48 protein-coding genes, 1 tRNA gene and 4 pseudogenes (2 of these 53 only partly in view) are annotated in these 55,751 nt (G+C 70.5%); 24 read left to right on the top strand and 29 right to left on the bottom strand.

Annotated elements, in window-relative coordinates; translation table 11 throughout:
• From ACIQMV_RS29385 to ACIQMV_RS29360, 6 genes are all read right to left on the bottom strand, one after another.
• On the bottom strand, nucleotides 1-1,866 hold the 5' portion of the coding sequence (locus ACIQMV_RS29385) for an ABC transporter ATP-binding protein (RefSeq protein ID WP_402596333.1). 192 nt of this gene lie to the left of the window's left edge; only the first 1,866 of its 2,058 coding nucleotides appear in the window; it begins with the start codon at nucleotides 1,864-1,866; the stop codon falls past the left edge of the window.
• A 239-nt stretch (nucleotides 1,867-2,105) separates the two neighbouring features.
• Nucleotides 2,106-2,522 (bottom strand): YeeE/YedE thiosulfate transporter family protein, encoded by a 417-nt coding sequence (locus ACIQMV_RS29380; protein WP_141359682.1) that lies wholly within the window; start codon nucleotides 2,520-2,522, stop codon nucleotides 2,106-2,108.
• Nucleotides 2,522-3,232, bottom strand: coding sequence for a YeeE/YedE family protein (locus ACIQMV_RS29375; RefSeq protein WP_402596332.1), 711 nt, complete (start codon nucleotides 3,230-3,232; stop codon nucleotides 2,522-2,524). The genes ACIQMV_RS29380 and ACIQMV_RS29375 overlap by 1 nt, the downstream gene beginning before the upstream one ends.
• Before the next feature lie 1,213 nt (nucleotides 3,233-4,445).
• On the bottom strand, nucleotides 4,446-5,363 hold the full coding sequence (locus tag ACIQMV_RS29370; RefSeq protein ID WP_402596331.1) for a hypothetical protein: 918 nt from the start codon (nucleotides 5,361-5,363) through the stop codon (nucleotides 4,446-4,448).
• Nucleotides 5,364-5,635: 272 nt separating this feature from the next.
• On the bottom strand, nucleotides 5,636-5,767 hold the full coding sequence (locus ACIQMV_RS29365) for a DUF397 domain-containing protein (protein ID WP_402596343.1): 132 nt from the start codon (nucleotides 5,765-5,767) through the stop codon (nucleotides 5,636-5,638).
• Nucleotides 5,730-6,644 (bottom strand): Scr1 family TA system antitoxin-like transcriptional regulator, encoded by a 915-nt coding sequence (locus tag ACIQMV_RS29360; RefSeq protein WP_402596330.1) that lies wholly within the window; start codon nucleotides 6,642-6,644, stop codon nucleotides 5,730-5,732. The genes ACIQMV_RS29365 and ACIQMV_RS29360 overlap by 38 nt, the downstream gene beginning before the upstream one ends.
• A gap of 156 nt (nucleotides 6,645-6,800) precedes the next feature.
• Between ACIQMV_RS29360 and ACIQMV_RS29355 the strand changes: the two genes are divergently transcribed.
• Both ACIQMV_RS29355 and ACIQMV_RS29350 read left to right on the top strand, forming a co-directional pair.
• Nucleotides 6,801-7,256 carry an ATP-binding protein gene (locus tag ACIQMV_RS29355; protein WP_402596329.1) on the top strand — a complete coding sequence of 152 codons (456 nt, stop codon included), beginning with the start codon at nucleotides 6,801-6,803 and terminating at the stop codon, nucleotides 7,254-7,256.
• A 263-nt stretch (nucleotides 7,257-7,519) separates the two neighbouring features.
• The gene (locus ACIQMV_RS29350) at nucleotides 7,520-8,407 is read left to right on the top strand and encodes a prohibitin family protein (RefSeq protein WP_141359677.1); all 888 of its coding nucleotides are present in this window, start codon (nucleotides 7,520-7,522) and stop codon (nucleotides 8,405-8,407) included.
• A gap of 384 nt (nucleotides 8,408-8,791) precedes the next feature.
• On the opposite strand, the gene ACIQMV_RS29345 is transcribed toward ACIQMV_RS29350, so the two are convergent.
• The 3 genes from ACIQMV_RS29345 to ACIQMV_RS29335 all read right to left on the bottom strand — a co-directional run bounded on the left by ACIQMV_RS29345 (nucleotide 8,792) and on the right by ACIQMV_RS29335 (nucleotide 12,481).
• Entirely contained in the window at nucleotides 8,792-10,495 is a 1,704-nt protein-coding gene (locus ACIQMV_RS29345) for a hypothetical protein (RefSeq protein WP_402596328.1), read from the bottom strand.
• 1 nt (nucleotide 10,496) lies between these two features.
• Nucleotides 10,497-10,784 (bottom strand): hypothetical protein, encoded by a 288-nt coding sequence (locus tag ACIQMV_RS29340; protein ID WP_402596327.1) that lies wholly within the window; start codon nucleotides 10,782-10,784, stop codon nucleotides 10,497-10,499.
• A 533-nt stretch (nucleotides 10,785-11,317) separates the two neighbouring features.
• The gene (locus ACIQMV_RS29335) at nucleotides 11,318-12,481 is read right to left on the bottom strand and encodes a tetratricopeptide repeat protein (RefSeq protein WP_402596326.1); all 1,164 of its coding nucleotides are present in this window, start codon (nucleotides 12,479-12,481) and stop codon (nucleotides 11,318-11,320) included.
• Between the two features lie 781 nt (nucleotides 12,482-13,262).
• Between ACIQMV_RS29335 and ACIQMV_RS29330 the strand changes: the two are divergent.
• Both ACIQMV_RS29330 and ACIQMV_RS29325 read left to right on the top strand, forming a co-directional pair.
• A pseudogene (locus tag ACIQMV_RS29330) lies at nucleotides 13,263-13,784 on the top strand (FtsK/SpoIIIE domain-containing protein); the annotation flags it as partial.
• Nucleotides 13,687-14,715: a tyrosine-type recombinase/integrase gene (locus ACIQMV_RS29325; protein ID WP_402596325.1), complete on the top strand. Its 1,029-nt coding sequence runs from the start codon at nucleotides 13,687-13,689 to the stop codon at nucleotides 14,713-14,715. The pseudogene ACIQMV_RS29330 and the gene ACIQMV_RS29325, both read left to right, overlap by 98 nt.
• A gap of 330 nt (nucleotides 14,716-15,045) precedes the next feature.
• Here the strand turns inward: ACIQMV_RS29325 and ACIQMV_RS29320 are convergent, their stop codons facing one another.
• Nucleotides 15,046-16,314, bottom strand: coding sequence for a hypothetical protein (locus tag ACIQMV_RS29320; RefSeq protein WP_402596324.1), 1,269 nt, complete (start codon nucleotides 16,312-16,314; stop codon nucleotides 15,046-15,048).
• A gap of 629 nt (nucleotides 16,315-16,943) precedes the next feature.
• Nucleotides 16,944-17,085, bottom strand: a pseudogene (locus ACIQMV_RS29315) (AAA family ATPase); the annotation flags it as partial.
• 131 nt (nucleotides 17,086-17,216) lie between these two features.
• Between ACIQMV_RS29315 and ACIQMV_RS29310 the strand changes: the two are divergent.
• A complete protein-coding gene (locus tag ACIQMV_RS29310) occupies nucleotides 17,217-17,900 on the top strand; it encodes a hypothetical protein (protein WP_402596323.1) in 684 nt (227 codons plus the stop codon).
• A gap of 302 nt (nucleotides 17,901-18,202) precedes the next feature.
• Here the strand turns inward: ACIQMV_RS29310 and ACIQMV_RS29305 are convergent.
• Both ACIQMV_RS29305 and ACIQMV_RS29300 read right to left on the bottom strand, forming a co-directional pair.
• Nucleotides 18,203-18,772 (bottom strand): annotated as a pseudogene (locus ACIQMV_RS29305) (GNAT family N-acetyltransferase).
• On the bottom strand, nucleotides 18,769-19,431 hold the full coding sequence (locus ACIQMV_RS29300) for a UTRA domain-containing protein (RefSeq protein WP_402596322.1): 663 nt from the start codon (nucleotides 19,429-19,431) through the stop codon (nucleotides 18,769-18,771). The pseudogene ACIQMV_RS29305 and the gene ACIQMV_RS29300 overlap by 4 nt, the downstream one beginning before the upstream one ends.
• Here ACIQMV_RS29300 and xerC point away from each other — a divergent pair.
• Entirely contained in the window at nucleotides 19,327-20,289 is a 963-nt protein-coding gene (gene xerC / locus ACIQMV_RS29295; RefSeq protein WP_402596321.1) for a tyrosine recombinase XerC, read from the top strand. The genes ACIQMV_RS29300 and xerC overlap by 105 nt on opposite strands.
• Nucleotides 20,290-20,371: 82 nt before the next feature.
• Here the strand turns inward: xerC and ACIQMV_RS29290 are convergent.
• From ACIQMV_RS29290 to ACIQMV_RS29280, 3 genes are all read right to left on the bottom strand, one after another.
• Nucleotides 20,372-20,445, bottom strand: a tRNA-Pro gene (locus ACIQMV_RS29290).
• 33 nt (nucleotides 20,446-20,478) lie between these two features.
• On the bottom strand, nucleotides 20,479-21,255 hold the full coding sequence (locus ACIQMV_RS29285) for a Pr6Pr family membrane protein (protein WP_402596320.1): 777 nt from the start codon (nucleotides 21,253-21,255) through the stop codon (nucleotides 20,479-20,481).
• A 193-nt stretch (nucleotides 21,256-21,448) separates the two neighbouring features.
• Nucleotides 21,449-22,375, bottom strand: a complete 927-nt coding sequence (locus ACIQMV_RS29280; protein ID WP_376504598.1) for a metallophosphoesterase — start codon at nucleotides 22,373-22,375, stop codon at nucleotides 21,449-21,451.
• A 151-nt stretch (nucleotides 22,376-22,526) separates the two neighbouring features.
• Here ACIQMV_RS29280 and ACIQMV_RS29275 point away from each other — a divergent pair, with 151 nt between their 5' ends.
• Complete coding sequence (locus ACIQMV_RS29275) at nucleotides 22,527-22,991, top strand: GatB/YqeY domain-containing protein (RefSeq protein ID WP_141359669.1); 465 nt, start codon at nucleotides 22,527-22,529, stop codon at nucleotides 22,989-22,991.
• A 129-nt stretch (nucleotides 22,992-23,120) separates the two neighbouring features.
• Here ACIQMV_RS29275 and ACIQMV_RS29270 read toward each other — a convergent pair whose 3' ends face one another.
• Complete coding sequence (locus ACIQMV_RS29270; protein WP_402596319.1) at nucleotides 23,121-25,370, bottom strand: transglycosylase domain-containing protein; 2,250 nt, start codon at nucleotides 25,368-25,370, stop codon at nucleotides 23,121-23,123.
• A 640-nt stretch (nucleotides 25,371-26,010) separates the two neighbouring features.
• Here ACIQMV_RS29270 and ACIQMV_RS29265 point away from each other — a divergent pair.
• Nucleotides 26,011-26,349, top strand: coding sequence for a WhiB family transcriptional regulator (locus ACIQMV_RS29265; protein ID WP_172632898.1), 339 nt, complete (start codon nucleotides 26,011-26,013; stop codon nucleotides 26,347-26,349).
• Between the two features lie 122 nt (nucleotides 26,350-26,471).
• Here ACIQMV_RS29265 and ACIQMV_RS29260 read toward each other — a convergent pair whose 3' ends face one another.
• Nucleotides 26,472-27,848, bottom strand: a complete 1,377-nt coding sequence (locus tag ACIQMV_RS29260; protein WP_402596318.1) for an ArsA family ATPase — start codon at nucleotides 27,846-27,848, stop codon at nucleotides 26,472-26,474.
• Nucleotides 27,845-28,822 carry an ArsA family ATPase gene (locus tag ACIQMV_RS29255; RefSeq protein ID WP_402596317.1) on the bottom strand — a complete coding sequence of 326 codons (978 nt, stop codon included), beginning with the start codon at nucleotides 28,820-28,822 and terminating at the stop codon, nucleotides 27,845-27,847. Before ACIQMV_RS29255 ends, ACIQMV_RS29260 begins: the two co-directional genes overlap by 4 nt.
• A 106-nt stretch (nucleotides 28,823-28,928) precedes the next feature.
• Between ACIQMV_RS29255 and ACIQMV_RS29250 the strand changes: the two genes are divergently transcribed.
• The 4 genes from ACIQMV_RS29250 (at nucleotide 28,929) to ACIQMV_RS29235 (ending at nucleotide 31,363) form a co-directional block, all read left to right on the top strand.
• Entirely contained in the window at nucleotides 28,929-29,087 is a 159-nt protein-coding gene (locus ACIQMV_RS29250) for a DUF4177 domain-containing protein (protein ID WP_009189813.1), read from the top strand.
• Nucleotides 29,084-29,548, top strand: a complete 465-nt coding sequence (locus ACIQMV_RS29245) for a RidA family protein (RefSeq protein WP_141359664.1) — start codon at nucleotides 29,084-29,086, stop codon at nucleotides 29,546-29,548. Before ACIQMV_RS29250 ends, ACIQMV_RS29245 begins: the two co-directional genes overlap by 4 nt.
• 71 nt (nucleotides 29,549-29,619) lie before the next feature.
• The gene (locus ACIQMV_RS29240) at nucleotides 29,620-30,489 is read left to right on the top strand and encodes an NUDIX hydrolase (protein ID WP_402596316.1); all 870 of its coding nucleotides are present in this window, start codon (nucleotides 29,620-29,622) and stop codon (nucleotides 30,487-30,489) included.
• A gap of 43 nt (nucleotides 30,490-30,532) precedes the next feature.
• The gene (locus tag ACIQMV_RS29235; RefSeq protein WP_141359662.1) at nucleotides 30,533-31,363 is read left to right on the top strand and encodes an MBL fold metallo-hydrolase; all 831 of its coding nucleotides are present in this window, start codon (nucleotides 30,533-30,535) and stop codon (nucleotides 31,361-31,363) included.
• An 83-nt stretch (nucleotides 31,364-31,446) separates the two neighbouring features.
• Here ACIQMV_RS29235 and ACIQMV_RS29230 read toward each other — a convergent pair whose 3' ends face one another.
• Nucleotides 31,447-32,121, bottom strand: a complete 675-nt coding sequence (locus ACIQMV_RS29230) for a Crp/Fnr family transcriptional regulator (protein WP_100568471.1) — start codon at nucleotides 32,119-32,121, stop codon at nucleotides 31,447-31,449.
• 308 nt (nucleotides 32,122-32,429) lie between these two features.
• On the opposite strand from ACIQMV_RS29230, the gene nth reads away from it, so the two are divergent.
• The 3 genes from nth (at nucleotide 32,430) to ACIQMV_RS29215 (ending at nucleotide 35,448) form a co-directional block, all read left to right on the top strand.
• Nucleotides 32,430-33,374, top strand: a complete 945-nt coding sequence (gene nth, locus ACIQMV_RS29225) for an endonuclease III (RefSeq protein WP_402596315.1) — start codon at nucleotides 32,430-32,432, stop codon at nucleotides 33,372-33,374.
• 70 nt (nucleotides 33,375-33,444) lie between these two features.
• Entirely contained in the window at nucleotides 33,445-34,149 is a 705-nt protein-coding gene (locus ACIQMV_RS29220) for an NUDIX hydrolase (RefSeq protein ID WP_402596314.1), read from the top strand.
• Nucleotides 34,150-34,248: 99 nt separating this feature from the next.
• A complete protein-coding gene (locus ACIQMV_RS29215) occupies nucleotides 34,249-35,448 on the top strand; it encodes a MarP family serine protease (protein ID WP_402596313.1) in 1,200 nt (399 codons plus the stop codon).
• 21 nt (nucleotides 35,449-35,469) lie between these two features.
• Here the strand turns inward: ACIQMV_RS29215 and ACIQMV_RS29210 are convergent, their stop codons facing one another.
• The 6 genes from ACIQMV_RS29210 to ACIQMV_RS29185 form a co-directional block, all read right to left on the bottom strand.
• Nucleotides 35,470-35,649 carry a hypothetical protein gene (locus tag ACIQMV_RS29210; RefSeq protein ID WP_141359658.1) on the bottom strand — a complete coding sequence of 60 codons (180 nt, stop codon included), beginning with the start codon at nucleotides 35,647-35,649 and terminating at the stop codon, nucleotides 35,470-35,472.
• A gap of 127 nt (nucleotides 35,650-35,776) precedes the next feature.
• Nucleotides 35,777-36,727, bottom strand: a complete 951-nt coding sequence (locus tag ACIQMV_RS29205; RefSeq protein ID WP_225076960.1) for an alpha/beta fold hydrolase — start codon at nucleotides 36,725-36,727, stop codon at nucleotides 35,777-35,779.
• Nucleotides 36,724-37,218 (bottom strand): phage holin family protein, encoded by a 495-nt coding sequence (locus ACIQMV_RS29200; protein ID WP_402596312.1) that lies wholly within the window; start codon nucleotides 37,216-37,218, stop codon nucleotides 36,724-36,726. The genes ACIQMV_RS29205 and ACIQMV_RS29200 overlap by 4 nt, the downstream gene beginning before the upstream one ends.
• A 120-nt stretch (nucleotides 37,219-37,338) precedes the next feature.
• Nucleotides 37,339-38,781: a Na+/H+ antiporter NhaA gene (nhaA, locus tag ACIQMV_RS29195; protein ID WP_141359655.1), complete on the bottom strand. Its 1,443-nt coding sequence runs from the start codon at nucleotides 38,779-38,781 to the stop codon at nucleotides 37,339-37,341.
• 228 nt (nucleotides 38,782-39,009) lie between these two features.
• Nucleotides 39,010-40,974, bottom strand: a complete 1,965-nt coding sequence (acs, locus tag ACIQMV_RS29190; protein WP_402596311.1) for an acetate--CoA ligase — start codon at nucleotides 40,972-40,974, stop codon at nucleotides 39,010-39,012.
• A gap of 130 nt (nucleotides 40,975-41,104) precedes the next feature.
• Nucleotides 41,105-43,546 (bottom strand): bifunctional SulP family inorganic anion transporter/carbonic anhydrase, encoded by a 2,442-nt coding sequence (locus ACIQMV_RS29185; protein WP_402596310.1) that lies wholly within the window; start codon nucleotides 43,544-43,546, stop codon nucleotides 41,105-41,107.
• 318 nt (nucleotides 43,547-43,864) lie between these two features.
• Between ACIQMV_RS29185 and ACIQMV_RS29180 the strand changes: the two genes are divergently transcribed.
• Nucleotides 43,865-45,127, top strand: coding sequence for a hypothetical protein (locus ACIQMV_RS29180; RefSeq protein ID WP_402596309.1), 1,263 nt, complete (start codon nucleotides 43,865-43,867; stop codon nucleotides 45,125-45,127).
• Nucleotides 45,128-45,133: 6 nt separating this feature from the next.
• On the opposite strand, the gene ACIQMV_RS29175 is transcribed toward ACIQMV_RS29180, so the two are convergent.
• The gene (locus tag ACIQMV_RS29175) at nucleotides 45,134-46,114 is read right to left on the bottom strand and encodes an ATP-binding protein (protein ID WP_402596308.1); all 981 of its coding nucleotides are present in this window, start codon (nucleotides 46,112-46,114) and stop codon (nucleotides 45,134-45,136) included.
• Nucleotides 46,115-46,214: 100 nt separating this feature from the next.
• Between ACIQMV_RS29175 and ACIQMV_RS29170 the strand changes: the two genes are divergently transcribed.
• Entirely contained in the window at nucleotides 46,215-47,078 is an 864-nt protein-coding gene (locus tag ACIQMV_RS29170) for an oxidoreductase (RefSeq protein WP_402596307.1), read from the top strand.
• Between the two features lie 371 nt (nucleotides 47,079-47,449).
• On the opposite strand, the gene ACIQMV_RS29165 is transcribed toward ACIQMV_RS29170, so the two are convergent.
• Nucleotides 47,450-48,283 (bottom strand): HAD family hydrolase, encoded by an 834-nt coding sequence (locus tag ACIQMV_RS29165; protein ID WP_401776198.1) that lies wholly within the window; start codon nucleotides 48,281-48,283, stop codon nucleotides 47,450-47,452.
• A gap of 582 nt (nucleotides 48,284-48,865) precedes the next feature.
• On the opposite strand from ACIQMV_RS29165, the gene ssd reads away from it, so the two are divergent.
• The 7 genes and pseudogenes from ssd to ACIQMV_RS29130 form a co-directional block, all read left to right on the top strand.
• Nucleotides 48,866-49,969 (top strand): septum site-determining protein Ssd, encoded by a 1,104-nt coding sequence (gene ssd, locus ACIQMV_RS29160; protein WP_401776201.1) that lies wholly within the window; start codon nucleotides 48,866-48,868, stop codon nucleotides 49,967-49,969.
• Between the two features lie 86 nt (nucleotides 49,970-50,055).
• The gene (locus tag ACIQMV_RS29155; RefSeq protein ID WP_402596306.1) at nucleotides 50,056-51,231 is read left to right on the top strand and encodes a TadA family conjugal transfer-associated ATPase; all 1,176 of its coding nucleotides are present in this window, start codon (nucleotides 50,056-50,058) and stop codon (nucleotides 51,229-51,231) included.
• A complete protein-coding gene (locus ACIQMV_RS29150) occupies nucleotides 51,224-52,099 on the top strand; it encodes a type II secretion system F family protein (RefSeq protein WP_402596305.1) in 876 nt (291 codons plus the stop codon). The genes ACIQMV_RS29155 and ACIQMV_RS29150 overlap by 8 nt, the downstream gene beginning before the upstream one ends.
• Before the next feature lie 29 nt (nucleotides 52,100-52,128).
• Complete coding sequence (locus ACIQMV_RS29145; RefSeq protein WP_402596304.1) at nucleotides 52,129-52,896, top strand: type II secretion system F family protein; 768 nt, start codon at nucleotides 52,129-52,131, stop codon at nucleotides 52,894-52,896.
• Between the two features lie 156 nt (nucleotides 52,897-53,052).
• Entirely contained in the window at nucleotides 53,053-53,244 is a 192-nt protein-coding gene (locus ACIQMV_RS29140) for a DUF4244 domain-containing protein (protein WP_141359645.1), read from the top strand.
• Nucleotides 53,231-53,641: a TadE family type IV pilus minor pilin gene (locus tag ACIQMV_RS29135; RefSeq protein ID WP_373996169.1), complete on the top strand. Its 411-nt coding sequence runs from the start codon at nucleotides 53,231-53,233 to the stop codon at nucleotides 53,639-53,641. Before ACIQMV_RS29140 ends, ACIQMV_RS29135 begins: the two co-directional genes overlap by 14 nt.
• 16 nt (nucleotides 53,642-53,657) lie before the next feature.
• Nucleotides 53,658-54,071 (top strand): annotated as a pseudogene (locus ACIQMV_RS29130) (Rv3654c family TadE-like protein); the annotation flags it as partial.
• 209 nt (nucleotides 54,072-54,280) lie between these two features.
• Here ACIQMV_RS29130 and ACIQMV_RS29125 read toward each other — a convergent pair.
• On the bottom strand, nucleotides 54,281-55,751 hold the 3' portion of the coding sequence (locus ACIQMV_RS29125; RefSeq protein WP_402596303.1) for a DEAD/DEAH box helicase. 1,046 nt of this gene lie beyond the right edge of the window; 1,471 of the gene's 2,517 nt are visible here — the last part of the coding sequence; its start codon lies beyond the right edge, outside the window; the stop codon is at nucleotides 54,281-54,283.

The following is a 55,751-nucleotide window of genomic DNA, read 5'->3' as shown; positions in this document are numbered from 1 at the left end:
GGTCGTCCGGCCGGCCATGAGCCGGCGCAGCGGGTCCATGATCCGGCGGCTCGACTGCATGTCCAGGCCGGTAGTGGGCTCGTCCAGGAGAAGTACCGGCGCGTCCCTGATCATCGCGCGAGCGATGGCCAGCCGCTGGCGCTGTCCGCCGGACAGTGCCTGGCCGCGCTGGCCGACCACGGTGTCGTAACCCTCCGGGAGCAGCCGGATGAACTCGTCGGCGTCCGCGGCGCGGGCCGCCTCCACGATCTCGGCGTCGGTCGCGTCGGGCCGGCCGTAGGCGATGTTCTCCCGCACCGTGCCGTGCAGGACGAGCGTCTCCTGGAGCACCACCGCGACGTTGTCGCGCACGTCGGACAGGGCCAGTTCCCGCAGATCGGTGCCGTCGAGGCGGACAGCGCCCTGGTCGGGGTCGTAGAACCGCAGTTGCAGCTTGGCCACCGTGGACTTCCCGGCCCCGCTCACTCCGACCAGGGCCAGGGTCTCGCCGGGGTGGACGTGGAACGACACGTCGGACAGCGCCCAGCGGGACGTGTCCGGATAGCGGAAGGACACGCCGTCGAACTCGACCTCGCCGCGCGCCCGGCCGATCCGCCGGGCATCCGTGGCCTCCTGGACCTCGGACCGCTGGTCGAACAGCTCCGCTATGCGTTCGGCGGAGGCGGAGGCGGAGTAGAAGGTGGCGCCGAGATGGGACAGGTCACGGACCGGGCTGTAGAGCTTGCCGATCAGCGCCAGGAAGACCAGCAGCCCGCCCAGTGTGAGGTGCCCCTGCGCGAGCTGCCAGGTGCCGAGCGCCATGACGGCGACGCCGCCGCACACCTCGATGAGCTCCACGAGCGGCTCGTAGACCGCCCCGATCCGCGTCGAGGCCATCGCGGCGTGGAAACGGCCCAGGTTCTCCCGCTCGAAGCGGCGCTGCTCCCAGTCCTGCCGGTTGTACGCCTGCACCAGGGTCATGTTGCCCAGCGACTCCTCGGCGACCGCGCTGAGCGAGCCGCTGCGGCGCCTGCGCTCGCGCGACGCCTGCTTGATCAGCCGGGAGAAGTGGACGGCGGCGCCCAGGAACAGCGGCACGATGAAGATCGCGATGAGCGTGAGGTCCCAGCTCAGGTAGAAGAGCAGGCCGAGGAAGATGCCCAGCCGGACCACGTCGTAGAGCACGTCCACCACACCCGAGAGCAGGAACGTTTCGACGGCGTCCACGTCCCCCGTGATCCGCGACAGCACGTCCCCCAGCCGCCGCCGTTCGAAGAACCTGAGCGACAGCCCCTGGAGGTGTCGGAAGACGTCGGAGCGCAGGGCGAGCAGGAAGCGTTCACTGACGTACGCGGAGGTCACTTCGTCGGCGAAGCCCAGGATGCCGCCGATGACGATGAGTCCGACGTACGTCGGCGCGATCCAGACGAAGGGGTGGAGGTCCCGCGGGACGAGTACCTCGTCCACCATGACCTTGAAGAGCCACAGTTCGGCCGCGTCGATGACGGGCCCCGTCAGACTGAGCAGGACGAGCGGCAGGAGCCAGCGTCGGCGCCCGCTGGTGTAGGGCCAGAAACGCCGGAAGATCTCGCGTGGCGGCAGCGGCGGGGCGGCAGCCACCACGTCGTCGGCGTCCGTGCCCACGGACAGTAGACGCCTCAGGACATGCCGACGGAGCGGACCGGCTCCTTCGGGCACCGGTCCGCTCCGCTCCGTGTCGCTGTTAGTAGCGCCCACCGCGTCCGTAGCCTCCGCCACGTCCGTAGCCGCCACCGCGTCCGTAGCCTCCGCCACGTCCGTAGCCGCCACCGCGTCCGTAGCCGCCACCGCGTCCGCCGCGTCCGCCGCGACCGCCGCGTCCACCGCGTCCGCCGCGTCCGCCGCCACCGCCGCGTTCACCGTAGTCCCGGTTCAGCGTGGGGAAGAGTGCGTTGAAGATCGCCATAATTCCTCCTGCTGGAACTTGTCTCCCAGTGGTTACGTCCGGGAGCGGGAATCGGATGGCGATTTAGGTCAAAACGGAGCAAACATCTCTGCCGGAGACCGCGCGAGGTCCCGCCGTTCGTGTCGGCGGGACCTCGCGGTGCGCGGTGCGTCAGGACATGAGCACAGGCCGGTCGACCTGGTTACAGCCCGCAGGAGCCGCGGTCCAGGTGGAAGAACCGGGCGTTGGCCCAGCGGCACAGCCAGATGCCGACGGCGACGCCGGCGATCGTCACCAGGGCGGGCAGGTAGCCGGAGGCGACCTGGGTGATCGGGATCGCCGGGCAGCCGCCGGAGATCGCCCACCCCGTGCCGAACAGCACCGCGCCGGGGACCACACCGGCGTGGATGCGCCCGGGGGTCCGGCGCACCCGCAGCAGGGCGAACGCGAGCATGATGATCACGACGGCGCCCGCGAAGGACAGGAACATCCGCAGGTCCTGGAAGGTGAACATGCGGTTCAGCTCGGCGTAGTCGCCGAAGCCGATGTTGGAGACGGTGAAGCCGAGGGCCAGCCCGGTGATGATGTTGGCCAGCAGAATCGCGCCCCGGGTACGCATCAGATCACCTTCCACAGGAGGAACGACACCCCGACGGCGGTGCCGAAGAACACGGCGGTCGCGACGATGCTGACCGGCCGCAGCCGGCCGCAGCCGTTCAGTCCGTGGCCGGAGCTGCACCCGCCGGCCAGCCGGGTGCCGAAGCCGACCAGCACGCCGCCCAGGAACAGCAGGACGACCATGGTGATCGGATCGCCGGTGACCAGGTCCCGGAAGCCCGGACCCATGTCGTAGCGGAGCTCGAACCGCCCGGACGCGAGCGAGGCGATCAGCCCGCCCAGGAAGATCGACACCAGCAGGGCGGCCTGGGTGAACAGCGGGGCGGGGCGCTGACTCGTGACCGAGGAACCCTCTGCCGCCGCGGGTTCGACGTCCGGCGCCGGCGTCTGCGGCACCGGCGGCGTATACGGGGCGTACGGGTCCGCGTGCGCGGCCTGAGGGCTCGCGTACGGGGACTGGGAGTCCGCGTACGAGGCCGGTGCTCCGGGCAGGGTTCCGAAGTGCTCGGCGGTGGCCGCGGCGAGCGCTTCGGCGAGTGCCTGATCGTCGGCGAACTCGTCGTCCATCTGCTCGAGACGGCGTTCGCTGCGCCAGTGCAGCACACGGTCCCAGGCCGACGACACCCCGAAGGAACGATCGGTGGTGAGGGTGTAGTTGACGGTGACCAGAGCGAGGCCGACCGCGCCCGCCCACCAGGGCCAGTAGTTCATGCCGGACCTCTCATCCAGTCGGCGATCCGACCCAGCAAACCGCGCTTCGCGCCGGACGCCTGCGCCGTGTGCCGAGCGGGGCGGTGCGCGGAGTGGGGAGTCGGTGTGTGAGGTGACGGTTGGTGAGACGGGACCGGTGCCGGGTGCGGTGCCGGGGGCGGCGCCGCACCGAACCAGGCCGTGCTCTCCAGTTGTTCGGGACCAGGTGACGCCGGCTCAGGCGGTCCGGCGGGTACCGGACGGGACCACGCGTCGGGCTGCGGCTGCGGAGCCTGACGGGGTGCCTGCGTGGGGTTGGTCGCGCTGGACCGGTTGGCACCGGACGTGCCTTCGAGGTGCCGCGCGATCGCTCCGTTGGGCAGCAGGCTGATCGGCACGCGCTCGCCGGTGAGCGACAACTGGTAGCGGGCACAGTCGTGCCACTGGTCCGCACTGTCGCAGTAGTAGTCGCGCCAACCCTGCAAGCTCGCCCTGAGCAGGGGGAAAAGCGGGCATCCCACGGCGTGCGAGCAACCCACGTTGCTCCCTCCTGACCGGCGCGCACCGCTCGTTCACAAGGGGGCGGTCGCCGTTTCCTGGTTCTTGTCCTTGCCACGCCCGCTCGACGATCTCAATACGTCGGGGGAATATCGGCACAGAGCCGTATTGTGACTGCCAGTCACCGCGTTCAGCCGTGATGGAACCACTTTCCCGGTGCCCCGGGCAACCCGATCGAGTTTTCCGGTCGAACCGCTTGACATTGCTCAGTGAGCTGCGCCACGTGAAAGATCTGTTCGCCTACCCCTGATGTCCGGATATTTGCCGGCCGACAGTGGCGTCTTTGATCGCGATTAGGTCTCATGATCCCGTCCAGTACGGGCCTGAGCCGGTGGTTTGTGGAGAGGGTGCGAATGTTCGACCGGGTTGTGGCGAGAGCGTGAATATTGCAGATCAGCCCGCCGTGCGGCAACACGGAGATCATCACCGCTTACTGAATGCGTACCCCTTCCGAACCGTTCACCTGAATCCGGCCGAAGCCCCGGACGGGAGAATTCGACACCCGCGGCACTTTCCCGACCACCGAATTCTCCCGCGCCACCACAGGAGATCACCCGACTGAACACGGATACGCGGACCGAACCCGTGCCCCATGGACAGCAATTCCCTCCTGCGCCACTTGATGAACAGCTGCCACTCCCGCAGGCCCGCCACCGTGGCTCGTGACCGCCCGGTTTCAGCCGGCCGCGCGGAGGCGGTTCGCGGGTCGGCAGTCCCGGCAGCGTCCGGGCTCCGGTGCGCGGAACACCCGCTCGCAGCCGTCACAGGTCTGGAAGGGCAGGACGGCCGGGAGACGCTCCGCGGGCGGCGTGAGCGGCGGCGGGGCGGGCAGAGGGGTCTCCCGCAGGCGGAAGGCGAGGATGCCTGCGGGACGAGTGAGGAAGCGGTCGGGCAGCCGTGTGGTCAGCAGTTCGATGATCTGGCGCGCCCCGACGCCCGCCGCGAGCCACTGGGCAACGGCCGGTGCCAGGCGGGCGGCTTCCTGCTCGGACAGGACCAGGCGCGGATCGGCCCGGCGCAGTGCGGTGAGTACGGCGACTGCCTGCGGGTCGGCGTCGGCGAGCCGGGGCTGGTGCTGGGGAACCGTCCTGGCCCGTGCGGGTGCGGGGGACGCCGTGGTTTCCGTGGCCGTGGAAGCGGGCGCGGCTTCGGTCTCCGCCACGGGGGCCTGCGTCCGGGGGTGACGGGGCTTCGGCGGCTGAGGCGGCTGGGGCGGCTGACCGTCCGGGCCACCATCCGGACCGCCGCACGGAACGTCGTAGAAGTACGTCCGCGTACGGACGTGACCACCGGGTCCGCGCTCGCGGCGGCGCTCCAGGTAGCCGAGCCGCTCAAGCTCCCGCAAGGCCCGCGAGATCAGGATCTCGCCCTCGGTGAAGTGCTCGCACAGGGCGGCGATGGTCACGGGTGATCCGTCGGGCAGGGAGAGGATGTAGACCGCCACGCCGATCGTGACCGCGCTGCCGCGTTGCTGCACGAGGGCGTTGGAGATGACGGTGAAGTCGGCGGTGAGCCGGGTGCGGACGTGGATCACACCGGAGGTCGGAGTACCGGCGTCGGCGCGCAGGCGCGCGTTAGACTGCGGATCAGCCATCGGGAAGGGTTCGCTTCCTGATCGGTCAGGCCCTCGATCGGGATTGCCGTCCCGGCCGGGGGCCGTCGTCTGTGTGCGGTTGTTGCGGCGAACGTAACCGTCCGTATCCCGCCCTCGCAAGCTGGTCACCCGGACGGGTGACGTGGGCCGGGAGGGTGGGTGGGCGGGTAGTTCTTTCCCTGGTTCTTCAAGGAGGTCAGCGGCCCACCGGACCCTCGCGGACAAGGATCCGGCGGACCCGGAAGACGGCCACCGACCAGGGCCCGGTCGGCTCAGACGCGGTGACGGCCGGCCTTCAACTGGCCTATGAAGGCTGCCCAGGAGCCGGCCGCGAAGGTCAGAGCGGGACCGTGCGGGACCTTGCTGTCACGGACGGGCACGGCGCCGGGGAACCCGTCCGCCACCTCCACGCAGTTGCCGCCCTCCTGATTGCTGTAGCTGCTCTTGCGCCACGCGGCGCCGTTCAGATCGGGACGGGACCTTCGCTCCACGGTGGTTGCCCTCCATCACGGATCGGATCATGTCGAGCGACATGAGCGGGGGCAGAGCTGCTGCCCGTAGCCGATCGTAGGTCAGCGTGAAACTCCTGACCTCGGCCGAATCCTCGATGAGCTGGCCGTAGTGCGCGCCTTCGGTGTAGGCGACTTCGGACTCGTCCGGCATGGTCAGTACCGTCAGTGAGCCGCCCATCGCATCGTGCTCGCCTTGGTCGAACGGCAATACCTGCACGGTGACATGGGATTCCGATGCGACCTCAAGCAGTCGCTCCAACTGCTCGCGCATGACGGTCTGGCCACCGACGGGACGCCTCAGTACCGCTTCGTCGAGGATGACCCACAACTCAGGCCGACCGGGAGCGCTGAGGCGTTCCTGCCGTTCCAGGCGGGCGGTGATCCGCTCTTCCAACTGTTCCTGATTGTTCAGCGTCCGGCCGACGCTCAGCACCGCTCGCGCGTACGTCTCGGTCTGCAGCAAGCCGGGCACCACGTGGGCCGCGTACTCCCTGATGGACACCGCCCGCTCCGAGTGCGTCATGAACGCCCGCGACCAGTCCGGAAACGCCTCCCGATACACGTACGGCCACAGCTCGACCAACAGGTTGTCCGCCCCGAGTGCGGCGTCGAGCGCACGGGCCAGCCGCAGCGTCGGTTTCGCCCCCGACGCGCGCTCGATCTGCGTGATCCGGGAACTCACCACATGTGTCCTGGCACCGAGTTCGGCCTGGGTCGGTCCGGCCGCCGTACGGAGTCTGCGTACCCGTGAACCGAACAGCGCAGCCATGGACGTACTGGGGTCAATTCCGTTGGCCAAGGCGTTACTTCCGTTCCTTACGAGGTGAAAGGTAAGGCTGCGCCACCTTTCGAGCGTAGGGCCGCCGGACGACTCTTGAGCACGGAACGTAATGACTCGTGCACTTGGCGGGAAGGCAGACAGGCCGTGCTGACAGGAACGACCCCACCGGGAGAGGGCGTGGCGCCCGACTACCGCCACTTCACCGCGCAGTTCGCCTCCACGCCCCGGGGCGCGAGGGTGGCCCGGCGACTTGCCGTGCGGCGCATGGAGGAGTGGGGGTACCCGCCGGCGTCGGACGCGTCGCGCACGATCGCGCTCGTCGTCGGCGAACTCGCGGCGAACGCCGTGCGACACGGCCGGGTCCCCGGCCACGGCTTCGCCCTGAGTCTCGCCCTCGACACGAAGACCGACGTGATCCGCGTCGAAGTGGCGGACGCCGCCTCGGCCAAACGCCCACCGGCGACCGCCCCTTCGGCCCATCCCGACGGGGAGTCGGGGCGCGGTCTGCTCCTGGTGGACGCCCTGGCCGTGCGCTGGGGCTGGACACCGAGGGACCCCGTGGGCAAGACGGTCTGGGCGGAGGTGTCGTGCGGTTGCTAGCTTCGGCTACGGATCATCGACATCAGCAGCGTTCGGCCCCCTGAACTGGGGTCCGTGCAGACCCTGGAGCCACCGGGTCGACCGGCTCGGTCGCAAGCCGCCCACCCTGCATCCGCCGGCAGGCGGGCCTTTCCCGTGTTGGCGGGGGCGGGCGGCGGCCGCGTGCGAACGCCCGCTGATCTTTCCGCACTTCGGATGCCATATTCTCCATGGGCGAGCGGTGCCGGGGGGTACCGCTCAAGGTCTCTCAGGGGGGAGTCACCGTGCTCGTACTGTCATGCCTTCTTGTTCTCGCCGCCGTGGTGATGTACTTCGTCGCCCGTGCCCAAGACTCGCTCCGGCTTCGGCTGGGTGCCGGCGCCGCGCTGCTCGGCAGCGTGCTCTGTGGCATCGCCAGCACTGTGTACGTCGTCAGCGCCTACGAGGTCGGCGTGCCGGTGACGTTCGGCAGAGTGGGTGCGCCGATGACGTCCGGGATGCATCTGAAGGCGCCGTTCACCGATGTCACGCCCTTCTCGACCCGTCCGGTCGACCTCAACCTCTCCGACAAGGACGTCGTCGAGGTGCGGTCCTCCCAGGGGGGTGTGATGTACGCGGAGGTGACCGTGAAGTGGGCGGTCATACCGAACAAGGCGGGGGAGCTGTACCGGCTGGCAGGGAGCGAGGACGCCATTCAGCAGCGACTGGTCTTCCCGGACAGCCGCGAGATCGTCCGGAACGTCTTCGCCCGCTACACCAGCGAGCAGGGGTACGCCTCGGCCCGAGAAAAGATCAATGCGGAGATCGACAAGTTGATCAAGGAGCGACTCGCGCCCCGCGGTATCGACATCACCGCCGTGAACCTGCGCAACGTCAGGCCTTCGGACGCCCTCCAGAAGCAGATCGACCGCAAGATCCAGCAGAAGGAGGCCACCGAGCGGGCCACTGAGGCAACCCGCACGGCGGAAGAGGAGGCCAAGCGCCGCAAGATCGAGGCCGAGGGCATCGCCCGCGCCAACAAGATCCTCAACGACTCTCTGACCGACAGGGTTCTGACGAACCAGTGCATCGACGCGTACAGGGAAGCGGCCAAGGAGAACCCGGTCTACGCCGTGCCCTGCGGCTCGGGCAACGGCACCCCGGTCATCGTGGGCGGCAGCGGCCGGAACTGATTTCTCGTGCGGGCCGAGCCGGCGCATCGTGCTCGGCCGGCACGAGCACGCCGGGTGAACCCTGTTCCTGTACAAACGCTCAGAGGCCCATTCACGATCACGTGAATGGGCCTCTGGCCTGTGTCGGGGTGGCGGGATTTGAACCCACGACCTCTTGCTCCCGAACGCGATCGGGGTCCGTGTGACCTGGATTCGGGGGTGCTGACATGCGTGTCCGTCGTCTGCCACTGTCCATGTCAGTCCGAGGCGGTCTTGGTCCGGCTGCTTCGTTTGGCCCCCTGTTTGGCCCCCTGTTTGGCCCCCGGCCGTGGAGCTCTCGGCGCGGTCAGCACGGGTCCGGTGAGCCATGACGCCGGGGGACGCCGGCTGCGCCGCTCTGGCCGGTCAGCGGCGCGGCCCGAACCGACCGAGCAGCCCGGGCGGCGCGGGCGGTGGGATGTCCACCGGCTGGGTGGTCAGGTACCAGGAGCGGGAGAAGCAGTCGATGACCAGGAAGCCGGGGCGGGGCAGACGCAGCGTATTGCGCCCGTCGCGCAGGTCGTACGCCTCAACGCTCCAGTCGTTGTCACCGGGGGTGTCCTCAGGCCATGCAGGTAGGCGGCAATCGCAGGCAGAACGGGACCGCAAGCACTGACACACGTAGCGGACCTTCCAGAACTCGTTTTGCTCGAACTGGACGGTGAGTACCGCCGGGCCGCCGTTGTAGCGAAGCACCTCGTCACCGTGGCCGCGGTGTTCGGGGGCGAGCGCGGTCGCGGCCGACAGCGGGGCGACCCGGATCGACCAACGGCGGCCGGACCAGGCGCCGACGCGCAGGTGAGTGGCGTCCGCGGGCAGGTAGCGACGGCCGTGGTACTCGTAGAGGGCGTGGACAAGAGTGTCGCCGGTTTTGGTCAGATCCTCGGTGCGCGTCATGGTCTTGATCTCGAACGAAATCTCCATGTCGCCGCGGGTGGCATCGGCCTCCACCAGGACAGGACGGCCGGGCTCGGGACGGTCGATGAGCACCTCGGTCTCGCCGGAGTTTCTACCGGTGTACACGTAGCGTTCGCCAGTGCCAGTGAGCGGCTGCTGGCGGCCGGGGCCGGAGGCCGGCGGGAGAGCGTCGATCGGGACGGGCCGGCCATGGAGCCGGGCGTCAAGACGGATCATGGCCGCGCGACCGTCGCGCAGGGCGGTCAGCGCGTCGGGTTCCCTACGCGCGGCACTGGCCCTGTCGTACGCCGCCAACGCCGCCCGGTACTCCTTCAGAACGGCGGGGGTGGCATCGGGGCCGTTGACATTCAAATCCAAGGCGGCCACCTCCTCCCCGAAGGCGGTCACCGACTCCTCTACCGCTGCGCGCACTCTCCGGCCCGGCATGTCGCGTTCTCGGGTCGCCACGAGAAGCACTCCGACCAGGACCAACCACAGGACGATCACTCCGACAGGGCCGGTCCACATGCCGAACACTCCGGCCGGAATCACACAGCCCACGGCACCGAACGTCTGTCCCAAGCGCTTCCCGAGACGTTCGGGCAGCCCCGTCGCGGCATAGCGGGGAGCGCGCGCGACCGCGTGTCCTCCGGCGTAGACAGCGAAGAGGCCGATGGCGAACGCGGCCAGGGCCATGTTCGTGGCGAGCAGGGACAGTCCTCCGGGCTCCTCGACGGAGTCCTGCGTCACGCCGTCCTTGCCCACGGCGATCGCATAGTCGCGCCACATGGTGACGGTGACCACGTCTCCGGCACGCAGATGCCTGAGCAATGGCTCGGCTCCTCCCATGGCCACTTTCCGGGGCACGCCGGGTCCGGTGAGCAGGAGGTCGTAAGTCTTGCCTCCCTTGGACGGTTCCCGGATGTCCGTGTCGCGCACGGTGGCCTGGACGGAGCGCAGGCAGTCCACGGTGACTACCGCCTCACAGGGGCGGGCAGCCTGGTAGGCGCGCTCCTCGGCCATTTGATCGGGCACGAGGATCAGCCCGATGCCGGCGAAGAGGAGCAGGGCGACGCCGAGCAGTAGGGCGACGGCTCCCCAGCAGAGGTGCCAGAGGGTACGCAGTCGCCGAGCACGCCGGGCAGCACGTGAGTCATCGGGTTCGTACGGCATGTCAGGCCCTCCGCCGCACGCGGGAGCAGACCGTGAACATAGCCATCGCGACCACCAGCCCCGTCGCGGTCGCCATGGTGTCGGCGAGCAGCCGCTCCACATGAGGTCGCAGCCAGTCGACCAAGGTGAACACCACGGCCGAGCCGGAGACCGCGGCCACCAGCCCGGCGCCCCAGTGACGGTGCCTGTTGTAGAACCACCGGCCCAGCACCATCACCACTGGTGCGGCGACCGGAAGCTGCCGCTCGTCGAACAGCTCCAAAGCGGCCCACGTGATGACGAGCACCATCGCGCACCCCACCGCCACTCTGGCCGCCTCAGCCCACATCACGGGCCAGTCCTCGCTCACCACGACGTTTCCCCCTCCCCCTGCGCGCCGTTGTGCCAAACGGCGTCGCATCGACGGCAATTGAGCCACACCAGCCCCTAAGCGCGCCATACCGGCCCCCGGCACGATCAGCGGACATCCTTTCTGGCCACCCTCGGACGCCCGGAGCACAGCCAGCCCACTTCCAGCGGGCACCGCCTACGCCCTGCGGCCTGCGGTTTCCCTGGCAGCTAGCGCCGCCGGGGGACGCCTGGGGAAACAGAAAGGTGGAGCCGTCCTGGGATTCAGGACCCGGGACCTACGCGTTACGAGTTGTCCGATTTTGGTCCGGGGCGTTCACAAGCGTCCACAGAGACAGTTCCTTGCCTGCTCAGCGGGCGTTTCAGGCGCAAGGGAGGGAACGCGCATCCTCCGACGACGCGGTGCGCTGGTGAGCTGACGCCCCGCGCCGATCTCCTGCGAAGTTGAGACCTGCGGCTCAGTCGATACTGAGGCTAATCCTCGCCTCCCCTGAGCACTTGCTCCGCTTCGCCGTCTGCACCGACCCCGCGCAGCGACGCCGCGGCTGCCTCCCGCACCTCCCGCACCTCACCCTCCGGACGCCCCGCCTGCGACAAGGTCCGCGCCAACTCTGCCAGTGCCCTACCTCTCAGGAAGCCATCCCCCACCTCCACGAACAGCGCTGCCGACCGCTCTCCTGCCTCCTCCGCCAGGCCGAACTCACCACGGTCCCGCAGCGCCATGCCGAGGTTGTTCCACGCCCTGGCTTCGGCGTGGGTGTCGCCGAGGTCGCGGAAGACATCGAGGGCGTGCTGGTAGGCGTCGAGGGCTTCCTCATAGCGGCGCGACTCGTCAAGGGTGCCGCCGAGGTTGTTCCACGCCCTGGCTTGGCCCAGGCGGTGGTCCACTGTTGTGGTGGCGTCGAGAGCGACAGTGTTGACAGTCAGCGCACCGTTCAGGAGCCGGCGGGCGTGGAGGTACTCGGTGACGAGGCTGGGCAGGCTGGCCGCGACGTCGAGGTGGCCGCCGTCGCGGGCAGCCTGGGCAGCGGCGACCAGGTTGGCGCGCTCGGCATCGAACCATGCCATTGCGCGGGCGCGGGCGCGGAAGCGCGAGGCATTGCCGTCGGCGGAGGGGTTGAGGTGCACGGCCGCGTCCTGCGCGAAGTGCATGTAGTGCTCCAGGAGCCGCCTCAGGGCGCGTTCCGTGGCGACGGGATGGTGGGCGGCCTGCTCGGCGGCGTAGGCGCGGATGACGTCGTGCATGCTCCAACGGCCGCTGTCTGGGTCTTGGCGCAGCAGGCTGGCCCTGACCAGGGCAGCCAGCCGTGGGCGGACGTCCTTGGCCTTGCCGACTCCGCTGATCGCCGCGGCGGTCTCCAGCGAGAGGTCCGGCCCGGAGTTGACCGTCAGCAGTCGGAACAGTTCCTCCTGGGGCGGGGCCAGGCGGCGCACCGACCGCTGCACGACCCCGCGCACGGCGCGGGAGCCGTCGTCCAGCACGTCCAGCCTGCCTGCAGGGTCCTCCAGGTCGGCGGCGAGGTCGGCAGGCTTCAGGGAGCGGTCGGCGACCAACTGGGCGGCGGCGATGCGCAGGGCCAGGGGCAGGCAGCCGCACAGTTCGGCGACGCGCCGGGCACCGTCGACGTCGGCAGCCACCCTTCAACCCCTTAGGGGAAGAAGACCAGCAGCGGCCCTACATGGATCCGAGGCATCTCGGTACTGCTGTCCCGATCTTCCGGCATCTGCTGCGGTTGCTGTCAGCTACTGGCGTCTGCTCCTCGGCGTCGGAACAACCGTCGGGTGCCACGCATGAAAAGGATGAACACCGTCCGGACGGCCATGAACACAGTGGTGAGGGCGAGCGCACGGGCAATCACGTCAATGATCGTGGTCCAGGGATCGGGTAGGTCAAGAAGGAGCGAGAGCTCTCCGAGCGCTGTGGCCAGCCCGAACATGAACGGCAGCCATTCCCAGTGAGTCCGTGAGCCCCGCCTGACTGCCGTCTGCCGCCTCCGACGGGTCCACAAGCTGAGGATGACGCTTAGGACGATCAACGATGCGGGCACCCATAGGTCCGACCAGTGCACCGTGAACTGCATGGCTCCTCCCCCTTACCGCTCTGAGCCCTGCCTATACGGGCGGTGAGCCTATCGCGCGGTCGGCGGCGGCCTCAGAACCCACCACTCACCCCAGCTCCCATCCCGTCCGCCGTCGACCCACGCCCGCTCGGCTCTGCCTGGGTCGAAGGTGGACGGGATGGGAGCTCCCTGCGCACGCCACTATGGACCCGCGGTCGGGTACGGCCCCCTGCATCCCGGTGCCGGCCGATCCCCCGCCGGAGGCACTGTTCTGACCTCGGCTGTGCCGTCTCAGTCCAGCCCCGGCCTGGTCTTCGCCCCCTTGTGGGCGCGGGCGGGCGACGGCGCGCGGCCCCGGGCCGGCGCGGCTGGACACCCGGCCGATGCGGGTTCCGGTCGCCCTGCGTGAAGACGGCTCGGTCCACTACCGCGACTACCGGTCGATACCCCACGCGCTCACCCTTGGCGCCACGGAGTCGGGCAAGTCCGTCTACCAGCGCAACCTGGTGGCCGGGCTCGCCTCGCACCGGGTCGCCCTGGTCGGCATCGACTGCAAGCAAGGGGTGGAACTGTTCCCCCTGGCCCGGCGGTTCTCGGCGCTCGCCGACAACCCCGATACCGCCGCCGAACTCCTCGATGCGCTCGTGACCCGGATGGAGGGCGTCCATCAACTCATCCGCGCCGAGCAGCGGATCAGCGTTGACGTGCCGGATGCGGAGATCGCGGCCGATATCTGGAGCCTGCCGGAAGAACTGCGGCCGGTGCCGATCGTGGTCCTGGTCGATGAGGTCGCCGAACTCGCCCTGTTCGCCAACAAGGAAGAGGAGAAACGCCGGGACCGGATCATCACCGCGCTGGTCCGCCTCGCCCAGCTCGGCCGCGGACTGGCTCGCGTACGGCCTGGTGGGCATCGACCCCACCACGGCCAAGACCTGCGCGATCCTGAGTCAGACGCACGTCATCCCGTCCCTGGGCGCTCGCAAGCTCCGCGACCTGAGTGCGGAGGACGTAGACCGCTGGCTCGCTGCCAAGGCAAAGACCCTCAGCACGCGCACCGTTCAAGCGGTTCACTCGTGCCTCAACCGTTCGGTCAAGCGGGCCATGGCCCGAGACAAGGTGAAGCGGAACGTCGTCGAGCTGTGCGCAGTGCCCCAGGGGCAAGCCGGACGCCCCTCCAAGGCGCTCACCTTCGCTCAGGCTGAGGCCGTACTCAAGGGCGCCGAGGGGACCTCGATGTACGCGTACATCGTCGTAGCCCTGCTTACGGGTGCCCGTACCGAGGAGCTGCGAGCGCTCACCTGGGACCACGTCTTCCTGAAGGGCAAGCCGGACGTCGACCCGCCGCACATCGCGGTGTGGCGCTCGGTCCGCCGGGGCGGAGACACCAAGACCCGGAAGTCCCGGCGCACCCTCGCTCTGCCGACGCGCTGCGTCGAAGCTCTCTGGCAGCAGTTCGAGGATCAGGGCTGGGATCGGCTTGCCGCTGACGAGAAGTGGGAGGAACACGGCCTCGTCTTCTCCTCAGCCGTGGGCAAGCCGCTCGACGCGGCCAACGTCCGCCGCGCCTTCCGCCAGGAGGTCAAGGATGTTGACGGCATCAACGCCGACGAGTGGACGTCTCGGGAGCTCCGGCACAGCTTCGTGTCCCTGCTCTCCGACCGTGGCGTCCCGCTGGAGGTGATCTCCCGGCTTGTCGGGCACTCCGGGACGGCCGTGACCGAGGAGGTCTACCGGAAGCAGATCCGGCCCGTGAACCAGACCGGCGCTGTGGTCATGGACGGGATCTTCGGCACCGATCCGCAGCAGCCTTAGACACGCGGGAACCGATAGTCACGCAGATAGACACGCAGACGAAAAAGATGGCCAGCCTACTCGCGTGAGTAGGCTGGCCATCTGGTGTTTCACTGTCGGGTGGCGGGATTTGAACCCACGACCTCTTCGTCCCGAACGCGATTCGGGCTCTCCATGGCTCCGTTGCGGCGTGTCAGCCCGCCCGTGCGACTCCAGCGGAGTCCGTAGCCGTCCGGCATGGTCTAGGTGCTGCTGCTCCGTTTGGCCCCCTGTTTGGCCCCCAGCCGGTAGAGGGACCGTGCTGGATGCCGGGCTACAGAGCACTCGGAACAGCGCGCGGGTCGTCTTCGCCTACGCCTGGCGGTCGTGCTCACGTAGCTTGCGCATGGCCAACACAGAGCCGTCCGGATGTACTGAGACTGGGCCTCCCCAATGGGAGTTCCAGGAAGCGTGTGGCCAAGCGTCGCGACGGGCGTAAACCTCATCGCGGTACTGCTGCACGCGCCCCGCTTCCAGGTGAGTGAAGAGGTCCTCGGCGACACCGGAGAAAGCCTCCACACGTGTCCTGTTCAACCGGAAGACATGATCGGTGCCGACGAACGGGACACCGAGAAGCTCCTGCCGCGCGTCCTGGACACTGCCAGTGGCTGCGTGCGCGAAGCCTGTGAAATGGCGCTGACCTTGCCGTTTGGTGAGGTACTGCACGGTTGCATCGCCATCGCCAGCGAAGGCAGTCAGTCCAGCGGCGAAAGTCCGGGCAAGGACGTGCCTGAACCAGGCGTAGTGCTGTGGCTGGACGTGGAAGCCAGGCTCGGGCTCCTCAGACGGTGGAAGGATCCCCGGGTAGATGTTCAGTTCCTCAACCTGTTGATCCAAGTCTCTGTTGCCGCTGCCAGCGGAATCGCTCAACCAGCCGTCCTTCCCGAGGGCCTGTAGGCCGTGCACGGTGAGGGGGCCCTCCAAGGGAAGTTCCGTGCTGAACAGCAGACTTGGCGTTTCGTTCCAGGCTCCCACGTGGACTGCTTCCACGTGGGCTGAAGCAGAAGCGAGCTGGTCATGCGACGCGGCAGCGTTGCTGTGGTTCCCCTTGGATTCGATCGGAAAGACCCGCGACGGCTCTCCCGGCCTCCAGACCTCGGCGAAGAACCGGGGACGGTACCGGTAGCCGGATCGATGCCCTTTGTCCCTGCTCGTGAGGGCCCAGCCAGCCCGAAGAGCAGTGTCCGCGGGAATGATGGATACGAAGTGATGGGGGTAGCGCCGGCCTAGGACCTGGGTGGCAACGGACAGGGCAAGGCCGGTTCCCAGTTCGCTGGACTGGAGTGCCTTGTAGTAATCCGCTGTCTCACGACCTTCGGCAGACAGGCCCATGTAAGCGCTTGGTTCACCGATCAGCGCCTGGCTGTACTTCAAGCTGCCCCAATGTTCGGCAAGGCCGCGCCCCGCTCCCCTCCGAGCCAGAGCGATAGACCGTCCCAACGTGTGCAGCACCTGCCACGGAGTCAGCCGGAACGAGCCGATCTCTGTCGCGGGTATCGGCTGCAGGGCGGGCTTACGACGTAACGCGTCGAGTTCCTTGTCCCTGCGCTTCTTGTCATCGTCCGCTGCTGCTGCGTCCACTTCGCCAGACAGCGCCCTGCTCGAGTGGACTGCTACGTTGGTGGGCTGCGCAAGATCCCTGAGTACCTCTGTTGCTGGCTTCAACCTGCTCCCCCCTAGGGTTCAGACCGAGCGCTGGCAGATGACCTTGCAACCTAGGTGAGCGACTGAGGGTGCACGCAAGTACGCATGGGCGCACGGACGACCCTTCCTGACAGACCGAGCTGTGACGCGCGGGACCACGCATTACGAGTTGTCCGATCTTGGTCCGGGAGCGTCCACCGCTGTTCGCCGTGCTGCTTATGCCCCTGGTCAGAGGAACCACCGGGCTTCGACGGACGTGGACGGACCACCCCGGAACGAACGGCGATCGAGACCACGGCTGAGACCACGACTTCCTCGACCCGGATGGCGACAACCTCGAGATGCTGGAGACGAACTCCGTCCGACTGCCGTTTCCGGCGTATTCCATCGGCGAGGAAACCCGGTGGTTCCTGGGCAAAGACGTCCTTCTACGCGAGGACGACGGCGCGGCCATCCTGGCCCGCGGCCGGACGGTAGAAGACCTCGACGGCGTTCGTGACCTGATCCCGCGCGACTGGCGCAAACTCTCGCTGACCACGTCCCAGACTCCTGCCGACCCGTTGGAGTCAGCCCGAGCTCTGCTGTTCGGCGCGGGCTCGGGTGGTGGCGAGGCGGTAGGAGTCGGTGCCGGTTTCGATGATGTTGCCGTCGAAAGTGAGGCGGTCGACGATGGCGCGCAAACAGTGGTCCAGTAAAGGTCTTGGGCCAGCTATACGAGAGCCGGACCTGACCAGCCGTTAGATGAGCACGTTTCGGAGACCGCCTTCTCAATGCCCTTCCCACACCGATAGCGTGCGGGCTCGCAATCTCACACGTTTCCAGTCCTCGGGGGGACACACTTGTCCACGCCGCCGCCTTTCCAGGACGCGACCGACACTCCGCCGGCCCAGCCGGGCTACGGCCCGTTCTGCCGGTTCTGCGGCTCGATGCCCGCCGTCGAGGCCACCTTCCGCGGTCACCAGGGCTTCCTGGTGATCATGAGGTTCCTCAAGCTGCAGGGCCCGTTCTGCCGCACCTGCGGCATCGCCACCCATCGTCGGATGACCGCCAACAGCCTCTGGCAGGGCTGGTGGGGCATCGCCTCCGTGGTGATCAACCCGATAACGATGCTGATCAACCTGCCCCAACGCGCCAAGGTCAGCAAGCTGGGCGACCCCATCCCCGGCGCCCCGGGCCAGCCCATGGACCCGGGCAAGCCGCTGTTCCAGCGGGCCGCCATCCTCGGCTTCCTGATCCCTGTAGTCGCCATCGGCGCCGTGGCCTTTCAGGCCCAGCGTGACCCGTCCCTCGCGGCGGTCGGCGATTGCGTGCGCAACCAGCACGTGACCACCGGCAGCGAGGACACCGACCCCGACGTGGTGGTCGTTCCCTGCTCCGACCCGGCAGCCGAGGCCAAGATCATCGCCAGGGAAGCCGGCACCAGCGACAGCGAGGCCACCTGCCGCAAGTACGTGGACGCCGACGGCTACTTCATACGGAAGGGCTCGAACCCTTACACCCTCTGCCTGCACTTCTTGAAGTGAGCCCGTCGTTGTGGCTGACCGCCTCCTACGCGCTCGGTCACAACAGAGGGCTGGTGACTCGTCGACTCTCGGAAGTGCCATCTGCGCAAGGCTGAACTCGCATCACGCAGGCGGCACCTCCGTGAGACACCGCAGGTCAACACGACATCCTATGATGCGAGCTGTGAGCCCCTACACTGTGACAGGTCAGTGCTTCCTGACTCAGGTCTGCGGTGGCCTACGGCACGAGGCCGCTGGTGAAGCCAGCGCTGCACTTCGACTCGGCGAACAAGAAGGCGACGACGGCGCGTGCAGCCTTTGGGTTACGGGAGACCTGCAATCCGTTCCGGAGCAAGCGTGTCGTCCGTAAACCCGTGCTCTGCCGGACGTGCGCCACGCTGTGCCAGCCACCCTGACACCCTCGGGCCGCCGTTTACCGCTGCGCCCTGCCGGACAGTACGAATGTGCTGAAACCCTGGCGGAGGTAGTAGGCCTGCAAGTCCGTGTTGGTCGTCCAGGCGTCCAGCCTGAGCCACTTGGCTCCCGCGCGATAGGCGTGATCGCCCGCCCAGTCGAGTAGCCGACCGCCGACGTTCCGGCCGGCGTGCGTACGTGCCACAGTCAGCTTGTTGATGAACAGGCTGGGCTCCCGAAGTTCTTCCTCGGTCCAGAGCCCCTCTTCTGCCTCCGGAGTCAGGGTGATCGTGGCCGCCGTGGTGTCGCCGTCGTGGACTATGAACACCACCCCAGCGTCAATCGTGGCGAGCAGCTTTCCCGCTGGGTACGGGCGCTGCCACTGATCAGTACCGAGGCGGGACAGCCAAGCTGCTCGCCTCCTCACGGAAGGCGAGCAGCTTGGCCAGGTCCTGCGGTTGTGCGGGGCAGATTCTCACTGAGGCTCGTTCTCTTCGCGGCCGGACAGGTTGCCGATGTCGTAGTTCATCTGGTTCAGGTCGCCCCGGAAGGTGGTGACGGTGCATCGGATCGGGCGATCCTCCGCGTAACCGATACGCGTCCAGAGCAGCACTGGCACACCAGCTCCGATCTCCAGCAGCCGCGCCTCTTCGGGAGTCGGCATCCGCGTGGCGATTTCGTCGAAGTACCCCACCTGCTCGATTCCGTGAGCTGCGAGATACCTGGTGGTCCCCTCGTCTATGTCGCCCGGCTGAGCGAGCCGGGGGGCCTGCTCGACGAGCCACCCCGGGTACCAGGTGGCCTGCGTGGACCACGGCACGTCGTCTACGAAACGGTGGCAGAAGCGCATGACCGTCGTAGACCCGGCGTCGACCTTGAGTCGTTCCGCGACCTCCTTGGAGGCCGGGCTCATCTCGACTCGGAACGTCTGGTGAGGGCGACGGCCGGCACTCGTGACGTCTGTGTTGTACGCGTCGCCGTTGTGCGGGAAGTCCAGGTTCTCGAACCGAGAGGCGTTGAGCTTGAACACCTCGTGAGACCGCACCTCGACGCGGTAAACGACTGGCTGGAACGCGGGCTCAAGGGACGCGACGAGAAGGGCACCATCGGCAAGAACCGTGCGATGGCGAACAAGCACCTCCTCCCGCTCATCGGCAAGGCCAAGCTGAAGGATCTCAGCGCGGACGACGTCGACGACTGGTTGGACGGCAGGGCCGAATTCCTCGCGACGCGAAGTCTGCGTGACCTGCTCGCCATCCTGCGCCGTTCCATCGAGCACGCTCAGCGCAGGGACAAGGCCGCGCGGAACGTCGCGCTGCTGGTCACCGCTCCGGAAGGACGGCCTGGGCGTCCGAGCAAGGCACTGAACCTGGAGCAGGCGGAAGCCGTGCTCGCAGCCGCTCGCCCGTCGCGGCTGTACGCCTACCTCGTGCTCTCGCTCCTCAGCGGCGTACGCACGGAGGAAGCGCGGCCTCTCACCTGGGATCACGTCTTCCTGGAGACGGGGGACGGCATTCCGCCCCACGTCGCCGTGTGGCGCTCGGTGCGCAAGCACGGCGAGACCAAGACCAGGAAGAGCCGTCGGACCATCGCCCTGCCGAGGCAAGTGGTCGACGTCCTCGAAGAGCACAAGCGGTGGCAGAAGCAGGAGCACGCATCGAGAGGGATGGAGTGGAGTCCGACCGGTCGCGTCTTCACATCCCGGACCGGTGAGCCGCTCGATGCGGCCAACGTCCGGCGTGACTTCAAGGCCATCGTCAAGAGGGCCGGACTGGAACCGGAGTGGACGCCGCGCGAGCTGCGGCACAGCTTCGTCTCACTGCTCTCGGACCACGGCATCCCGCTGGAGCGCATCGCGCAGCTTGTCGGGCACACGAGCCAGGCGACGACAGAGGCCGTCTACCGCAAGCAGCTCCGGCCGGTCATCACGCAGGGCGCGGAGGCCATGGACGTGATCTTTGCTCAGCGGCGCGAGGCAACCGCACGCGAGGCTTGATCAGAATCCTTTGGCCCCCTGTTTGGCCCCCGAGCACGACAGAGGCCCATTCGCGATCATGCGAATGGGCCTCTGACTAGCGTCGGGGTGGCGGGATTTGAACCCACGACCTCTTCGTCCCGAACGAAGCGCGCTGCCAAGCTGCGCCACACCCCGATGTCGCTGCTTGTCGCGGCGACGACGTTTACTTTAGCCCACCGGTGGCCAGAGGCGAAATCCGGTTCTGGCGCGGCGGCGGATCGGGTTCGGGCGGGTGTGGTCGACGGCTACGAGGAGGAGGGCCAGGGCGTAGAAGGCGAGGCCCAGGAGGAGGGCGCTGGCGAGGACGTGCTTGTAGCCGTGCTGGGAGACGTCCAGGAAGGGGTGGAGATAGCGGTCGGGGGCGTCGGCGGGGAGCAGTTCGCCGCGGGTGAGGGAGAAGGCCAGGTAGGCCAGCGGGTAGAGCAGCCACGGTGCGGCCTGGCGCAGGTGGAGGTGGTCGGGCACGGTGAGCAGGAGCCAGTCCAGGAGGGCGGCGATGGGGGCGGCCGTCAGCAGGATCACCGTGGCGGCCTTCTGCCAGAGCGGGTGGGTGCCGGGCTCGCCCGTGATCGAGAACGCCGGCGATGTGCGAGCCAGGAGCGCGTGGTGCACGAGCGCCGTGATCAGGGCGTAGAGCACGGTCGCTCCGGTCAGCGAGGCCGGCAGGGGCGGGCGGGCCGTCCGGGCCCTGCGGGCCGAGAAGAAGAGGACCAGGGCCAGGAGGATGTTGCTCTGGATCGCGAACACGCTCAGGACGCGGGCCGGGGAGCCGAGGTGCAGTTCCACGGCCACCGCGGCCGTGATCGCCGCGGCCGTGAGGAGACGGTAGGCCGCCGCTCCGAGGCGGCGGGCGGGCGGCACGACGGCGGTCGGGGGGACGAAGGAGGGGGGCATCAGCTTGACGATGCCCGGGATCGCGGGAAGCTCCGGTATGTCCCGAGGCATGAAAGGCGTCGGAGACGATATCTCCGGCACTTCGGGTGTTTCGGGGGTCTCGGCGGCCATGCCCTCACGGTAGAGAGGGTGGACATAGGGGGCGATTCGTGTAGTCCGTTTGGGTTACGTATTGCCGTGCGGTGAGAAACCGTCGCCGCCCGACGCCCGCCGTCGCCGCCCCTGGACCCGTACCGCTACCGCGTCACTCCCGCCCCACCAGCGTCAGCAGCGTCGCCTCCGGCGGGCAGGCGAAGCGGACCGGGGTGTAGCGGTTGGTGCCGCAGCCGGCGGAGACGTGCAGGTAGGACGTGCGGCCCTCGGCGGTGTGGGTGGACAGGCCCTTCACCCGGTCGGTGTCCAGGTCGCAGTTGGTGACCAGGGCGCCGTAGAAGGGGATGCAGAGCTGGCCGCCGTGGGTGTGGCCGGCCAGGACCAGGGGGTAGTCGTCGGCCGTGAAGGCGTCCAGGACGCGCAGGTACGGGGCGTGCACCACGCCCATCGAGAAGTCCGCCGCGGTGGACGGGCCGCCCGCCACCCTGGCGTAGCGGTCCCGCTTGATGTGCGGGTCGTCCAGGCCCGTCAGCTCCACCGAGAGGCCCTCGAGCTTCAGGGTGCCGCGCGTGTTCGTCAGGTTGAGCCAGCCGGCCGCGTCGAAGCCGTCCCGCAGGTCCTCCCACGGGTTGTGGATCACCCCGACGGCGGGCGCGTTGCCGTTCAGGCCGTGCCGGCCGCTGGTCTTCTCCAGCAGGTAGCGGGCGGGGTTGCGCAGCTTGGGACCGTAGTAGTCGTTGGAGCCGAAGACGTACGCCCCCGGGAACTCCATCAGCGGGCCGAGGGCGTCGAGAACCTCCGGCACGCCTTCCGGGTCGGACAGGTTGTCACCCGTGTTGATCACGAAGTCGGGGCGCAGCCCGGCGAGCGAGCGCAGCCAGCGCTGCTTCTTGCGCTGGCCGCCGACCATGTGGATGTCGGAGACCTGAAGGACGCGCAGGGGGCGCATGCCGGAGGGCAGGACCGGGACCGTCACCCGCCGCAGGCGGAAGGAGCGGGCTTCGAACCCCGCCGAGTAGAGGAGACCGGCGGCCGCGACCGCCGTGATGCCCAGGGGTACTCCGTATCGCGCGCGCATGTGTCCATCGTCTCAGGCCCATGCCGTGCGGCGGAAATCGCCCGTGGGCCGCCACGGCGCCAACGCGCGGGCCCCGCCCGGGGGTCGGCGTACCGCCGGGCTCCGTAAATCGGCGCGCGGGAGCCTTGCCGTACCTGCGACAATCAAACTCATGACCACGCTCAAGTCGAAGCTGCACGATGACCTCAACGCCGCGATCAAGGAGCGTGACGAGCTCCGCTCCTCGACGCTCCGGCTGACGCTCGCCGCGATCACCAAGGAGGAGGTCGCGGGCAAGGAGAAGCGTGAGCTCTCCGACGACGAGGTCCTCAAGGTGATCACCAAGGAGGCCAAGAAGCGCCGGGAGGCGGCCGAGGCCTTCGCGCAGGGTGGTCGCCCCGAGTCGGCCGAGCGGGAGAAGGCGGAGGGCGAGCTGCTCGCCGCGTACCTGCCCAAGCAGATGTCCGACGAGGAGCTGGACCGGATCGTCGCCCAGGCCGTGGAGGAGGCGAAGGCCGCCGGCGCGGAGGGGCCGCGGGCCATGGGCGCGGTCATGAAGATCGTGAACCCCCAGGTCGCGGGCCAGGCCGAGGGCGGCCGTGTCGCCGCCGCGGTCAAGAAGCTCCTGGCCGGCTGACCCGGCCGGTCCCCGGGGACGGACCCGGGTACGTACGACGAAGGGGCGCCGGCCATCCGCCGGCGCCCCTTCGCTGTGCTGAGGCGGAGGGCGGCGCCCCCGCCGCCCTCCCGTCAGGCCACCTGCCCGTCAGCCGTGGCCTCCTCCGTTGCCGTTGCCTCGCGGTCCGCCGTTCTGGCCCTGGAAGAAGCCCTCCGGGAGGGTGATGGACGGGTTCGGGAAGGGGCCACGGCCGTTGTTCCCCCCGTTGTCGCCGCCGTTCCCGTGCTCGTCTCCCCGGTCCCTGCCCTTGTGCTTGTCCTCTTCCTTCACGGGGTCCGGGATGTTCACGAGGTTGAAGGACGGGGCGTCCTTGCCCGCCAGCGCACCCGACATCATGTCGCGCCAGATCGGGCCGGGGACCTGGCCACCGAAGACCTTCGCATAGGGGGTGCCGCCGATGGTGATGTCGACCATGCGTCGCTGGTGCGCCGGGTCGCCGACCCAGACCGCGCCCGCCATGTTCGGCGTGTAGCCGACGAACCAGGCCGCGAAGCGGAAGTCCGTCGTACCTGTCTTGCCCGCGCTGGCACGGTCGCCGAGGCCGGCCTGTGTGCCCGTACCGTCCTCGACCACACCCTTCAGGAGCGTGTTGATCGTGTCGGCGGTGGTCTCCGACATCGCCCGGGAGCAGGTCGACTTCGGGACGGCGAGGGACTTCTTCTGGTTGCCGGTGGTCTGAGTGATCGACTCGATGGCGATCGGGGTGCAGTACGTGCCGCGGGAGGCGAACGTGGCGTACCCGCTCGCCATGGTCAGCGGCGACACCTCCTGGGTGCCGAGCGCGATCGACGGGTTCTGCTCGATCGGCGTGCCGTCCGCGCGCGCCACGCCCATCTTGTTGGCCATGTTCTTCACCGGGCAGATGCCGATGTCGCTGATCAGCTGCACGTAGTAGGTGTTGACCGACTTGGCGGTCGCCTCCTTCATGCCGTACGGGCCGACCTCCGTCTCGTTCTCGTTGGTGAGATCGGAGCCCTTCGTGTTCACCCAGTTCTTGCCGTCGCAGGCGGCGATCGGGCTCGGGTACGGCATCCGGTAGGGCGAGGAGTACTCCTGAGTCGCGGGCTTGCCGCCCTCGATGGCGGCCGCGGCCACGATCGGCTTGAACGTGGAACCGGGCTGGTAGCCGGCGCCACCGCCCATGGCCTTGTCCACCGAGAGGTTGATCTGGGTCTCGTTCTTGCCGAAGCCGTACGGACGGGACTGGCCCATGGCGAGGATCTTGCCGGTGCCGGGCTCGACGATGGTTGCGGCCGTGGCCACGGCGTCGCTCGCGTTGACGTGGTTGTGGACGGACTTCTCCAGGGAATCCTGCGCCTGAGGGTCGAGCGTCGTGCGGATCGTCAGACCACCGCGGTTCCAGATCTTCGCCCGGTCCGTCCGGGTCTTACCGAACACCGAGTCGTTCATGAACACTTCGCGGACGTAGTCGCAGAAGAAGCCCGCGCCCCTGATCGCCGTGATGCAGCCGTTGCGCGGCTGGGTGACCTTCAGGCCCAGCGGTTCCTTCTTGGCCTTGTCGGCCTCCGCCTGCGAGATGTCGCCGACACTGGCCATGCGCTGCAGGACGACGTTGCGCCGCTTGGTGGCCTCGGCCTCGTCGTTGACCGGGTCGTAGCGGCTCGGGGACTGGACGATGCCGGCGAGAAGCGCCGCCTCGGGCAGGGTCAGGTCCTTGGCGTGCTTGGAGAAGTAGCGCTGGGAGGCGGCCTCGACGCCGTAGGCCTGCTGGCCGAAGAACGTGATGTTCAGGTAGTTCTCGAGGATCTTCTTCTTACCCAGGTCCTGCTCGACCTGGATCGCGAACTTCAGTTCCTTGATCTTGCGGCCGATGGTCTGCTGGGTGGCCTCCGCGACCTTCGTCGGGTCGTCGCCGGCCTCCTCGACGAAGACGTTCTTCACGTACTGCTGGGTGAGTGTGGAGGCGCCCTCGGAGACCCCGCCGCTCTGCGCGTTCTTGTTGAGCGCGCGCAGCACGCCCTTCAGGTCGATCGCGCCGTGCTCGTAGAAGCGCGAGTCCTCGATCGCGACGAGCGCCTTCTGCATGTACGGCGAGATGTCCTTCAGCTGGACCACCGTACGGTCGCGGGAGTAGACCTGGGCGATCTGCCCGCCCTTGTTGTCCAGGATCGTGGTCCGCTGACTGAGCGGCGGACGCTTGAGATTGGCCGGGATGTCGTCGAACCCCGTGGCCGACCCCTTGGCGGCCAGGCCCAGCGCACCGGCCGCGGGCAGTGCGATGCCCGCCATCACGGCTCCCGCGAGCACACTGACACCGAGGAACTTGGCGGCCTGCTGCGTTGGCGACAGACCACCGCCCGAGCGCTTCTTTGGCATGGGGGCAGCCTAATCCGTAGTGATGTGCGATCCGACGGAGCGGGGCTCCTCGGAATGTTCGAATGCAGGATCGTGACATCCGGGGGCGTTCGTGCAGGCGACACCGCAATGCGCACGGTGACCTCCCGGACGCGGCACGCTGCCCCGGCTGTCGAACACGGCCCCCTGGTGCCGCGTGAGGCACGGCAACGTGAGGGGTCTACGTTCTCATTCGCCGGACACGCGTATATGCCTTGGCCTAAGCTGCTCTCGACTGTCACAGAGGTGCGGCCACGTATCCATACGTCCGGCGGCTCCGAAACGTTCCGGCTCCGTTCGACTTTTTTGGTCGGGTGGTCCGGGTGGTGTCGGGGCGCGCGGTCGGGGCGTGTGGGATACGTGCCTGAATTCACCCTGTGTGTCATCCGGTGTCCGTTGCCGCGCACCGTAACTGCCCTACTGTGCCGGGAATGTCGCGCATGTCGCCAGCTCACTCCCCCGGGTGATCTGCCGCTTACCCATAGTCCGTTCGGGCCATTCAAGATTGGGCCCGCTGGGGGTGTTGCGCCGTGCCCACCTTCCGTAACGTCCTCAACTGGCGGCGGTGAATATGCCGCTGCCGCCGTGGGGGAGCCTCGATTCGGGAGAGGACGGCGCCGGTATGGGCTGGGTAACCGACTGGAGTGCGCAGGCGGCCTGTCGCACTACCGATCCGGATGAACTGTTCGTTCAGGGAGCAGCGCAGAACAGGGCCAAGGCGGTGTGCACCGGATGCCCGGTTCGCACCGAATGTCTCGCCGACGCGCTCGACAACCGCGTCGAGTTCGGCGTCTGGGGGGGAATGACGGAGCGTGAGCGCCGCGCACTGCTGCGCCGGCGGCCGACCGTGACCTCCTGGCGCCGGCTGCTGGAGACCGCGCGCATGGAGTACGAGCGGGGCGCGGGACTGGTGTCCCTCGCCGACGACCAGGTGTACGAGGACTACGCGGCGGTCGGCTGAGCGGTGGGGCTGAGGCGTCGTCCTTCCTGGGCGGGCCGCGGTCGTCCGTGTGTTCGTGAGTCCGTGTGCCCGCGGTTGTCCAGCCGCGGGGAGGGACCGCGGAAGCCCCCGGCGGGCGCGCGTCAGGCGCCCGGCTCGGGCAGCTCGTGGCGGTGTTCCGCGAGCCGGTTTCCGATGTCCCGCAGTCCCACGAGGTCGTGCACATCCCCGGGCAGCGCGGCCACTTCGGCCACCGCCACCTCGGGATGCAGGGCCGTGAAGCGGTCACGCGTGCGCTGCTCACGGGAGAGCAGCTGCATGCGCTCGGCATGCAGCCTCAGCAGGCCCGCGGTGACCTGGTCGACGGACGGCTCCGGTTCGAAGTCGTCGTCGGCGGGCGCCTCGGGGTCCGCGGGAGGCGCACCGGAATCGGGATGAGCAGCGAGAGAGTCTGAACTGCCGTACGTTGCGGGAGAGTTACGAAGTCCAGCTTTCCCGTCCCGCTGATCCACAATGCGGGACTCCTCAAGATTTTCCGCGGCGGCGAGCGCCCGCTCGGCCGACAGGTCACCGGCACCGCTGCCGTGCACCCGGTTGAGCACCAGACCGGCCAGCGGCATCTTCTCCGCGGCCAGCCGCTCCACGAAGTACGCGGCCTCGCGCAGCGCGTCCCGCTCCGGGGCCGCGACCACCAGGAACGCGGTTCCCGGCGCCTGGAGCAGCTTGTACGTGGCGTCCGCGCGGGTACGGAAGCCGCCGAAGGTCGTGTCCATCGCGGCCACGAACGTCTGGACGTCCTTGAGCAGTTGACCGCCCAGCAGCTTGCCGAGCGTGCCGGTCATCATCGACATCCCGACGTTCAGGAACTTCATCCCCGCGCGCCCGCCCAGCTTCGCCGGGGCCGTCAGCAGCCGGATCAGCCGGCCGTCGAGGAAGGAACCGAGCCGCTTGGGCGCGTCCAGGAAGTCCAGGGCCGAGCGGGACGGCGGGGTGTCGACGACGATGAGGTCCCACTCGTCCCGGGCCCGCAGCTGGCCCAGCTTCTCCATCGCCATGTACTCCTGCGTGCCCGCGAAGCCGGCGGAGAGCGACTGGTAGAAGGGGTTGGCCAGGATCGCGGCCGCCCGCTCGGGGTCCGCGTGCGCCTCGACGACCTCGTCGAAGGTGCGCTTCATGTCGAGCATCATGGCGTGCAGCTCGCCCTCGCCCTCGGTGCCCTTCACCCGGCGCGGGACGTTGTCCAGGGAGTCGATGCCCATGGACTGGGCGAGCCGGCGGGCCGGGTCGATGGTCAGGACGACCACCTTGCGGCCGCGCTCGGCGGCGCGCAGGCCGAGCGCCGCCGCGGTGGTGGTCTTGCCGACCCCGCCCGAGCCGCAGCACACCACGATCCGCGTCGTCGGGTCGTCGAGCAGCGGGTCGACCTCGAGCGCGCGCGTGGGCGCCAGGTGACGGACACCGTCGTGCCCGGGGGCGGAGGTGCGCGTGGTCTCCCGCGCGGGTGCCGGGTCCGGGCTCATGACATCCCCTGCTTCCGCAGCTCGGTCGCCAGTTCGTACAGGCCCGCCAGGTCCATGCCCTCGGCGAGCAGCGGCAGTTCGTGCAGGGGCAGACCCAGCTCGCTCAGCACGGACCGCTGCTCCTCCTCCAGCGTGTAACGCTCGGCGTACTCCTCGGCCTGCTCCAGCAGCGGACCCACCAGCCGCTCGGCGTTCTGGCCGCGCCGCGCCCCGCCGAGCCCGGCGGAGGACAGCGACCGGGCGAGCGCGGTGCGCGACGCGGTCCGTACGAGTTCCAGGTCGCCCGCGTCCAGCACCTGCGGGCGCACCATGTTCACGATGATGCGCCCCACCGGCAGCCGGGCGGCGCGCAGTTCGGCGATGCCGTCGACGGTCTCCTGGACCGGCATCTCCTCCAGCAGCGTCACCAGGTGCACGGCGGTCTCGGGCGATTTCAGCACCCGCATCACCGCCTGGGCCTGATTGTGTATCGGGCCGATCTTCGCCAGGCCCGCCACCTCGTCGTTGACGTTGAGGAAGCGGGTGATGCGCCCGGTGGGCGGTGCGTCCATGATGACGTAGTCGTAGATGAATTGTCCGCCGCGATCCTTGCGCCGCACCGCCTCGCACGCCTTGCCGGTCAGTAGGACGTCTCTGAGTCCGGGCGCGATGGTGGTGGCGAAGTCGATCGCGCCGAGTTTCTTCAGGGCCCGGCCGGCACCGCCCAGTTTGTAGAACATCTGGAGGTAGTCCAGCAGGGCCAGTTCGGGGTCTATGGCCAGCGCGTACACCTCCCCGCCCCCGGGAGCGACGGCGATCTTCCGTTCCTCGTAGGGCAGCGCTTCCGTCTCGAAGAGCTGTGCGATGCCCTGCCGGCCCTCGACCTCGACGAGGAGCGTCCGCTTCCCCTCCGTGGCCAGGGCCAGCGCGAGAGCGGCGGCGACCGTCGTCTTTCCGGTCCCGCCCTTGCCGCTGACGACCTGGAGCCTGCTCACGTATTCGAGACTAACCAGTCCGCGCTCGGGTCACGCGGGAGGCTGTGGACAACCGGCGTCGTGGTCGGCCCGAGGCCCGCCGGCGGCAGCGGATACAGTCGGCCACATGACCAAGTGGGAATACGCAACCGTGCCGCTGCTCGTCCATGCCACGAAGCAGATTCTGGACACCTGGGGCGAGGACGGCTGGGAACTCGTCCAGGTCGTGCCCGGACCGAACCCCGAGCAGCTGGTGGCCTACCTGAAGCGGGAGAAGCAGGCATGAGCGCGGTCGAGGCGAGGCTGGCGGAGCTGGGTCTGAGGCTGCCGGAGGTCGTGCCGCCGCTGGCCGCCTACCAGCCCGCGGTGCGGTCCGGCGTGTACGTCTACACCGCCGGCCAGCTGCCGATGGTGGAGGGCAAGCTCCCGGTCACCGGCAAGGTGGGCCTGGAGGTCACGCCGGAGGAGGCCAAGGAACTGGCGCGCACCTGTGCGCTGAACGCCCTGGCGGCCGTCAAGTCCGTCGCGGGCGACCTGGACCGTGTCGCGCGCGTGGTGAAGGTCGTGGGCTTCGTCGCCTCGGCGTCGGACTTCACCGGGCAGCCGGGCGTCGTCAACGGCGCCAGCGAGCTGCTGGCCGAGGTCCTCGGTGACAAGGGCGTGCACGCGCGCAGCGCGGTCGGCGTGGCGGTGCTGCCGCTGGACGCGCCTGTCGAGGTGGAGATCCAGGTCGAGCTGGAGCCGTAGTCCGAGCCCGGAACCGGCTCTGACCTCGGCCACCTCTCGAACATTCGCTCACCACGGGATAGCCTCCGCCCATGGCGAATGGGCAGTGGTTTCCCCCGGAATGGCCGGACCGTATCCGCGCGCTCGCGGACGGCAGCCTGACACCGGTCACGCCGAAGCGCGCGGCCACCGTCATGCTCCTGAAGGAGACCGGTTCCGGCCCCGCGGTGCACATGCTGCGCAGACGCGCCTCCATGGCCTTCGCCGGAGGCGCGTACGCGTACCCGGGCGGTGGCGTCGACCCCCGTGACGACGACCACCACGTCCGCTGGGCGGGGCCCTCGCGCGCGTGGTGGGCCGACCGGCTCGGCGTCGACGAGAAGGCGGCCCAGGCGATCGTCTGCGCGGCCGTCCGCGAGACGTACGAGGAGGCCGGCGTCCTGCTCGCCGGACCCGGCGCGGACAGCGTCGTCGGTGACACCACGGGCGCCGACTGGGAGGCCGACCGTGCCGCCCTGGTCGCCCGTGAGCTGTCGTTCGCCGAGTTCCTGGACCGCCGGGGCCTGGTCCTGCGCTCGGACCTGCTGGGGGCCTGGACCCGCTGGATCACCCCCGAGTTCGAGTCCCGCCGCTACGACACCTGGTTCTTCGTGGCCGCGCTGCCCGAGGGCCAGCGCACCCGGAACGCCTCCACGGAGGCCGACCGCACGGTGTGGATCGCGCCCGCGGAGGCGGCGGCCGCGTACGACCGGGGCGAGCTGCTGATGATGCCGCCCACCATCGCCACCCTGCGCCAGCTGATGCCCTGCGGCAGCCCCGCCGAGGCGCTCACCGCCGCACGGTCCCGCGATCTGACCCCCGTGCTCGCGCGGGCCCGCCTGGTGGACGGCGAGGTGGTCCTGACCTGGCCGGGGCATGACGAGTTCACCCAGCACATCCCGAGCGGCACGGCCCGCGCGTGAGCCGCCGCTCCCGCCCCGCCGACGTCGAGGAAGGCCCTCTCGCATGACGGACGCAGCAGCGCTCCCCGGTCAGCCCCGGGGCGGTGTACTGGCCGGCCCCGCCACCGCGCGGGCCGTCAACGTCCTCGCGCCCAACGCGTCCCCCATGACCCTGGACGGCACCAACACCTGGATCGTCTCGGAGCCCGACTCCGACCTGGCCGTGGTGGTCGACCCCGGGCCGCTGGACGAGGGTCACCTGGCCCAGGTGGTCGCCACCGCCGAGGAGGCGGGCAAGCGGATCGCGCTGACCCTGCTGACGCACGGCCACCCCGACCACGCCGAGGGTGCCGCCCGCTTCGCCGAGCTGACCCGCACGCGCGTGCGTGCGCTCGATCCGGCCCTGCGGCTGGGCGACGAGGGCCTGGGCGCGGGTGACGTGATCAAGGTGGGCGGGCTGGAGCTGAGAGTCGTACCGACCCCCGGCCACACCGCCGACTCCCTCTGCTTCCACCTGCCGGCCGACCGCGCCGTGCTCACCGGCGACACGATCCTGGGCCGGGGCACGACCGTCGTCGCGCACCCCGACGGCCGTCTGGGCGACTACCTGGACTCGCTGCGGCGGCTCAGGTCCCTCACGGTCGACGACGGCGTCCACACGGTCCTGCCCGGCCACGGACCCGTCCTGGAGGACGCCCAGGGCGCCGTCGAGTTCTACCTCGCCCACCGGGCCCACCGGCTCGCCCAGGTCGAGACGGCCGTCGAGTCCGGCCACCGGACCCCGTCCCAGGTCGTCGCGCACGTGTACGCCGACGTGGACCGCTCCCTGTGGCCCGCGGCCGAGCTCTCGGTGCGCGCCCAGCTGGAGTACCTCCGGGAGCACGGCCTCATCTGACGGCCGGCGACGAGCCCCGTCTCGCTGCCGACGACGAGGGCCCCGTCCCGGCCGGGAACGGGGCCCACAGGACCGCGGACGGGTCAGCGCGAGCGCTTCGCCAGGCGCTCCACGTCCAGCAGGATCACCGCGCGGGCCTCCAGGCGGAGCCAGCCGCGCTGGGCGAAGTCGGCCAGGGCCTTGTTCACGGTCTCGCGGGAGGCGCCGACCAGCTGGGCCAGCTCCTCCTGGGTGAGGTCGTGCACCACGTGGATGCCCTCCTCGGACTGCACGCCGAAGCGGCGGGAGAGGTCCAGCAGCGCACGGGCGACACGGCCCGGGACGTCGGAGAAGACCAGGTCCGACATCTGGTCGTTGGTCTTGCGCAGGCGCCGGGCCACGGCGCGCAGCAGGGCGCCGGCCACCTCGGGCCGCACGTTCAGCCAGGGCTGGAGGTCGCCGTGGCCGAGGGCCAGCATCTTGACCTCGGTCAGCGCGGTCGCGGTCGCGGTGCGCGGGCCAGGGTCGAACAGCGACAGCTCGCCGATGAGCTCGCCGGGGCCCACGACGGCCAGCATGTTCTCGCGGCCGTCCGGGGACGTGCGGTGCAGCTTGACCTTGCCCTCGGTGACCACGTAGAGCCGGTCGCCCGGGTCGCCCTCGTGGAACAACGAGTCGCCTCGTGCGAGTGTCACCTCCGTCATGGAGGCGCGGAGCTCCGCGGCCTGCTCGTCGTCGAGCGCCGCGAAGAGCGGATTGCGCCGCAGAACGTCGTCCACGAGTTCTCTCCTTGTCGACCTGCTCAGAGGATCTTGCTCCCCCGTGTGCCAGGGGTCCGTGTTCCCCATTTTGCCGGACGGTCCAAACAGTGTGATCTGTCACAAGGATGCCGCACAGGTGTGCCCGTTTACGCGGCAGGGGGCCAATCGGGGTCCGATCTCCGGGGTCCGGGGCGGATGTCGGTGCCGGGCTTTAGGCTGGCCGGGTGTCCAAATCGCCGGTGAGAGCGCAGGCCGAGGGGGCTGGGCGGGTGGTTGTACGTGAAGATTCCGCTGTGGGCGAACAAGGGCCCGACGATGGAACGAACATGGCAAAAGCGGCGAAAAAGGCACCCGTGAAGAAGGCAGTACCTCAGAAGAAGACGGCCCCCGCCAAGAAGGCCGTGGCCCCGAAGAACGTGACGGTCGCGCCGAAGAAGGCCGGCGCCGCCGTCGAGAAGGTCGCGCCGGCGAAGACGCTCGCCCCGAAACCGCCGAAGAACGAGTCGCGCACGGCCCTGGTCCGCCGGGCCCGCCGAATCAACCGCGAGCTCGCCGAGGTGTACCCCTACGCCCACCCCGAGCTGGACTTCGAGAACCCCTTCCAGCTGCTGGTCGCCACGGTCCTGTCGGCCCAGACGACGGACCTGAGGGTCAACCAGACCACGCCCGCGCTGTTCGCCAGGTACCCCACCCCCGAGGACCTCGCCGCCGCGAACCCCGAGGAGGTCGAGGAGATCCTGCGGCCCACCGGCTTCTTCCGGGCCAAGACCAAGTCGGTGATAGGCCTGTCCAAGGCGCTGACGGAGGAGTTCGGAGGCGAGGTCCCCGGGCGGCTGGAGGATCTCGTCAAGCTTCCCGGCGTCGGCCGCAAGACCGCCTTCGTGGTCCTCGGCAACGCCTTCGGACGGCCCGGACTGACCGTGGACACACACTTCCAGCGGCTGGTGCGGCGCTGGCAGTGGACCGAGGAGACCGACCCCGACAAGATCGAGGCCGCCGTCGCCGCGCTCTTCCCCAAGAGCGACTGGACGATGCTCTCGCACCACGTGATCTTCCACGGCCGCCGTATCTGCCACGCCCGCAAGCCCGCGTGCGGTGCCTGCCCGATCGCCCCGCTCTGCCCGGCCTACGGCGAGGGCGAGACGGACCCGGAGAAGGCGGGGAAGCTGCTGAAGTACGAGAAGGGCGGCTTCCCGGGCCAGCGCCTCAAGCCGCCGCAGTCCTACCTGGACGCGGGCGGTAAGCCGGCACCGCCACTGGGGGCCGGATGACACCGGCGGAACGATCTAGGTGCCATCGGGCGTTGGACACGGCAGGACGGCGAGGGGAACGGGGGTGGCGATGACGCGGGCGAGTGAGGCGAGCGGGACGCAGGGCGGCTCGGTGGCGCTCAGCACGGAAGGGCTGCCCGGCTGGCTCGGGCCGGTCGTGCGCGTGGCCGAGACGGTCCGGCCGGTCCAGCTGAGCCGCTTCCTGCCGCCGGAGGACGGCGCGGGGCGCCAGTCCGCCGTCCTGATCCTCTTCGGCGAGGCCGAGCGCGGACCCGAGCTGCTGCTCATGGAGCGGGCCGGGTCCCTGCGCTCGCACGCCGGCCAGCCGGCGTTCCCCGGCGGGGCGCTCGACCCCGGGGACGGCGACCCGCAAGGAGACGGCCCGCTGCGGGCCGCGCTGCGCGAGGCCGAGGAGGAGACCGGGCTCGAGCCGGACGGCGTCCAGCTGTTCGGCGCGCTGCCCCGGCTGTACATCCCGGTCAGCGGCTTCGTCGTCACACCCGTGCTCGGCTGGTGGCGCGAGCCCAGCCCGGTCGGTGTCGTCGACCCGGCGGAGACCGCACGCGTGTTCACCGTGCCCGTGGCGGATCTCACGGACCCCGACAACCGGGCCACGGCTGTCCACCCCAGCGGCCACCGAGGTCCGGCATTCCTGGTCGAATCGGCCCTCGTGTGGGGCTTCACCGCCGGGATCATCGACCGCCTGCTCCACTACGCGGGCTGGGAGCGGCCCTGGGACCGCGGCAAGCAGGTCCCGCTCGACTGGCGGTCATGACAGGGTGGGCACCGCGTCGGTGCTGCCGGGGGGCGGAACTCCAGGAGGACACAGGCCGACCTGGGGTGATCGGAACATGATGAGGCGAGGCTCGACGCGGTGAACGTGCTGGACATCCTGCTGCTGATCGCCGCCGCGTGGTTCGCGGTCGTGGGCTACCGCCAGGGATTCGTCGTCGGCATCCTGTCGGTGATCGGCTTCCTCGGCGGCGGACTCCTCGCCGTGTACACGCTCCCGGTCCTCTGGGACGCGATGACGGACAACACACCGGTCAGCACCACCGCGGCCGTCGTCGCGGTCATTGTCGTGATCGTCTGCGCCTCGGTCGGTCAGGCCCTGACCACCCACCTCGGCAGCAAGCTGCGCGTCTACATCACCTGGTCCCCGGCCCGCGCCCTGGACGCGACCGGCGGCGCCCTGGTCAACGTCGTCGCCATGCTGCTGGTCGCCTGGCTGATCGGCTCGGCCCTCGGCGGCACGACGATACCGACGCTGGGCAAGGAAGTGCGCAACTCCCGGGTGCTGCTCGGGGTCTCCGAGGTGCTGCCCGCCCAGGCCGACACCTGGTTCGCGGACTTCACCTCCGTCCTCGCGCAGAACGGCTTCCCACAGGTCTTCAGCCCGTTCGCCAACGAGCCCATCACCGACGTACAGCCCCCGGACCCGGCGCTGGCGAACAGCGCCGTGGCCCTGCGCGCCAAGCAGTCCGTCGTCAAGGTCATGGGTACCGCGCGCAGTTGCGGCAAGGTGCTGGAGGGCAGCGGCTTCGTCTTCGGAAACCGCCGCGTCATGACCAACGCGCACGTCGTGGGCGGGGTCGACGAACCCACCGTCCAGATAGGCGGCGAGGGAAGGAAGTACGACGCCAAGGTCGTCCTGTACGACTGGCACCGCGACATCGCCGTGCTGGACGTGCCCGACCTGAAGGCGCCGGTCCTGAAGTTCACCGGCACGGACGCGCGCAGCGGCGACGGCGCGATCGTCGCCGGCTTCCCGGAGAACGGGTCGTACGACGTCCGTGCCGCGCGTGTACGCGGGCGCATCACGGCCAGCGGCCCGGACATCTACCACCGCGGCACCGTGCGCCGTGACGTCTACTCGCTGTACACGACCGTGCGCCAGGGCAACTCCGGCGGGCCGCTGCTCACGACCGACGGCAGGGTGTACGGCGTGGTGTTCGCCAAGTCCCTCGACGACGCCGACACCGGCTACGCGCTCACGATCGACGAGATCCAGCAGGACATCGCGCAGGGTCGTACCGCGAACCAGCAGGTGGGCAGCGACGACTGCGCCCTGTAGGCCGGGCCCGCCGGTGCCGGGTCAGCCGCGGCTGTGACGCAGGCGTACTGAGACCCAGCGCGCTCGGCGGCGCAGGATGCGGGGAATGCCCACCCGTGGGTCCGTGTCCGTCAGCTGCGGAGCTCCGCGCTGATGGGAGTTGGGACCGCTCACCGAACGGCGGGTGCGTGCTACGTCGTTGTAGTCGTGCGTCCAGCCCATACCGGGACGTCTGCCCCCGCCCCAAGGTCGATAACCGCCCGCGGACTCCCCAATTGGCCTATGCGCCGGGCAATTGGCAGTTCGCAGGACAGCCGCTCACGTTCGGATACCGGGCGCGTCGGCCGGGTCACCGATCCGGCTCGGGGTCTTTCAGCCAGTTGACCAGCTCCGTCGAGAACGCCACCGGGTCCTCTTCATGCGGGAAGTGGCCGAGGCCGTCGAAGAGGCGCCAGCGGTAGGGGGCTTCGACGTACTCGCCCGAGCCGGCCGCGCTGCGGGTGCGCTGGACGGGGTCGAGGGAGCCGTGCAGGTGCAGCGTCGGCACGCGCACGGGCCGCTTCATCCGGCGGTAGAACTGGATGCCGTCGGGCCGGGCCAGGGAGCGCACCAGCCAGCGGTACGGCTCGACGGAGCAGTGCGCCGTCGAGGGGATGCACATGGCGCGGCGGTACGTCTCCACCGCCTCGTCGTCCGGCAGCCGCGGCCCCGACCAGTCCCGTACGAGCCGGGCCACCAGGGCGCCGTTGTCGGCGGTGAGCTGCCGCTCGGGGATCCAGGGCCGCTGGAACCCCCAGATGTACGAACTCGCCGCCGTCTGCCGGACGTCCCCGAGCATCGCCGAACGCCAGCGCCTGGGGTGCGGCATCGAGGCGACCGCGAGCCGCCGTACCAGCTTGGGGCGCATCGCGGCCGCCGTCCACGCCAGGTAGCCGCCGAGATCGTGGCCGACCAGGGCGGCGTCCGGCTCGCCGAGCGAGCGGACCACGCCGGTGATGTCGAGGGCGAGGTTGGCCGGGTCGTAACCGCGGGGCGTACGGTCGCTGCCGCCCACGCCGCGCAGGTCCATCGCGACCGCCCGGAAGCCCGCGTCGGCGAGGGCGACCAGCTGGTGCCGCCACGTCCACCAGAACTGCGGGAAGCCGTGCAGCAGCAGGACCAGCGGTCCGTCGCCGAGCTCGGCGATGTGGAAACGGGCGCCGTTGGCCGCGACGTCCCGGTGCGTCACCTTCCTGCCGCCGGGCAGGTCGATCCGGACGACCGGCGTCGATTGGGTCGAAGGGGTGGCGGGCTCCGTCATGAGGTCGAGCGTGCCACAGCCTCGATGGCCGCGGGGGAGCGGTCCTCCAGGGCGGCGGGCTCCCGGCGCGGGTGCGGCTTGGCCTTCTGGAGGACTCCGGCCGTCGCCTTCATGGACGCGGCGACCTTCTGCGGGCCCTGGCTCTTCTTCGCCTTCTTCGCGAGGACCACACCGATTGCCCCCAGTACGCCGGCGATCAGGCAATTGGCCCCGAAGGACACCAGGAAGCAGAGGGCCAGGTTCCAGTTGGTCCAGGTGTGAACGCCGTACGCCAGCGCGAAGTTGAGCATTGGCAGGGAGAACAGCAGCAGCGCCCCGGCCAGGCTCAGCAGGCTGCCGCTGCCCAGGCCGCGCCTGACGTCCTTCTTCAGCTGGGCCTTGGCCAGCGCGATCTCGTCGTGCACCAGTGCCGACATCTCGGTGGTCGCCGTGGCGAACAGCTGGCCGATGCTGCGTTCGGTGCCGACCGGGTTGCCGTCGGGTGCGCTCATCGCGGTCTTCCTCTCCTGCCTGACTCGGGACTGGTTCCGTCCGGTCTCTGTCCGGCTGCTGCCGCTGCCTGACTTCTGCCCGACTGGGAACGCTCCTGTCATGTGTACCGTCCCGTCAGATCATGCCGGACCGCCGTCCTGCTCGCCTGCCCTGCCCGGCACTTCGGCAAGCCGACCGTCCTGTTCGGCGGTCTTCTCCTCGGCGAGCCGGCGGTGCTCGGCGGCCTTCCGCTCGTGAATCTCGGCCATGCGCAGGTGATAGGCGGGGTCGTCCTGCTCGTAGACGTCCGGGATGCCGTCGAGGTCGTCGTCCCGCTCCTCGGACTCGCACAGCCTCCGGTACCGGGCGTTGCGGATCTTCAGCAGGACGGTCGCCAGAATCGTCGCGATCAGGGAGCCGGCGAGGACGGAGGCCTTGACCTCGTCGGTGAGCGCCGCGTCGCCGGTGAAGGCCAGTTCGCCGATGAGCAGGGAGACGGTGAAGCCGATCCCGGCGAGCGTCGCCACGGCGAACAGGTCGGCCCAGGCGAGGTCCTCGCTGAGCGACGCCTTGGTGAAGCGGGCGGTGAGCCAGGTCCCGCCGAAGATGCCGACCGCCTTGCCGACGACCAGTCCGAGGACGACGCCGAGTGTCTCGGGTCGGGTGAACACGTTGGCCAGCGCCCCGCCCGAGACGGAGACGCCCGCGCTGAACAGGGCGAACAGCGGCACCGCCAGGCCGGCCGAAAGGGGCCGTACGAGATGTTCGACGCGTTCGCCGGGGGAGGTCCTCTCGCCCTCGTGGGGGGCGCAGCGCAGCATCAGGCCCATCGCGACGCCCGCGATGGTGGCGTGGACGCCGCTGTTGTACATCAGCGCCCAGATGACCAGGGCGAGCGGCACATACACGTACCAGCCGCGCACGCCCTTGCGCAGCAGCAGCCAGAAGACGACGAGACCGGCCGCCGCGCCGCCGAGCGCGGCGAAGTTCAGGTTTCCGGTGAAGAAGACGGCGATGATCAGGATCGCGAACAGGTCGTCGACGACGGCGAGCGTCAGCAGGAAGGCGCGCAGGGCGCTGGGCAGCGAGGTGCCGATGACCGCGAGCACGGCGAGCGCGAAGGCGATGTCCGTCGCGGTCGGCACCGCCCAGCCGCCGAGCGAGCCGTCCGAGACGAGGTTGGTCAGGGCGTAGACGACGGCCGGTGCCGCCATGCCGCACAGCGCGGCGATCACCGGCAGGATCGCGGCTCTGCCGTCCTTGAGGTCTCCGGCGACGAGTTCGCGCTTGAGCTCGATCCCGGCGACGAAGAAGAAGACGGCGAGCAGACCGTCGGCGGCCCAGTGCTCCACGGAGAGGTTCAGGCCGAGGGAGGCGGGGCCGAGGTGGAAGTGTCCGACGCTCTCGTAGCTGCCGCGCAGGCCGGGGATGTTCGCCCAGAGCAGGGCGGCGACCGCGGCGAGGAGGAGGATCACACCACCGACGGTCTCGGTGCGCAGCGCGTCCGCCACGAAGTTCCGCTCGGGCAGGGACAGACGTCCCAGGAACTTGCGGGCTGGGGTGTCGGTGCGGGGCGCGGCCACGGGAACCTCCGGTCGGTGGGCATGACGGAACACATGCCGACCAGACTTCCCGGCGCACCTGAGGGTCGTTTTTCTGTTGTGGTGTCCCGCCCACCCTACCCAAGGCGGCCGAGTCGGTCCGGCGTCTTTCCGGGGACGCGGGGATGCGGAAGGGGCACCCGGCGCTGTCCCGCCGAGTGCCCCTTGACGCCGTACTCAGTCCTCGCCCGCCTTCCGGGCGTTCCCCGCTCAGTCCTCGCCGGGCGACGTGGGGAGCTTGGCCTGGATGAGGTCCATGACGGTGGAGTCGGTCAGCGTCGTGACGTCTCCGAGCTGCCGGTTCTCCGCCACGTCGCGCAGCAGGCGCCGCATGATCTTCCCGGAGCGGGTCTTCGGCAGCTCCGCCACCGGCAGGATCCGCTTGGGCTTGGCGATCGGGCCGAGCGTCGAGCCGACGTGGTTGCGCAACTCGCCGACCAGGGTCTCGGTCTCGGTGACCGCGCCGCGCAGGATCACGAACGCGACGATCGCCTGTCCGGTCGTCTCGTCCGCCGCGCCGACCACGGCCGCCTCGGCGACCGACGGGTGGGAGACGAGGGCGGACTCGACCTCGGTGGTGGAGATGTTGTGCCCGGACACGAGCATCACGTCGTCGACGCGGCCGAGCAGCCAGATGTCGCCGTCGTCGTCCTTCTTGGCGCCGTCACCGGCGAAGTACCGGCCCTCGAACCGCGACCAGTAGGTGTCGATGAAGCGCTGGTCGTCGCCCCAGATGGTGCGCAGCATCGACGGCCACGGCTCGGTGAGCACCAGGTAGCCACCGCCGCCGTGGGACACCTCGTTCGCCTCGTCGTCCACCACGGTGGCGGAGATGCCGGGCAGCGGCCGCTGGGCCGAGCCGGGCTTGGCGGCGGTCACGCCCGGCAGCGGGGAGATCATGATTCCGCCGGTCTCGGTCTGCCACCAGGTGTCGACGACCGGGGTGCGGTCGCCGCCGATGTTCTTGCGGTACCAGATCCACGCCTCCGGGTTGATCGGCTCACCGACCGAGCCGAGGATCCGCAGGGAGGACAGGTCGAACTTCGCGGGGATGTCGTCGCCCCACTTCATGAACGTACGGATCGCGGTCGGCGCCGTGTAGAGGATCGTCACGCCGTACTTCTGCACGATCTCCCAGAAGCGGCCCTGGTGCGGGGTGTCCGGCGTGCCCTCGTACATCACCTGCGTCGCGCCGTTGGCCAGCGGCCCGTACACGATGTACGAATGCCCGGTGACCCAGCCGACGTCGGCGGTGCACCAGAACACGTCGGTCTCCGGCTTGAGGTCGAAGACCGCCCAGTGCGTGTACGCCACCTGCGTGAGGTAGCCGCCGGAGGTGTGCAGGATGCCCTTCGGCTTCCCCGTCGTGCCCGAGGTGTAGAGGATGAACAGCGGGTGCTCCGCCTCGAACGCCTCCGGCGTGTGCTCGGCGGACTGCCGGTCGACGATCTCGTGCCACCACAGGTCCCGGCCCTCGGTCCAGGCGACCTCCTGGCCGGTGCGGCGGACCACGACCACGTGGTCGACGTTGTCCACGCGCTCGACCGCCTCGTCGACGGCCGGCTTGAGCGCGGACGGCTTGCCGCGCCGGTAACCGCCGTCGGAGGTGATGACGACCCTGGCGTCGGCGTCCTGGATGCGGGTGGCGAGCGCGTCCGCGGAGAAGCCGCCGAAGACCACCGAGTGCGTGGCACCGATCCTGGCGCAGGCCAGCATCGCGACCGCGGTCTCCGGGATCATCGGCATGTAGATCGCGACCCGGTCGCCCTTCCGGACGCCGAGTTCGAGCAGTGCGTTCGCGGCCCTGGACACCTCGTCCTTGAGCTCGGCGTAGGTGAGGGCGCGGTGGTCGCCGGGCTCACCCTCGAAGTGGATCGCGACGCGGTCGCCGTGTCCGGCCTCCACGTGCCGGTCGACGCAGTTGTACGCCACGTTGAGCGTGCCGTCCTTGAACCACTTGGCGAACGGCGGGTTCGACCAGTCGAGCGTCTCGGTCGGCTCCACGGCCCAGGTCAGCCGGCGGGCCTGCTCGGCCCAGAATCCCAGCCTGTCGGCCTTGGCCTGCTCGTACGCGTCCGCCGTGACGTTGGCGTTCGCAGCCAGGTCGGCGGGCGGCGCGAAACGTCGCTCCTCCTTCAGGAGGTTGGAGAGTGAAGAACGCTCGTTGTCTGCCATCGTCGCACACCGTCCCAGTGGTTTAGACCAATCAATGTGCCCGATTCTCCGAGGGCCCCAGGGTGTCGGTCAACCCCTCCCATCCTGACACCCGCTCATTCACGGGTCACGCACGACGATCCCTGGAGGTTCACTCCTGGAACGCTTTCTCGCTCGGAGTGTCCGATGCGTCGCTCAAGGTGAGGGGTGGCGCCGCCGTCTGCGGAGTCTCCGTCGCTGAGACCCGGGTGAAGGTCTCCTCGCCGTCCGCCCCCGTGAGCAGGTACGCCTCGGCCTCGCCCACATGAAAGTACATCCCGTGCAGTTCCAGCGTCCCCTCCCGCAGGGCGCGGGCCACCGAGTCGTGGGCGCGCAGGTGCTCCAACTGCTGTACCACGTTGGTGAGGCAGAGCCGCTCGACCGCGTCGGCGGGCGGCCGCCCGGCCGGCCGGGGGTCGCGGCGGCCGTCGTCCGCCATCCGCTCCAGACTGGGCAACCCGTGCCGCAGCCACCGTCCGAGCGGCGTACGGATCTGGCCGGAGCCGGAGCCGGAGCCGGAGCCGGAGCCGGAGCCGGAGGTGGAGCCGGTGCCTGAGGCGAGGTCAGGGCCCGAGGCGAGGAGTGCCTGCATGGCCCCGCACCCGGAATGGCCGCACACCGTGATGGAGCGGACCCCGAGCACGTCCACCGCGTACTCCACGGCCGCCGCCACCGAGTCGTCCTCGCCCTGTCCGGGCGGCGGCACGAGGTTGCCCACGTTCCGCACGACGAAGAGGTCGCCGGGACCACTGGAAGTGATCATCGACGTGACCAGTCGCGAGTCGGCGCAGGTCAGGAAGAGTTGGGACGGGCGCTGCCCCTCCCGCGCCAGCCGCGCCAGTTCCTCGCGCACCCGGGGTGCGGTGCTGTGCTGGAACGCGCGGATGCCGTGCGCCAGCCGGTGGCCGCGGTCGCCGGGTGCCGGTGTCGTGCTCCCGCACTGGTGGTTGCGCCAGGGCGTCCAGGGCCTGCAGCGGCACCGGACGCCGTCCGGCGCGGCGGGCTCGGCGATGCGGACCCCGGCGCGACGGCCGGTGAGTTCGACCGAGCCGCCCTGCGCGGTGTGCGTCCGCTGCCAGTCCTGAAGCGACTCGTACGCCGCGTGATCCATGAACGAGCCGTCCAGCCGGACGACCGCGGCGGCTCCCGGCGGCACGAGGTGCAGGGCCCGGCTGAGCCGCGGCACCGCTAAGAACGTCAACTGCCCTCGTACATGTACGTGATGGACTCCTTTCCGCTCCTCGTGCGTGATGCGGGTGCGGGTGAGGCGGCGCAGGGCGACGGTGACGGCGACGGCGATGCCGAGGGCCACGCCCTGGAGGACGCCGAGGACCGCAACTCCGAGGGCGGTGGCGGCGTACACCGGCACCTCCTGGTGGCGGGTCACCGTGCGGATGTGGTGCGGGGACACCATCTGGATGCCGACGGCCATCACCAGGGCGGCGAGCGAGGCGAGCGGGACGAACTCCAGCGCCGGGACCATCAGCAGCGCGGCGATCACTACGAGAACGCCGTGCAGCATCGTGGAGTTCCGGCTCACGGCACCCGCGCGCACATTCGCCGTGCTGCGCACGGCCACCCCGGCGACCGGCAGGCCGCCGAGCGCGCCGGAGACGACGTTGGCGGCGCCCTGGCCGAGCAGTTCCCGGTCCAGGTCCGAGCGGCCGACCCGGGTGGCCGGTCCGGCGCGGCCCGCGACCAGTTTGTCCACGGCGACCGCGCCGAGCAGCGACTGCACACTGCACACCAGCGTGGTGCCGAGCACCGCGGCGACGAGCCCGAGCGCCGGCCCCTGGGGCAGTCCGGCCAGGGCGTGGCTGCGCCAGGACGGCAGATCGACCCTGGGCAGCACCAGTCCGGTGAGGGAGGCGACGGCGGTGGCCGCGGCGACGGCGACGAGCGCGGCCGGCACCTTGCCCAGCAGGCGCCCCGCCCGCCCGGGCAGGCGCGGCCAGGTCAGCAGCACCGTCAGCGTCAGCGCGCTCACGGCGAGGGCCGCCGGGTCGAGACCGGTCAACTGGGCAGGCAGGGAACGGAGGTTGTCGAGCACGGAGCTCTGCGGGCTGCCGCCGAGGACGATGTGCACCTGGGCGACGGCGATGGTCACCCCGATCCCGGCGAGCATGCCGTGTACGACGGCGGGGCTGACGGCGAGCGCGCCGCGGGCCACGCGCAGGCAGCCGAGGGCGAGTTGGGCGAGACCGGCGAGAACCGTGACGGCGCAGGTCGTACGCCATCCGTAGCGCTGGATCAGATCGGCGGTGACGACGGTGAGTCCGGCGGCCGGGCCGCTTACCTGAAGCGGTGAGCCGCCGAGCCGTCCGGCGACGAGTCCGCCCACCGCGGCGGCCACGAGGCCGGCCCGCAGCGGGGCGCCGGTGGCCAGGGCGATACCGAGGGAGAGGGGCAGGGCGATCAGGAAGACCGCGACGGAGGCCGACAGGTCGGCGCCCGCGAGCTGGAAGCGGCGCGGTCGCCGGGGCGGGCTGTGGGGTGGATGGGAACGCTCTGTGCGGGCGGACTTCGCGGTGTGGGCGGGGACGCAGGCCGGCATGTTTCCCGTCTCCTCGGGGTGGCGCGGTCGCGGAACTCTCGACTGACTCGACTTTCGGCTGACTCAGCGGGACTTGATGGGAACGGCGGATCAATGCCGAGTAAAGCGATCGTAATGCCGCGTAAAGGCCACACCTCGATTGTCAACTCGAATGGGGCAGCAAATCACCTCGTTGAGTGAAGCGGGCTTTTTGTCGGCTTGTCATGCTAATTCCTTTTCCGGTCCATGCGATCTTGACGGCGCTGTCGGCCCGCCCGGCACGTCACCAGCACACGCCGTCTCGGCGTTGGACGAGAGAAGGAAGAAGGTGGGCGGAACATGGCCACCACCCGGAGGATCGCCGTGGGCATCGCCGTCGCCACGGTCTGCGCCTCGTCGCTCGCCGGTTGCGCGAGCGGCCCCGAGGCGCCGAGGCGGGGTGCGCCCGGCGCCCCTCGGAAGGGTCCGCAACTGCCGGGAAACATCGTCCGCCTGATCGGCGACGGTTCCACCGCGTACACCGGGACGCAGCCGCACCTGCTCAGGCCGGAGCGGCTCAAGGCCGGTGAGAAGCCACCGCAGTTCGTCGTGTTCTCCTGGGACGGGGCGGGGGAGGACGGCCAGAAGCTGTTCTCCCGCTTCCGCGAGGTCGCCAAGGCCAACAACGCGACCATGACCTACTTCCTCAGCGGCGTGCACCTGCTCCCGCGGGGGAAGCGGGACCTGTACCGCCCGCCGCAGCACGCCCCGGGCAGCTCCGAGATCGGTTTCAACGACGCGCAGGGCATCGCCGACACGGTCGGGCAGGCGCGTCTGGCGTGGCTGGAGGGCAATGAGATCGGCACGCATTTCAACGGTCACTTCTGCGGCCTCGACGGCGGAGTCGGAACGTGGTCGGTCGACGAGTGGAAGAGCGAGATCGCCCAGGCCAAGCAGTTCGTGAAGACCTGGAAGTCCAACACCGGTATGAAGAACACCGCTTCGCTGCCCTTCGACTACGACAAGGAACTCATCGGCGGCCGTACCCCGTGCCTGGAGGGCCAGAAGAACTTCGTCAAGGCGGCGAGCCAACTGGGCTTCCGCTACGACAGCAGCGGCGTCAACAACCAGGTGTGGCCCAAGAAGAGGGACGGCCTGTGGGACCTGTCCATGCAGCTCGTGCCCTTCCCCGGGCACACCTTCGAGCAACTGGCCATGGACTACGACTTCATGGTCAACCAGTCCGGCACGCAGACCCAGGGCGACCCCGCCAAGTTCGACCACTGGGGCAACCAGATGCGCGACGGCCTGCTCAAGGGCTTCTACCGGGCCTACGACGGCAACCGCGCCCCGCTGGTGATCGGCAACCACTTCGAGTCCTGGAACGGCGGCACCTACATGCGCGCCGTCGAGGACGTCGTGAAGGAGGTGTGCAACAAGCCCGACGTGCGCTGTGTCTCCTTCCGTCAGCTGGCCGACTGGCTGGACGCCCAGGACCCGCGGGCCCTCGCCGAGCTGCGGACCCTCAAGGTCGGCGAGGCTCCGGCGCGGGGCTGGGCGTCCTTCCTGTCGAGCCGTCCGGCCCCGGCCCCCAAGGGCGTGCCCGGGGCGCCCAAGCCGTAGCGGTGCTCACACCGGGGCGGTGACGCCCTCGCCGAGGACGAAGCCGGGGTCGATCTGCGACGCGAGGTCGGCCCCGGTCCGCTCGTTTCCCCACGAGGCGGCGTTCTTCAGGTGGAAGTGCACCATCTGGCGGGTGTAGCGATCCCAGTCGCGCAGCTCGTACGTGGCGTCGGCGGCGACCTGGAGCAGGCCCAGCGCGCGGCGGTTGGCGTCCTCCAGGAACTCGAACCGGGGCGGCCGGCCCTTCTCCATGGCGCGCACCCAGTCGGAGTGCCCGACCGTCACGAGCAGGTCGTCCCCGACCTCGGCGTGCAGGAAGTCGAGGTCGTCCTGCCCCTGCACCTTGTTGCCGACGACGCGCAGGACGACCCCGTAGTCGCGGGCGTACTCCTTGTACTGGCGGTAGACGGAGACCCCCTTCCGGGTCGGCTCGGCGACGAGGAACGTGATGTCGAAGCGGGTGAACATGCCGGAGGCGAAGGAGTCCGAGCCCGCCGTCATGTCGACCACGGCGTACTCGTCGCGGCTGTCCACCAGGTGGTTCAGGAACAGCTCCACCGCCCCGGTCTTGGAGTGGTAGCAGGAGACCCCCAGGTCGGCGTCCGTGAAGGGGCCGGTGACCATCAAACGCGCTGCACAGCCGTCGAGTTCCACGGGGTGCGCGCAGGCGTCGTAGAGCGGGTTGTCCTCGCACAGGCGCAGCAGACGCGAGCCCTCGCCCGGCGGGGTCGTCTTGATCATCGTCTCGGTGGAGGTGATGCGCGGGTTGGTGCCGCGCAGGTAGTCCTTGATCAGCGGCAGCCGGTCGCCCATCGCGGGCAGTGCGGCGGCCTGCGGCTCCTCCAGGCCGAGCGCGGCCCCCAGGTGCTGGTTGATGTCGGCGTCGATCGCGACGACGGGCGCGCCGGTGGCCGCGAGATGGCGGATGAACAGGGAGGACAGAGTGGTCTTGCCGCTGCCGCCCTTCCCGACGAAAGCAATTTTCATGTTCACGAAGCGTAGCGGTCCGGTTGCCCTGGGTGGTGGCGTGCGTGAAGAAGACCACTCCTTCGTGGGGCGGGGTGCTCGGGCCCGTAGGGTCGTACTCATGAGTGCGACAGGAGCGGCCGCCGATCCTCCCCCAAGCTCTCGGACGAGCGCGAGCAGGGAGGACCCTCTTGCGGCCCTGGGCGCGCTGCCCGGTGTGGCCGGGTCCGTGGAGTCCGTACGCAAGGCCGTGGACCGCGTGTACGGGCACCGGGTCATGCGGCGCCGGAGCAGCGAGATCACCTCCGAGGCGGCGCTGCGCGGCGCGCGCGGCTCCGCGGCGCTGTCCGGTGCGGACTGGGCCCTGGAGGAGGTGCGCCGGCGCTCCGACTTCAGCGGCGACGACGAGGCGCGGGCGGTGGGCGCCGCCCTGAGGCTGACGGCCGAGGCCGGCCAACTGCTGTCCATCTGGCGGCAGTCGCCCCTGCGCGTGCTGGCCCGGCTGCATCTCGTGGCCGCCGCGAGCCAGGAGGGGGCGGTCGGACGGCCGCGTCAGGAGGGCGAGGATGTCGGTGAGCCACTGATCGAGCTGCCGCCGCCGGGCGCCGCGGAGGTCTCCGGACGTCTGGAGGGCCTGTCGGAGCTGATCATCGCCGGCAGCTCCGCGCCCGCCCTGGTGACGGCGGCCGTGGTGCACGGCGAACTCCTGGCGCTGCGCCCCTTCGTCTCCCACAACGGGCTGGTCGCCCGGACGGCCGAGCGCATCGTCCTGATCGGCAGCGGTCTCGACCCCAAGTCGGTCTGCCCCGCCGAGGTCGGCCACGCCGAACTGGGCCGCGCGGCCTACCTGGCCGCCCTCGACGGCTATGTCTCCGGCACCCCGGAGGGCATGGCGGCCTGGATCGCCCACTGCGCAAGAGCGGTTGAACTGGGTGCGCGCGAGTCCACGGCGGTGTGCGAGGCGCTCCAGCGCGGGGCGGCGTGACGGACCCGGAAACAGGGTTGCGGCGGTACGAGAACTCGTACCGCCGCTGGCATGACCGCCGAGTTACCAAGCGTCCTCGATATGTTGCCCATCAGGTCGGGATCTTTGCCCGTCACCTGGTGCGGCTGGCCCGTAATCGACGGGTCGACGTCGCGTGGGTGCTCGGTGTTCATGCTCGGTCCGTGGGGCCAATTGAGCTTTAAAGGTGATCCTTTCGGATGTCCTTTGGTCTCGCGGGCCTTCGAATCCTTTGTACTGCAAGCGGGGGGGCAAGCGGAACCCCTGGTTGCACTTCTTTACTTTCGGGTTCAAACAGGAACTGAACGGGCGCGCGAGTGCCGCGCGGGATTTTCCGGCGGCAGGGCGGCGGATCAGGCGAGCGAGTTCCGGCGCCGGCTCGTGTACCAGACGAGCCCCGCGGTGGCCGCCGCCGCGCCTATGGCCGCCACCGCGACCAGGGCCGGCCGCGGCGGTACGGAGAACGCGGGCAGCCGTTGCTTGAGCCGTACCGGCCGGTGGAAGTCGAGAATGGGCCACGCGCGCGCGACGGCCTCCCGGCGCAGTGCCCGGTCCGGGTTCACGGCGTGCGGATGCCCGACCGACTCCAGCATCGGCAGGTCGGTCACCGAGTCGCTGTAGGCGTAGCAGCGGCTGAGGTCGTACCCCTCGGACTCGGCCAGCTCGCGGATCGCCTCCGCCTTGGTCGGGCCGTAGGCGTAGTACTCCACCTCGCCGGTGAAGCAGCCGTCCTCCCCCACCACCATCCGGGTGGCCACCACGCGGTCCGCGCCGAGCAGTTCGCCGATCGGCTCGACCACCTCCGCGCCCGACGTGGACACGATGACCACGTCGCGGCCGGCGGTGTGGTGCTCCTCGATGAGGGACGCGGCCTCGTCGTAGATGATCGGGTCGATCAGGTCGTGCAGCGTCTCGGCGACGATCTCCTTGACCTGCCGCACGTTCCAGCCGCGGCACAGCGCGGACAGATACTCGCGCATGCGCTCCATCTGGTCGTGGTCGGCGCCGCCGGCGAGGAAGACGAACTGGGCGTACGCCGTTCGCAACACGGCCCTGCGGTTGATCAGTCCGCCTTGGTAGAAGGACTTGCTGAAGGTGAGCGTGCTCGACTTCGCAATGACCGTCTTGTCCAGATCGAAGAAGGCCGCTGTGCGGGGCAAGGAGTGGTTTTCCACGCCCCTGAGCATAGGGGCAGCCCATTCGGCGTAAGGTGGGCGCGTGGGTTTGCCTGAGAGGGCTCTCGGGTACACCATGGAAGTCACGGATCGTTCGCGACCGTGCCAACCCGGTCCGACTCCTCCCCCCCCGAGTCGGCCGTGGAGACGACCCCCGCTCTCCCCCCCGGCGGGGGTCGTCGCATGTCCGGGTGGGTTTCTCCCTTTCTGTCCGTGGTTGCCGAGCCGGATCGGCCGCATCGCGCGGGGTTCAAGGGATTTCCATGATCCGTCACGTTGTGTAGTCGCAGCGCTGCTCTGTGGAAGTCGTACGGGAACCAGTACAGGGGTCACCGGTACGGGTGATGGCGATATTCACAGCCATCGAGTTGTCCACAGTTTTTGACCAAGATCCACACGATTTCCCGGATCACTGCACCGTGATTCCGACGCGCACCGCTTCCGGCGAGTTCATGGCCGGTTCCGATTGTCCGGGCGCGTGCGGCCGGTTCGTATCGGCCGCCCATAGGAAGGCCGGTCGCCGGTTCTTCTCATGTTCGGGATTCGCGGGGCCGCACGGGCCGCGCGCAAGAAGCAGCGAAGGGGGTTCGACCCGTGGCCGGAACCGTCACACACGATCCACCGCCCGATGCCGGAGGACTCCAGGGCAGACCGCTGATCGTCACCGAGGACGCCGGGCTCCTCGACGACCTGCTGCGCCTGTGCGCCGCGGCCGGCGCCACACCCGAGGTCCACCACGGCCTTCCCCAGCGCAGAGGCGGCTGGGAGGCGGCGCCGCTGGTGCTGGTCGGTGACGACGCCGCCCGGCGGGTGCGCGGAGCGGCGCGCCGGCGCGGAGTGGTGCTGGTCGGCCGCGACCAGGACGACTCCGGGATCTGGCGGCGCGCCATCGAGATCGGCGCCGATCACGTGCTGGTGCTGCCCGACGGCGAGCAGTGGCTGGTCGACCGTATCGCCGACGTCGCCGAGGGCGTCGGCCGTCCCGCGCTCACCGTGGGCGTCATCGGCGGCCGCGGCGGGGCGGGCGCGTCCACGCTGGCCTGCGCGCTCGCCGTCACCGCCGCGCGGGAAGGCCTGCGCACCCTGCTCGTGGACGCCGATCCGCTGGGCGGCGGCCTCGACGTCCTGCTGGGCGGGGAGACGGCCGAGGGGCTGCGCTGGCCGGCGTTCGCCGCCTCGCGCGGGAGAGTCGGCGGCGGCGCCCTGGAGGAGTCGCTGCCCGAACTGCACTCGCTGCGCGTGCTCAGCTGGGACCGCGGCGACTGCGTGGCCGTCCCGCCCCAGGCCGTTCGGGCGGTGCTGGCCGCCGCCCGGCGGCGCGGCGGCGCCGTGGTGGTCGATCTGCCCCGCCGCGTCGACGAGGGCGTCGCCGAGGCCCTCGCCCAGATCGACCTCGGCCTGCTCGTGGTCCCCGCCGAGCTGCGCGCCGTGGCGGCCGCGGCACGGGTGGCGTCCGCGGTCGGCATGGTCCTGCGCGATCTGCGGGTGGCGGTCCGGGGGCCGTACGCGCCCGGGCTCGACGACCGCGAGGTGGCCCGGCTGCTCGGTCTGCCGCTGGCGGGCGAGGTGCCCGTGGAGTCCGCGCTGCGGCGCTCCGGCGAGGGCCGGACCCCGCCCGGCGCGATGGCGCGCGGACCGCTCGCCCGTTTCTGCACCGCCTTCTGGGAGCGGGCGCTGATCGAGGCGGCCGCCGCATGAGGACGGTTGCCGAACACCTGCGAACGGACCCGCGGACGGTCCCGGCGGATGTGCTCCGCGAGCCCGCGCCTGCCAACGGGTCCCGGATGCCCGCGGAACTGCTGGACGGCGTACGGCGCTGGCTCGCCGAGAGCGGGGCCGAGCCGACGCCCGCGCGGGTCGCGCAGGCCCTGCGCGAACAGGGCCGCGTGCTCGGGGACGCCGAAGTACTGGGTGCGGCCGAGCAGTTGCGTTCCGAGCTGATCGGCAGCGGTCCGCTGGAGCCGTTGCTGGCCGATCCGTCGGTGACCGACGTCCTCGTGTCGGCCCCGGACCGGGTGTGGGTGGACCGGGGCGGCGGACTCGAGCGAGCCGCCGTCGCCTTCCCCGACGCGGCGGCCGTACGGCGCCTCGCGCAGCGCCTGGCCGCCGTGGCCGGCCGCCGGCTGGACGACGCCCGGCCGTGGGTCGACGCCCGGCTGCCCGACGGCACCCGGCTGCACGCGGTGCTGCCTCCCGTCGCCGTCGGCTGCACCTGCCTGTCCCTGCGGGTCGTACGGCCGCGCGCGTTCACGCTGGAGGAACTGGTCGCGGCGGGCACGGTGCCGCCCGGCGGGGACCGCGTGCTGCGGGCACTGATCGAGGCCCGGTTGTCCTTCCTCATCAGCGGGGGGACCGGAACCGGCAAGACCACGCTGCTCAGCGCGCTGCTCGGGCTGGCCGGGCCCGGCGAGCGGATCGTCCTCGCCGAGGACTCCGCGGAGCTGCGACCCGACCATCCGCACGTCGTCCGCCTGGAGACCAGGCCCGCCAACCAGGAGGGCGCGGGCCTGGTCACCCTCGAGGACCTGGTGCGGCAGGCACTGCGGATGCGGCCGGACCGGCTGGTCGTGGGCGAGGTGCGCGGCGGCGAGGTGGTCCATCTGCTGGCCGCGCTGAACACCGGCCACGAGGGCGGATGCGGCACGGTCCACGCCAACGCGGCGGCGGACGTCCCCGCCCGGCTGGAGGCGCTGGGCACCGCCGGTGGGCTCGACCGGGCGGCGCTGCACAGCCAGCTGGCGGCCGCGCTGTCGGTGGTGCTGCACCTCGTGCGGGACCGCTCCGGACGACGGCGGATCGCCGAGGTGCGGGTGCTGGAGCGGGACGCGTCGGGACTGGTGCGGACCGTGCCGGCGCTGCGCTGGGGCGCAGAGGCGTTCGTGACGGAGCGGGGGTGGGAGCGACTGCGGGGGCTGCTCCGGACGGAGAGCGGGAGAGGGGGCGACGACCGCGATGGATGAGGGGTTCTCGGGCCCGGCCTGCGTGGCCGCGGGCGCGGCGTGTGCCGGGGCGGCCGTGTGGCTGCTGGGCGGCCGGTACTCCGCGGCACGGCGGGCGCGGGCCCTGCTCGCCGGCGGTGGGCCGCAGGGCACGGGGCCGCCGCTCTCGGGCCGGGTCCTTCGCGGACTGGCCCAGGTTCGAGGGCGGTTGCGCGCCGAGTGGTGGGCGCCGGCCGCCGGGATGGTGCTCGCGGTGCTGGGCGCCTCGGTACTGCCGGTCGTCGCGGGGGCGGTCGGGGTGCCGCTGCTGCGCCGCACCCGGCTGGCCCGGGCGGCGCGCCGACGGCAGGAGCGGCGGGCGGACGCGGTGATCGCCCTGTGCGGGGCACTCGCCGGAGAGGTGCGGGCCGGCCGGCAGCCGGGCGAGGCGCTGCTGTGCGCCGCGCGGGACTCGAGTGGGCTCGGCGACGCCCAGGCGGCGGTGCTGGCGGCGGCCCGGTTCGGCGGGGACGTGTCCGCGGCGCTCGCCGCGGCGGCCCGGCAGCCGGGCGCCGAGGGCCTGCGCGGCCTCGCGGCCTGCTGGCGGGTGGCGGTGGACCAGGGCGCGGGCCTGGCGGCCGGACTGGACCGGCTCGAAGGCGCACTGCGGGTGGAGCGCGACCAACGCGCCGACATACGAGCCCAGTTGTCCGGGGCCAGGGCCACGGCCGTCATGCTCGCCGGCCTGCCGGTCCTCGGACTCCTGCTGGGCACGGCCATGGGAGCCGATCCCTTGCGGGTGCTGCTGCACACGGGAGCGGGACTGGGCTGCCTGGTCATCGGTGGCGTGCTGGAGGGCGCGGGGCTGTGGTGGGCCCTGCGGATCGTGCGAGGGGCGGAGGCGATGTGAGCGCGGGTGTCGTTGTCCACAGGTTGGGGATGGCCGCGGGGGCGGCGGTGCTCCTGTGGCTGTCGGTGAGATGGCTGCAGGCGATGAGCCGGGAGCGGAGCGCGCGGCGGCGGACGGCCGCGCTGCTGGGGCCGGAGCGTTCGGCGGAAGAGGCATGGCGCTCGCGCTCACGGCTCCTGGCGGCCGGTGCCGTGCGGCGGTGGCTGCCGGCGGTGGGTGTGGCCGGGGCCGGGTGGGTACTGGTCGGCGGGCTCACCGGGCTCGCGCTCGGGCTGGCCGGGGCGGCCGGGATGTGGCAGTGGCGGCGGCGGACGGCCGGCCGCCCCGAAGCGGAGTCCGACGCGGCCGAAGCCGCCCGTCAACTCCCGCTCGCGGCCGACCTGCTGGCGGCCTGCATCGCGGCCGGTGCCGGTCCGGTGATCGCCGCCCAGGCCGTCGGGGAGGCCCTGGGCGGCCCCGTCGGGGACGCACTGGCCCGGGGCGCCGCCCAGGTGCGGCTCGGCGGGCAGCCGGCCGACGCCTGGCGTGGACTCGCCTCGATACCGGGGGCCGCGGCCCTGGCGCGGCTGCTGGAGCGGGCCGACGAGTCGGGCCTTCCCGCCGCCGGACCGGTGGCCCGGCTCGCGGCCGACGTCCGCGCCGACCGGGCGCGCACCGCGACGGCCCGGGCACGCCGCGCGGCCGTGCTGGTCACCGCGCCGGTGGGGCTGTGCTTCCTGCCCGCCTTCGTCGCGGTGGGCGTGCTGCCCGTGCTGATCGGCCTCGCGGGCGGAGTGCTGAGCGGAGGTGGTGGCTGAGGGCACTGGCGGAACGGACGCGGGAGCAGCGGGTCGACAACCAACGGACAACAGCCGACCAAGAGATACGGCCGACCAACAGACACGGCCGACCAACAGACACGGCCGACCAACAGACACGGCCAACCAACAGGCCGAGACCTTACGGGGGTTGAAATGTACGGAAAGGTGCGGGCACGGCTGCGTGCCCTGGCGCGCAGGGACGCGGGAATGGTGACGTCCGAGTACGCGATGGGGATCATCGCGGCGGTGGCGTTCGCGGTACTGCTCTACGAGGTGGTGACGAGCGGCCAGGTCAAGACGGAGTTGCAGAACATCGTGAAGCGAGCGCTCAGTGCGCGGATGTGAACGGGCATGGGCGCACCGGGCCGAACGGCAAGGCGCCGACGCGGGGTTCGTGTCGGCGGAGGCGGCCATGGTCCTGCCCGTGCTGGTGCTGGTGGTGACGACGCTGGTCTGGGTCCTGCTGGTCGTGCTCGCGCAGATCCAGTGCGTGGACGCGGCCCGGGCAGGGGCCCGGGCCGCCGCCCGCCAGGACCCGGACGGCGCGGTCACCCGAGTGACCCGGGACGTGGCACCGCACGGGGCGGAGGTCACGGTGACCCGCAGGGGAGACCGCGTGCACGTGGTCGTCGTGGCCGACCCGCCGGGGCTGGGGGTCCTGCCCTTCCGGCTGAGGGAGGAGGCCGTGGCGGAGGCGGAGGACACGCTCGGGACGCGCGCAGAGCGGGGGACGGGGACATGAGGCGGAGGACGGGGACATGAGGCGCCGCATTCCGGCCCTCCGCGGCTTGCGCGGGCTCATCGGTGGCGGACGTGGCGGACGCCGTCTGTCCGACCGCGGCTCCGCCACCGTGTGGAGCGTCGGGGCGATCGCCCTGCTCTGCGTGGTGTTCGGTATCGGGCTCGCTCTGGGGCAGGCGGTGGTCGACCGGCACCGCGCGGCCGGAGCCGCCGACCTCGCGGCCCTGGCGGCGGCGGGCCACTGGGCCGAGGGCGGTGCCGCCGCCTGCGCCCGGGCGGACGAGGTGGCCCGGGCACAGGCCACCCGGCTCGTCCGGTGCGCCATCGTGGGCGACACCTCGGACGTCACGGCGGCGGCGGACCGGGGACTCTTCACCGCGGAGGTGAGGGCGAGAGCGGGACCGGCTGCCCCGCTGGACGCCCCGGTGGGACCGGCGGGGCCCGGGGAGCCCGTGGCAGGGGCGGCGGGGCCCGGGGAGCCCACGCCAGGCACGGCAGGGTTCGGAGGGCCCATGGCAGGGTCTACGGCCCCCGCGGGATCCACGCCAGGCACGGCAGGGTCCACGGCTTCCGCGGGATCCACAGCAGGGCCTACGGCTCACACAGGGCCCATGGCGCCCGCGCCTTTCACCCGCGTGGGCTAAGCCTCCGCCTCCATCTCCGTCTCGGCCTGCATCTCTGCCTCCGCCTCCATCTCCGCCTCCTTCTCCTCCGGGGCCGCCTTCAGCAGCACCGTCAGCAGGCGCACGGCCCCCCTCTTGTGCAGCGGGTCGTTGCCGTTGCCGCACTTGGGGGACTGGATGCAGGACGGGCAGCCGGAGTCGCACTCGCAGGAGGCGATGGCCTCGCGGGTGGCGGAAAGCCAGGCGCGCGCGGTGTGGAAGGCGCGTTCGGCGAAGCCCGCGCCGCCCGGATGGCCGTCGTAGACGAAGACCGTGGGCAGCAGCGTGTCGGGGTGCAGTGGAACGGACACGCCGCCGATGTCCCAGCGGTCGCAGGTCGCGAACAGGGGCAGCATGCCGATCGACGCGTGCTCCGCGGCGTGGAGGGCGCCACCGAGGATCTCCGGGTTGATCCGGGCCTCGTCCAGCTGGTCCTCGGTGACCGTCCACCACACCGCGCGGGTGCGCAGCGTACGAGGAGGGAGGTCGAGTTTCGTCTCGCCGAGCACTTCACCGGTGATGACACGTCTGCGCAGGAAGGAGACCACCTGGTTGGTGACCTCGACGGAGCCGTAGCACAGGCGGCCGTCGCCCCAGGGCACCTCGACGTCCGTCTCCAGCACGGAGATCGCCGTCGTGTCGCGGGCGACCGTCGTGTACGGCGGGGCGGCCTCCTCGACCAGGGCGACCGAGTCGTCCAGGTCGAGGGAGCGCACCAGGTACGTACGGCCCTGGTGCAGATGGACCGCGCCCTCGTGCACCGTCGTGTGTGCGGCGCCCGCGTCGACCGTGCCGAGCAGCCGGCCGGTGCCGGCCTCGACGATCTGCACCGGCCGTCCGCCCTCGCCGCGGATGTCGGTGAGGTCCGCGGCCCGCTCCCGGCGGGTCCAGTGCCAGGCCTTCGTCCGGCGGCGCAGCAGCTTCGCGGCCTCCAGTTGCGGCAGCAGCTCGGCGCAGGCCGGGCCGAACAGCTCGGTGTCCTCCTCGGTGAGCGGCAGCTCGGCGGCGGCCGCGCACAGGTGCGGGGCGAGGACGTAGGGGTTGTCGGGGTCGAGCACCGTGGACTCGACCGGCTGGTCGAACAGGGCCTCGGGGTGGTGGACGAGGAACGTGTCCAGCGGGTCGTCGCGGGCGACCAGCACCGCCAGGGCGCCCTGACCGGAGCGCCCCGCGCGGCCCGCCTGCTGCCACAGGGAGGCGCGGGTGCCCGGGTATCCGGCGATCAGCACGGCGTCCAGGCCGGACACGTCCACGCCCAGCTCCAGGGCGGTCGTGGCGGCCAGGCCCAGGAGCTCGCCGGAGTGCAGGGCACGTTCCAGGGCGCGGCGCTCCTCGGGCAGGTAGCCGCCCCGGTAGGCCGCGACGCGCCGGGACAGCGGCCGGTCGATCTCGGCCAGCCGCTCCTGGGCGATCACCGAGATCAGTTCGGCGCCGCGCCGGGACCGTACG

The sequence above is a fragment of the Streptomyces sp. NPDC091412 genome (assembly GCF_044756885.1).
Lineage (GTDB): Bacteria > Actinomycetota > Actinomycetes > Streptomycetales > Streptomycetaceae > Streptomyces.
Note: the sequence above shows the minus strand (reverse complement) of the source record. Positions and strands in the feature narration are given on the sequence as shown.

What these genes read in the sequence shown, in the direction of transcription:
- ACIQMV_RS29380 (WP_141359682.1), bottom strand. Translation starts at nt 2,522, where the DNA reads ATGCGTACCCGGGGCGCGATTCTGCTGGCCAACATCATCACCGGGCTG.
- ACIQMV_RS29375 (WP_402596332.1), bottom strand. Translation starts at nt 3,232, where the DNA reads ATGAACTACTGGCCCTGGTGGGCGGGCGCGGTCGGCCTCGCTCTGGTC.
- ACIQMV_RS29370 (WP_402596331.1), bottom strand. Translation starts at nt 5,363, where the DNA reads ATGGCTGATCCGCAGTCTAACGCGCGCCTGCGCGCCGACGCCGGTACT.
- ACIQMV_RS29360 (WP_402596330.1), bottom strand. Translation starts at nt 6,644, where the DNA reads ATGGCTGCGCTGTTCGGTTCACGGGTACGCAGACTCCGTACGGCGGCC.
- ACIQMV_RS29345 (WP_402596328.1), bottom strand. Translation starts at nt 10,495, where the DNA reads ATGCCGTACGAACCCGATGACTCACGTGCTGCCCGGCGTGCTCGGCGA.
- ACIQMV_RS29340 (WP_402596327.1), bottom strand. Translation starts at nt 10,784, where the DNA reads ATGGTGCTCGTCATCACGTGGGCCGCTTTGGAGCTGTTCGACGAGCGG.
- ACIQMV_RS29325 (WP_402596325.1), top strand. Translation starts at nt 13,687, where the DNA reads ATGAGGTCGCCGAACTCGCCCTGTTCGCCAACAAGGAAGAGGAGAAAC.
- ACIQMV_RS29285 (WP_402596320.1), bottom strand. Translation starts at nt 21,255, where the DNA reads ATGCCTCGGGACATACCGGAGCTTCCCGCGATCCCGGGCATCGTCAAG.
- ACIQMV_RS29280 (WP_376504598.1), bottom strand. Translation starts at nt 22,375, where the DNA reads ATGCGCGCGCGATACGGAGTACCCCTGGGCATCACGGCGGTCGCGGCC.
- ACIQMV_RS29275 (WP_141359669.1), top strand. Translation starts at nt 22,527, where the DNA reads ATGACCACGCTCAAGTCGAAGCTGCACGATGACCTCAACGCCGCGATC.
- ACIQMV_RS29270 (WP_402596319.1), bottom strand. Translation starts at nt 25,370, where the DNA reads ATGCCAAAGAAGCGCTCGGGCGGTGGTCTGTCGCCAACGCAGCAGGCC.
- ACIQMV_RS29265 (WP_172632898.1), top strand. Translation starts at nt 26,011, where the DNA reads ATGGGCTGGGTAACCGACTGGAGTGCGCAGGCGGCCTGTCGCACTACC.
- ACIQMV_RS29260 (WP_402596318.1), bottom strand. Translation starts at nt 27,848, where the DNA reads ATGAGCCCGGACCCGGCACCCGCGCGGGAGACCACGCGCACCTCCGCC.
- ACIQMV_RS29250 (WP_009189813.1), top strand. Translation starts at nt 28,929, where the DNA reads ATGACCAAGTGGGAATACGCAACCGTGCCGCTGCTCGTCCATGCCACG.
- ACIQMV_RS29245 (WP_141359664.1), top strand. Translation starts at nt 29,084, where the DNA reads ATGAGCGCGGTCGAGGCGAGGCTGGCGGAGCTGGGTCTGAGGCTGCCG.
- ACIQMV_RS29240 (WP_402596316.1), top strand. Translation starts at nt 29,620, where the DNA reads ATGGCGAATGGGCAGTGGTTTCCCCCGGAATGGCCGGACCGTATCCGC.
- ACIQMV_RS29235 (WP_141359662.1), top strand. Translation starts at nt 30,533, where the DNA reads ATGACGGACGCAGCAGCGCTCCCCGGTCAGCCCCGGGGCGGTGTACTG.
- nth (WP_402596315.1), top strand. Translation starts at nt 32,430, where the DNA reads ATGGCAAAAGCGGCGAAAAAGGCACCCGTGAAGAAGGCAGTACCTCAG.
- ACIQMV_RS29220 (WP_402596314.1), top strand. Translation starts at nt 33,445, where the DNA reads ATGACGCGGGCGAGTGAGGCGAGCGGGACGCAGGGCGGCTCGGTGGCG.
- ACIQMV_RS29210 (WP_141359658.1), bottom strand. Translation starts at nt 35,649, where the DNA reads ATGGGCTGGACGCACGACTACAACGACGTAGCACGCACCCGCCGTTCG.
- ACIQMV_RS29205 (WP_225076960.1), bottom strand. Translation starts at nt 36,727, where the DNA reads ATGACGGAGCCCGCCACCCCTTCGACCCAATCGACGCCGGTCGTCCGG.
- ACIQMV_RS29200 (WP_402596312.1), bottom strand. Translation starts at nt 37,218, where the DNA reads ATGAGCGCACCCGACGGCAACCCGGTCGGCACCGAACGCAGCATCGGC.
- acs (WP_402596311.1), bottom strand. Translation starts at nt 40,974, where the DNA reads ATGGCAGACAACGAGCGTTCTTCACTCTCCAACCTCCTGAAGGAGGAG.
- ACIQMV_RS29185 (WP_402596310.1), bottom strand. Translation starts at nt 43,546, where the DNA reads ATGCCGGCCTGCGTCCCCGCCCACACCGCGAAGTCCGCCCGCACAGAG.
- ACIQMV_RS29180 (WP_402596309.1), top strand. Translation starts at nt 43,865, where the DNA reads ATGGCCACCACCCGGAGGATCGCCGTGGGCATCGCCGTCGCCACGGTC.
- ACIQMV_RS29175 (WP_402596308.1), bottom strand. Translation starts at nt 46,114, where the DNA reads ATGAAAATTGCTTTCGTCGGGAAGGGCGGCAGCGGCAAGACCACTCTG.
- ACIQMV_RS29170 (WP_402596307.1), top strand. Translation starts at nt 46,215, where the DNA reads ATGAGTGCGACAGGAGCGGCCGCCGATCCTCCCCCAAGCTCTCGGACG.
- ACIQMV_RS29165 (WP_401776198.1), bottom strand. Translation starts at nt 48,283, where the DNA reads ATGCTCAGGGGCGTGGAAAACCACTCCTTGCCCCGCACAGCGGCCTTC.
- ACIQMV_RS29155 (WP_402596306.1), top strand. Translation starts at nt 50,056, where the DNA reads ATGCCCGCGGAACTGCTGGACGGCGTACGGCGCTGGCTCGCCGAGAGC.
- ACIQMV_RS29150 (WP_402596305.1), top strand. Translation starts at nt 51,224, where the DNA reads ATGGATGAGGGGTTCTCGGGCCCGGCCTGCGTGGCCGCGGGCGCGGCG.
- ACIQMV_RS29145 (WP_402596304.1), top strand. Translation starts at nt 52,129, where the DNA reads ATGGCCGCGGGGGCGGCGGTGCTCCTGTGGCTGTCGGTGAGATGGCTG.
- ACIQMV_RS29140 (WP_141359645.1), top strand. Translation starts at nt 53,053, where the DNA reads ATGTACGGAAAGGTGCGGGCACGGCTGCGTGCCCTGGCGCGCAGGGAC.